Genomic DNA, 57,671 nt, shown 5'->3' with positions numbered 1-57,671 from the left:
ATGATCAATTTTATTATGAGTTTACAGTACAAGATGGAAAGGTACTAGATAAACCTGTATTTAATATTGATAGAGGTGGTTGGACACCATTTGCCGCTCCACTTTTATCAATTCTTGCTGCGTATAATGGAATTCCAGTTAATCCAAATGATTTAAATACACTTGGTCAGCAAATTGGTAAAGTTATAGATGGAAGCTGGGAACATGCAGCCCAATCAATTGCAACTGTAGTTAGTCTAAGTTTTAATGAGTAGAATTTTTCAATTTTTATTAGCAGTGTAGAGATCCGCTTTTTGTAATCAGCCTTGTTATAAGAGATTCTAAAACAGCTATTAATAAATTTTTACCACTCAATCACATTATCTTGATTTGTTTACCACCTTATTATTCATTATATGTCACAAAATAGAAGTCTTTTTTAGGACTTCTGTTTTGTTTGTATTCAATGCAATAAACAGTTGTTTTTTTGGGAGGCTATACTTCGATTTTTCAATAATCCATTTGGCTATTAGAGACAATTTATAATAACAAATTATTAAAGTCTCAAATAACTTACTCCCCCTATTGTTAATTATTTTCAAATACAAAAATTTATTATCTTAAGAATGAAAAACAATAAATATAGTAAAAAATCATCTAACAATTGTTTAAAGGTCAGGAGAGAAAAAATGAACAAAATAAAAATGAGAAATTTCTTTAAAATTAGTATCCTTACTTGTATTACACTAGCAAGTTTAAGTACACCATCTACTATTTTAGCTAATAGTCATCCAGGTTACTCCTATGAATCCAATATAGGGTATCAAAATCCATCGTGGATGGCGAAAATAGAAGATTCAACAAAAATAAGTGAAATATCTATTCCAGGGACTCACGGTACAATGGCTTTACATGGAGCAAGTTTTATTGATGAAAATTTGACAAGAAATCAAACTATGAGTTTATCCCAACAATTAAATTCCGGAATTCGATATGTAGATATGCGTGTTAAACGTGTAAAAGATTCTTTTGCAATGTATCATGGTGTTGTAAATCAAAAAGCTGTGTTTGAAGATGTATTGAAAGAGACCATTCAATTTTTAAAAGCTCATCCAACAGAAACAATATTAATGCGCTTAAAAGAAGAAACTACTCCTGAAAATGGATCTCTATCATTTGAGGAGATATTTTTAAAATACAAAAACGTTAATGCTTCATATTTTTGGGATCCTAATTCCGTACAAACTTCAGATAGAAATAATCCTACTTTAGGAGATACCCGCGGGAAAATTGTAATCTTACAAAACTTTACATCCACTCAATTGTACGGGATTGATTACGAAGGTTTGAATATACAAGATAAATTTGAAATTGGAAGCGGACCAAACGAAATATACACAAAATGGATTGCGATAAAAAACCATCTACAAAATACAAATACTAACTTTAATAATGGAAAAATTCACCTCAACCATTTTAGTGGTACGGGGGGCGCAGCCGCATTTTTAAATAATGTATATCCTTGGTTTGTTGCAAGCGGAAAAGAAGGCAGAAATACTGACAGTAGTCCTAAATTGATTCAAACGAATTCCACTAATGCGTGGAGTGATTTCCCTCGCGATAGAAACGGACAAGTATACTATGGGGGGATGAATATACTTGGGACCGAACTCTTACAACAAGGCGCAATTAAACATTCTGGTATCATCGCAGCTGATTTTCCTGGTCCAGGTTTAATTGATAGTATCATTAAATTAAATGGTATACATTCAAATGAAAAAGAAATATTAATTTCGCAAATAGCATCTGAATCTAGTCCTTTATCAGGGCAACAAAATCGATCCAGCCAAAACTTTAAAATTGATAGTTTACCTGTAGGTACAAAAGAATTAAAATGGGTTATTGAGCCTTCAGAAAAAGATTATCCTTCTACTATTTCTTTCAATGTAATGATTGATGTTTCCCTGGGAATAGATTCCACTCGTTGGAAGAATATTTCACATGAATCTAAGACTGAAGCTTACACAAATACTAAATATTATATTGCAAGTCCAATTGGTGCCACTAGCAAATTCACAGTGAAAATTTACGCTATTACAAATTAGAAAAAAAGAATCCCAATGGAATTCCATTGGGATTCTTTTTTTAATTTCATTTCGTAAACATTAGGATAGCGATTAAATTTTATCCCGCGTTAACGGGCGCCCGTAAAAGCCCGATTGGTGAGGGCTGATAATCAGTCGGGGATGAACAAAACCTCCACTGATTACAGTTTCACTTTATTAACATATCATTTAATCCATTAGATAATTATATTTGGAACAGCCCTTAATTTTTAAAGAGCAATCCAAAATTGTAAACTATCTTTTTCAGCTTATCATTTATTCAAAACTGGCTTCCAAAGCGATAAAGCAAAAATCCAATTTGAGTCGCCATTTCCTTGATGATTTTGAACCGCTTCGTACACTTTCCCCTCATGTACTACTCTATCACCTTTAGTATATGCTTTTCTTGCATCCCATTTTTCATATGCGGAATTCTCTGACTTTGTTGTTACATTCAAAACATCACTTCTACTAGATTCATTTCCAGCTAAATCAACCGCCGTCACTACATAATTATACGATGTATTAGCCTTCAAATCTTTATCCATAAAGGATGTATTAGCCGCTGTTCCAATTTTATTCATAACCCCAGCGCTTTCTCTATATACAATATAATGGTCAACACCTACATTATCTTCTGACGGACTCCACATTAAATCAACAGTTGTCGATGTTGTACCCATACTATGTAATCCTTTTGGTTGAGTTGGAGCCTCTATATCGGGGATTGTATGTGTTGTCTTAACCTTCAGTTTTTCACTTTCTTTTGATATGTTTCCAGCAGAGTCTAATGCCTTTATTGTATAAGTATATTCCGTATCTGCTTTTAATTTTTTATCAATAAAAGTTGTACCTGGTACCGTATCAATTACTTCTCCATTACGTAACACTTGATATTCTTTTACACCTATATTATCAGTGGAAGCCTTCCATGTTATTTCAACACTATTGGCAGAAACTTTAGAGGCATTTAATTCAGTTGGTTGACTTGGAGCTACTGTATCAGGAGTTTCATTATTTACTAAATTTACATCAACTACATTATAAAAAGCATTTGACGTATCTGCTACATCCCATACAGCTAAAATAACATGATAACCATTACGATCAGTTGGTACATTAATTGTATGTGTTAAATTATTTGATGCAGCCGAACCGTCATGTTTCACAGTTCCGATTGGTTCTAATTCAGCACGTGTTAATGGTTTGTTAGGATCCCATCCCTTTTTTGTAATGTAATAATGCCATTTACTTGTAGAATGTGCTGCTGTATATTTCCATGTAAATGTATTTACTCCACCTTTAATTGTGTTTTTGAACCAACGATTTGATGTTTGTTGGTCAAGAATACCTCCAAACAACCCTCCTGCCGAAGCGATTTTCCCATCAATCGGTCCACTATCTGGAAATCCTTTAGGTGCTTCTAGACTTTGAGGTTCGTACATTACATTTCCACAATTTAAATTTAATACCCCATAATTCTGACTACATAAAGCAGCACGACTACTCGGCTTTTCAACAAACCCATGTGCATACGCACTTTGAGGAGCCATTGTGATTGCCGTCATGCCTGCAGCCAAAACACAAGCACCAATCCCCTTTTTACTTGTTCTTAATCTTTCCAATTTAGATGTTAATTTCAATTTCATTTTTGTCCCCCCAATATATTGCTTTCGCTAATATAATAGCAATATAAGGATAAACGAACAAATCATCAATTAATATATTAATATCTCTCATAAATTGGTGCATTTATTATTATTTTTAATCTCCTATAAAAATAAAGTAAATACAATTACGCAATTTTGTAACATTATGTATTAAAAGAAGAATAAAAACTCCGTTTAATTTCACAAAAAATTCAAATATTAAAACAAAAAAATTCCTCATATAGGAAAAATAAATTTTTTATATTACAAAAAGCAAAAAAGTCTGGAAGAAACCGATTATATCCGTTTCTTCCAGACTTTTTTGCTTTTATACCACTCACAAATCCTTTAACCTTAAACATATACACTTGAGGTTAAAACACATATAATACCCCTACTAATTCAAACTAACGCTTAATTACTCATAAAATAGCTTAAGGTATCTAGCTTAACTGTATTTTCTTTATTAATAGCTATTTTCTATCCTGTATTTCCTTACTTTAAACAAATTATCAAGAGATTGTTAACGTTTAAGAAAAGAGAAAAGATTTAAAATCCCATTTTTAATTATCACATTTTAACAATTTATTATGTTATTTTTAGCTAATAAGGCACAGAAACAAAGGATGAACTTCAGTGTGCTTGAGAACGATTTTAGGGTGAAACGTTTAAAGGGTATTTTAGTACTGAGTTTTTATTAAATGTTCCTGTACCTAATATTTAAATTAACGTATGTCAAAATATTTTACAATACGAGTATTAAACGTTACATATTTTTATATAAAATGATACATTTCATCAACACACCTCTTCTGATCTTTATGATAAATATAGAAAATTCAGCTCTTTAGGATTTAATTTTAGAATTCTCATAAAAGTATATAATAGATTAGACACATAATTGTCACAAATTAATAGTTTATCTACTTTATGATTACCTATGAAAACTTTATTACCACTTCAATATTTACTGCTAAACTAAAGCACTCTATACCTACAATTTCTTAAAACCCTTTTAAATAATCTTTCAAAAGAGTCGATAGTTTTATATTTTTTATTTTTTTATTGTACATTTGTACATTTGATGTTAGGATTATGCCTATTAAAATTGAATCCTAACGATTCTTCTTTATAATCTCCATGTTTTAATTGTTAAATAAAAATATAGATTCTGATATATATTTAAAATCAGAACGAAAATGTCGTTATTTTACAATGATGTCGTGGAATACCTTTAGAATGGAAAGATATATGCAACAACGTGTTAAGGGGTTACAGGGGGAACAAAAATGAGAGACTTTTTTGATGATAAGTATAAAAATATTGAATTGAAAAGGAGGTTAATAAATTTAATAAGTGAAATTAGCGAATTCAAAGGAAAATTAGCTGCTTATCAGGAACAAAACAAGGACATATTTAATAGCTTAGAAAAAACTATACCACTACATTACATAAAAAATTTCACAACTATTTACGAGGATATAAAAGTTCCTAATAAAAGATTAAAAGAACTTATTTTAGATGATATCGTACCTCAAAATATTTCGGAAGATGCTATTTTTTGCTATTATCAAACACTTTCTTTTGTACATAAAAACTCCTGTACTTTATTAATCAATCCAGCAACTATACAGGAATTACATTTTCAACTAATACATTACATTACCTCTGACAGTGCCAAATGGCGTGAAAAACCTTTTATTATTCCAGGAATTCCAGAACATGGAATGCACTTGAATAGTTACCGCATTCTTCCACATGAACTTATTCCACAGTTTATGGAGCAATTATGTGATCAATACAACTCATTAAATACTAGTAAGGGGCTTCATTCACTTTTATTAATAGCTCGTTTTATATTAAATTTTTATTGCATAGTCCCTTTCAATCAAGGTAATAACAGGTTGGCATTTATGTTAATGCAATTGCTGTTAATTAAGAGTGGACATACATTTGTAAAATATGTATGTTTGGATAAATATATTAAGAAACATGAATCTGATTATTACAATTCGATTTATAAATCTTCGGTGAATTGGTACTGCGAGGAACATAATAATAGCTTTTGGTTAAAAACGTTTTTAACCATTATATTAGAGGCTTACAAAGATCTTCATAACACAGTTCTAGATTCTATATGTAAACATACTAAAGTTGAGAGAATTCAGGATTTTATACTTAAACAAAAACAACCCTTTACTAAAGAAAGTATTCGTAACACTTATCCAGACATTGCAGAGAGTACAATCAGTAAGGCTTTAAATTCCTTGCAACTGTTTGGCCATATTAAGCTAGTTACAAAAGGAAGAAATGCAAAGTGGATTAAAATTTGACCATACTTTCAAGACACCTGAGGTTCAAAAATTCAATAATAACTTTATCATTGAATTTCATTTTAATTTTAAGCTATTATTACTTTTTTAGTTATTTCTAATTCCAACAAAACAGTTTATAGGAAAAGGTCCGCTTCCCTCCGCCTTTTCCTATAATAAAATTAAATATAAACATAGAATAATTGTCGAAAAAAGTCGCATTTTAATATTTTTTCTTTATTTTCTGGTTGTAAACGTTTCACTTTCATGTTACCATCTTAATCAAACAATAGATGGTAACATGAAAGTATTTCTTTCCCTTAGAAACATATAAACGTACGGTAATATCAAGAAAATAAGGCCAAAGAAATATTTGATACCTACCAAAATAATTAATAGGAATTTTGTCGCGCTATTTTTTTCTGATAATTAAGAAAATGCATTTTGTCCCTAAACAAAATTTGTTAGTGCGCAAAATTCAAATACACTAGAACACCCAAATAAATGAAAAATGAATTCTTCCTACAAAATTTAGCTGATTAACATAAAGACATCTAAATTACTACCTTTATCGCCATCTATTGTTGACAACATATTTACCAACTAAAAAAGAACCTATCAAGGGTTCTTTTTATTATAATCATTCAAATTTCAATTCTATCTTAATACTTAAATTTCCACACAAATTACATCTGCTTTTTGCTCTCAATTATTGAATTAATAATATAGCACATCAAATTTATTAATTCTTATCTCCAATTAGTTTAAATTAGTGAATAAAATTCAATCATATAAAAATAATAAATACAACTAATCGTTATATATTAAAGAGGTGTCAATTTTGTCCTTAAATGAAGAGACCTTAGAAACTAAGACAGATAAAACCATTGAAAAGATTCAAACAAGTAACTTAAAACAACTTAAAAATACACTAGATAATATCTTTGATATTAGTGCAGATTTAATTGAACATCCTTTGCAATTAAAAACAAACACGAATATTTTACTATATTATTTTGAAGGCCTTACAGATGGTGTTGCATTAAAAACCAATGTTGTTACACCATTATTACAAGAAGTAAATGAAGACAGTCAAATATTTAATTCTAATATTATTGCTACTCATACCAAAATAGTATATACATGGAATGAAATTAAAGAAGGGTTACTTGAGGGGCAATGTGTACTGTTTATGGAGGGAGAAAAGCGGTCACTTCTAATAAACACAAAAGGCTGGGCAGAAAGGGCGATTCAAGAGCCAATTTCAGAAGTTACTATTAAAGGATCCCATGATGGATTTATTGAAAATGCCACAAAAAATATAGGTCTTATTCGTCGATATATTCCTTCTACAGAGTTAAAAATCAAAAAGCTGACGATTGGAGAACGAGCCACTTCTATAGTCTATTTAATTTACTTAGGTGATGTAGCAAACGCAGATGTAGTCCAAGAAATAGAAACTAGAATCTGTAAAATCAAAACAGATGCGGTATTAAGTATTGGAGAGCTATCTAATTATACAAAAGATCAAAATTGGACTCCTTTTCCACAGGCTTATTTAAGCGAACGCCCAGACGCCATTTCAAATCATATACTTGATGGGAAAGTAGCAGTGTTAATGGATAGATCACCTGGTGCAATGGTTGTTCCTATGAATTTGATTGGATTTTTTCAAACCCCAGATGACTATAATATTCATTGGCTCATCGCATCATTTTTTCGCTTATTACGATTTGCAGGATTTATTATAGCTATTTTTTTACCCGCATTTTATATTGCTATAGTCTCTTTTCACTTTGAAATTATTCCTATAGACTTATACACTTCTATTGCAACATCAAGAGTCAAAGTCCCTTTCTCCCCCTTATTGGAAGCTTTTATAATGGAAATTACACTAGAAATGCTACGTGAAGCTGGCATTCGCTTACCACAACCAATTGGACAAACTATTGGAATCGTTGGAGGGATTGTAATTGGACAGGCGGCTGTTCAAGCTGGTCTTGTTAGTAACGTTATGGTTATTATCGTATCTATTACAGCCATTGCTTCATTTATTGTTTCTAATTATGATTTATCAAGTTCTATACGCCTTATCCGTTTTCCAATGATGTTATTGGCTTACTTTTATGGGATTGTAGGTATTGTTAGTGGATTAATGCTTTTATTTGCTCATTTTGTTTCACTAACTTCCTATGGTTCACCATATGGAATGCCAATCGCACCATTTCGTCTCCAAGAGTTAAAAGATTCTTTTGTAAGATTTCCTATTTCGATGATTACCACCCGCTCGAGTACAGGACAGCCGAAACAAAGAAAGAAAAAAGAAGGTGGTTAACATGGGAAATCTTAAGTTCCAAAAAGTAACTTTATTCGAATTTATTATTTTCATTCATTCGCTTCAACTTGCATCTGGTATGTTAATTATGCCAAGCCCCCTTGCTACTAATGCTGGCACAGATGGCTGGATTTCGATCATTCTCGGATGGATAGTTACTTCTATAATCGGGGTATTTATTATATTAATGTTACAAAAAAATCCTAACAAAAATTTCTCACAAATCTTAAAAACATACTTTGGTAAATGGATAGGGACAATTCTTTTTCTTGCATATGCCTTTTATCTATTTTTTGCTGGATTTAATACTTTATTAAAGGCAACCGATATTGTAAAAGTGTGGATATTCCCTTCCACTCCTGCTTATCAAATCACCATATTATTACTATTACCTTTTATTATTTTAACCCTGAGTGGGTTAAGGGCTCTTACTAGTTATTCTATGCTTGTTTTCTTCTTCACTACTTGGATGCCACTATTTCTTCTTTTTTCACTAAAGACTAACTACAATCCTTTACACCTACTACCTATATTTAAAGAAGGATTATACCCTATTGTAAAGGCAACAAAAGAAACCATTACTCCTTATGCTGGCCTAGAAATTGCATATTATATATATCCATTCTTACAAAAAAAGCAAAAAGCCATAAAAGGACTACTAATAGCGAATACTGGAACCATGTTTTTCTATCTATATGTTACTATTCTTTCTTATATATACTTTAGTCCAGAGGGGATAAAAGACGTAATCTGGCCAGTATTTCATCTGTTAAAAGGGGTTCGTTTTTCTTTCATGGAACGATTAGAAATTATATATATCGCTTACTATTTAATTGTATTTTCCACTACGATATATCCGTATTTATTTTTCAGTTTTGAATCTGTAGCCATTTCACTTCAAAAAAACGCCCGCAATTGGGCGCTGCTTGCTTTTATGTTATTTATAGTTGGCCTATTTATTTTCCTAAATCCCGATGTGGATCAATATTTGTTTATATATTCTCTTATGGATATCTTAAATGTCGTTTTCTTTATTCTATTACCAATCTTATTTTTCGCTTACAGTATTCTTTTTACTTGGATTACTAGGAGGAAACAACTTTGATTCGAAAATGGATATGGATTGTAATTTGTTGTGTATATATAATTGGTTGTAGTCAGAGAATTCCTCTTGAGAAGGTTTCATTAATCCTGTTAATTGGCTTGGATAGAACCCCTAATGGAGACATAAAAGTTGGAACAAGCATACCACTCTTTCATCATAAACAGCAAAAAAGTACTATAGAACATTGGACACAAGCATCAACTGTATATACTGGATTCAGTAAGATAGATACGAAGTTAACGGGCTTTATGACAGCTTCCAAAGCTGAAATCATTTTAATTGGAAAAAAATTAGCGCAAGAAGCAAATTGGTTGCAGGAGCTTGATTCTTCTTACCGTGACCCTTACGCTACCATTAATGCTAAAGTAGTACTTGTAGATGGACCTGCAGAACAAATTTTTACAATTCATAAGCCTAGTAAACCATCACTTTCATCTTATATAAATGGTGTAATCGAATCGTCAATTCAAAATAACCAATCCGTCTCTTCTACAATTCAACAATTAATGAGAGAACAAAATGAAGAAGGAATGACGCAAACTGTTCCAATTATCAAAAAAACAAAGAATGAAATCGATACAGTAGGAATTGCATTTTTAAATCGAAAAGGGAAATATTTAACTCATATCCCTAAAAAAGATGTTAAATTTTTCAATCTTATAAATAAGCAAAAAAGTAGCGGGCGAATGATACTACACCTTGCGCTTCCTCCTAAAAAGTCCAACAAAAAAACAAACACTTCCATATTCGTACAGAACGCGACAAGGAAGGTAGTTGTTAATTTTCAAAACGGAAAGTTTGTATTTAATCTCGATATTTACGCTAATGTAGCTTTAATAGAAAAAACCAATCCGAATTCAATTAAAGGGCACTATGATAATAAAAAAAATATAAATAATTTAAAAAATGCTATTCAAAAAGAAATTAATAATAATTTACAAAATATGTTACATGAAATACAACAGAATAAAATTGATCCAATCGGATTATCCCAATATGCTAGAGCATTTCAATATAAAGAGTGGAAAAAAGTAAAAGGAAATTGGTTGCAAGCGTTAGCAGAGGCTAAAATAAATGTAAAGACACACGTCAAAATAAAAGATACTGGAACCATTAGAAATTAGACTAGTCTATTCTTCTGCTTAAAATTATTTCTAAGTGGAATTTTCCATCTTCTATAATTATTATGTAAAAGATAATAACTCAAAGAAAAATCTACTGGTTAAATGCTAACCAATAGATTTTTCTTTTTTATCTAAGGATTCTTTTAAAGGCACAACAATTTTACTGTAGTAATCAAGAACTGGTTTCTAATTTAAGTTACTGGAGAGTATAATCCCTACCAGCTTTCATCCCAATAGCAACTCAATGATATAACATTAAAGATATAACCCCTTAACTTAGGGATTTTGACTTTTCAAATTTATACCAATGTCTTAGCTCTATGTACTTTGATATATATGTCCACATCAATATGTTATTGCATCATATACTGAATAGATAATTTAAATTACTTTTAAAAAGGATGATGAGGATGAACCTAGATGATATACAAAAATCCTATGGCGTAATTGTAAGTTTAGGAGGCTTGTGTCAAGTCACTAACCAAATCAAAAGGCACCATTTAAGAACATTTTCTGGACCTTTAGATTGGTTTTATTATCCATCACTTTCAGATGTAAACAGATTACTTCAAAATCGATTTGAAAAATTTATGAAGTTGGAAAATATGGTCATAGAAGGTTCAGAAAGTTACGGTCTTATTGAATCAGAATTTGATAATCAAACTAAATGGGCAGAACGAATTACCTATTGTATAAAGGACACTTATTATAATTGTTTTTCAATGCATGACTTTCCTATTGACTCAGAAAAGGATTGGAAATCAACCTATCCTTCTTTTAAAGCTAAATTAGACACTAGAATTAATCGATTCCTTGAAAAAATAAATAGTAGTGAATCAATTTTATTCATTAGGATTTGGGGAAATCGAGATGAAGCGGTTGAATTAAAAAACGTATTATCCGAAATTACAAATAAAGATTTTAATATTCTTATTGTCAATTTTAAGGAGGATATATCTAATATCGTTGAACAAAATTGGGGAATATCGAGGGTTTGTTCAATTGAACTCCCACGTTATCAGGATAGATGGGAAGGTGATGATTCCGATTGGAATTATATTTTAAATAAAATAACATTAACTTAATACTTTTCTTCTTACTTTTAACATGATTTTTCCAGTAAATTAAAATAGGTGTAGAGAAATAAAATTCCCATCTAATTGATACACACTTAATTAATAAACCGTTCATATAATAACTCATAAGTCCTTCTTTATTGAATAAATGGTTCTTTACAAAATTGATTCCATCACTAGAGCACCTTTATACGGTGCTCTTTTTTAAATTTGTAAAATCTACAATGTAATATTTGTTCACTCTTCCTTTAAATAGTTAATTTCCTTCTTAGATTTTTCATTATAAGCTTCTTTAATTCCCTTGATTCCCCTCCCCTTCTTTTATCTTACAAACAAGTAATTTCTTTCATTAGTATTAAATAAAATAAAGCATTGATTTTAGAATAACCTAATTTACATAAGATTGAGAATAAACTACAGTGCGTATTCTTCACGTTTAATCAGCATTTGAATTATAAATCTAACATATATTTTTTAGTTGATTGTCATTATGGTACAACCGTGTATACATTTATCAAACAAACTACATAGTTTAAATTAGTAAAATATATAGAGAGGAAGGAAAGAAATTTATGAAAGTCATAATTTTGTGTGGCGGAAAAGGGCTTCGGATGCAAGGAATTTTAGAGGACATTCCCAAACCATTAGTTCGAGTTCAAGGAAAGCCTCTCCTCTTGCATATAATGAATTGGTATAGAAAATATGGACATTCTGATTTCATTTTGCCCCTAGGATATAAAGGTGAGAAAATTAAAGAATATTTTATGGACTTTAGCTGGAAAGAGAATGACTTTAGTTTGAATTTTAAAACCAATCAATATACGCTACTTCAGGAATTAGAAAATTGGAATATACACTTTATAAATACAGGAATTGATACAATGACCGGGGCAAGGCTAAAAAAACTTGAACCCTTTGTACAGGATGAAACCTTTTTATTAACTTATGGCGATGGATTAGCAAATATAGATATTGATCAACTAATAGCATTCCATAAAGAAAAAGGAAAAATTGCTACATTAACTGGAATTAAAAAAAATAGTCAATATGGCCTATTGACGGTCGAAAATGGAATTGCTATTGATTTTAAAGAAAAACCATTACTTGATGAAGTAATTAATGGCGGTTTTTTTGTATTTAACAAAGAAATATTCGATTATTTAGGTGATAGTGATGATTGTGTTCTAGAAGAAGATCCTCTTCGCAATTTAATAAAAGACAATGAGCTCGCAGTCTATGAACACAATGACTTTTGGGCTAGTGTCGATACACCTAAAGATTTAAAAACTGTAGATGAAAGTTGGAATCCTAATAAATTTTAGTGGAGAGGACTGAATAAACATTGAACTCTAATGATAAAAAAATAAGTTTACCTCGATTGTATATCCCCTCTAATGAGAAAATAGTTAACCCGCTTTCAACAGGAATTAAAGCTTCAAATCTCTCCAAAAAAAATACTCAAAAAAGAATGAATCCCCAATTCTATAATCAACAACATGATCTAAATAATCATTTCTGTGTCATTGTAGGTAATGAATATGTCTTGAAAATCATTGCTTTACAGCAATCATTAATGCAGTACTCAGAAAAATTCACATTGTGGATTTGTTGTATAGACCCTTTTGCATATTCACTATTAAAAGAAATGAATTTAATTAATGTAAACCTTTTACAAGTTGAAGAATTAGAAGATAGTGAACTAAAAGCAATTAAAAGAAAAAGAAAAGTAAATGAATATTGTTGGACTTTAAAATCTGTCTTGATAGAATATTTATTGGTCAATTATGATTTACCATCTATTCTATATTGTGATGGTGATTTATGCTTTTTCTCTGATCCTAATATTATTTTTGAGGAATGGGGTGAATACTCTATTTTCCTTACCCCCCAAAGAGATCGTGATTGGGTAGAAAAAATGTATGGAAAATATCAGGCTGGGCTAATTGGATTTAAGAATGATCTCTATGGACTAAAAAGTGTAAGATGGTGGAAAAATAAATGTCTAGATTGGTGCAGTGCCGAGGCTGAGGAGGGGAAATTTGGAGACCAAAAGTATTTAGATTATATCCCTATATATTTTCCAAAAGTAAAAATTTCAAATAACTTAGGTATAAATGCTGCGCCTTGGAACTGTATATATAATAACGATTATAAAATTGACAAGACTAAAAACGATGTATTTATTGAAAACGACAAACTAGTTGTTTACCATTTTGCATGTATTACTATCTTTAATGAAAATGATTTTGATCTTTGGTCTTTAGGAGCAATTTCAATACCCAATAATATATTAAACCATATTTACACTCCGTATTTAGAGAGAATTCAATTTGTTTTAAATCAATTAAAAAATAAATTCAATAAAGATACTAAACAATTTTTAAGTAAAAAAGATATAAATAAAGCTCAAACCTTATATAAAGATTCACAATTAAGAAGAAAAATGAATCAATCCAATCATTTTATGAACTTTTCCATGATTATAAGTAAAGAACGATTAATTCAAGGATTGACCTCTTATTATTCCTTAGAAAATTTCAACGCTAAATTTACTGTATGGATTTGTTGTATGGATGATTTAACTTATCAAATATTAGAGACATTAAAATTAAAGCACGCCATACTAATTCCAGTAAAAGATATTGAAAATCATGAACTCCTCAGTATAAAAAATGATAGAAGTTTACAAGAATATTGTTGGACATTAAAAGCGCCCCTATGTCTACATGTCCTTAGTCTTTATCCGGAAGTTGATCACATTATATATTGTGATGCTGATATGTATTTCTTTACAGCACCTAATATCATTCTTGATGAATGGTGGAAATACTCTGTATTCCTTTGCCCTCAAAGAAGCTCTACTGAAATTGAAAACATACACGGTATATATCAAGCTGGTTTAGTAGGCTTCAAAAACGATCAAAATAGCAAAGAAATTTTAACATGGTGGAAAGATAAATGCCTAGAATATTGCAATAATCATTATGATGTTGAAATGAATAGATGGGGTGACCAAAAATATTTAAATCACATTCCTAACATCTTTTCTAATATAAAAATCATGACTCATAAAGGTATTGATGCAGCACCTTGGAATGTCATTTTAAATAGCAGTTCTATATCAAAAACAGATAAAAAAGTTTTTATTGATCAAGATGAATTAATAGCTTTTCATTTTGGAAGTATGCAAATTATTAATCCAAATGAGTTCGATTTATGGAAACAAGAAACTTTAGAATTACCTCCAGAAGTTTTAGATTATATATACATTCCTTATATTGAACAATTGAACAAGACATGTCATACCCTTCATAATACTTTTCAAAAATCCCCCTCCTCTTTATTTGCTGACCAAATTGATACAACGACAATAAAAAATTATTTTAAATACTCCTCCCCTCATTACAATTAAGACTGATACTCTCCTTATTTAAAAATAAATCTTAATAAAGGATAGATTTTCACTATGATTACTTCATTTAAAAATAAAACTTTCCTTATTACTGGTGGATACGGTTTTATTGGTTCTCACTTGGCACGAAGACTTTTAAATTTACAAGCACGAATTGTTCTTTTCATAAGAACACCATCAAATTTTTGGAGACTAAAGGATATTATAAAAAATATTGAAACCTATGAAATAGATATACGAGATAGAAAACAAGTACAGGATGCAATAAAGAAAGTTAATCCGGATTATATCTTTCACCTGGCAGCCTATGGTGTAAATTCTGCCCATACAGATTACATGCATGCTATAGAAACAAATATTATAGGGACATGTAACATTATTCAAGCAGCAAAATTGGTGAATTGTAAAAAAATTATCAATTTTGGGAGTAGTTCTGAATACGGTAACAAAATGGAACCTATTCATGAAAATATGTTACTAACTCCTGTGGATATCTACGGAAGTACCAAAGCTGCTGCTACTATACTCGCCCATCAAATTGCTAGCGAAAACAGCATTAATCTTATAACATTAAGACCTTTTGGCATATTCGGAGAAAGCGAGGAGCCACATAAAATTTTTAGCTATATAATCTTGCAAGTATTACAAAACAAAGATGTAAATTTAACTTTCTGTAATCAATTAAGAGATTATTGTTATATAGAAAATATAATAGATGCCTGTATCCTAGCAGTAGAGAATACTACTGTACAAAATGAAATCTTTAATATTGGGAGTGGCACTATTTACCCCTTGAAACATTATGTAGAATTATTATTCAAACATTTGAAAACCAATTCCAGACCAAATTACGGTGCAATTCCATCTAGAACGAATGAAAGATGGGTTCCTGAAGCAGATGTGCAAAAAATAAAAAACTCTCTTTCCTGGGAACCTAGAATTAATATTGAAGAAGGAATTATAAAAACTGTTAATTGGTATAAAAATAATAAACATTTATACCTAATCCCCTAAAAATAGGGTACTAAAGGAGGTGGACTAATTGTTAAATCAAAACTTTAATAATGCTTTTTACGGAAAGACAATTTTAATTACTGGACATACTGGTTTTAAAGGTTCTTGGTTATCCCTATGGTTGAATGAATTAGGTGCTACTGTAATCGGATATTCATTGGATCCTAAAAATAAAAATGATAACTTTAACATTACTAACCTTCAAAACAATATAATTGATATTCGTGGAGACATTAGGGATTTTAATAAATTAAATAAGGTTTTTACAGATTATAAACCTGAAATTGTATTCCATTTAGCTGCCCAACCTCTAGTTAAGTATTCATATGAATATCCTAGAGAAACATACGAGGTAAACGTTGTAGGAACTATGAATGTACTAGAGGCAATTCGATTACATGAATCAGCTAAAATAGGAATTATGGTGACAAGTGACAAGTGCTATGAAAATAAAGAATGGCCTTGGGGTTATCGTGAAATTGATCCTATGGGTGGCCATGACATATATAGCTCAAGCAAAGGATGCTGCGAACTTTTAATTTCTTCCTATCGAAATTCTTACTTTTCAGAAGAAAACTTTTCTCACCACAAGAAAATAATTGCAAGCGTTCGAGCTGGTAATGTAATTGGTGGTGGTGATTGGTCAATAGATAGAATTATTCCTGATTGTATACGAGCATTAGAATCAAACAAAAAGATTATTATTAGAAACCCTACTGCTATTAGACCCTGGCAACATGTACTAGAACCCTTAAGCGGGTATTTACTCCTTACAGAAAAAATTATAAATAATGGTATCCTTTATTCAGGAGCATGGAACTTCGGGCCATCCTTAAGCAATATTGTTCCAGTAGAAAAATTAGTGACAAGTTTACTAGATATTTGGGGCTGTGGGGATTGGACTGCAGAAAATATAGGCACAATAAATTTTCATGAAGCAAATTTACTAAATCTTGACATTAGCAAAGCAAAATTCAATCTTGATTGGCAACCAAAATGGTCCCTACAACAGACTTTAGAAAATACAATAGAATGGTATAAACATTATAATTCTTACACCAGTTCTGAGATGATAAATCTATGTATTAGCCAAATCAAACAATATTGCATGCTTTGAACTACTCCCACTTACTCATACTTGCTGTGAGTTCCTTATGGAGGGAGTCTTCTTGGTTAAAATAATAAAAGACACATTAATTTTATAGTCTAAATTATAAACCTACTATACCTAAAATGATGTGATTGTCCATTAACAAAGATTTTATTTCTTCGATTATTTCAAATCAACTATTGACATTATACTGAAGAATAAAGGAATCACATATTTTTCTAGTGATTCCCTTGTTATGAGAAAATAGTGTCTTGCTTTAACGACAATACAGTATATGCGATTATTAATTTATTTGTTCTAGTTATGAAAAAATCTATTCCTGTCAAAAGAGCTTTCTTCAAAGAAAAACTTCCTATTTTCTTCTACTTACCCTACCCGAAAAGTAACTAAGTTGAAAATTCCAATAATTATATCTACTATTATAGAATTATACTGAGCTTTAACAATTTTATAATTATCCCCTTCTTGTAGCTATTCCACTAAAGTTCATGCTTATGATTCTCTTATTTATTATCACCAATGTCGATGAATTCATGCATTGCTTATTCTATACACAAATTGCTTTTTGAATTATCTTTTCAGAATAAGTAAAGAAGGCTTTCTCTTTTATGCACTTCTCCCCTACCAGTCTTTAATTTTCCTTTAATCAACATTTAGAACAAATCTTCAAATATAATAGTACATCTTCTATAAAACAAAACCATAAGTAAGATAATTTCACTATTACAAATAATGAGATAGTCTGTTTCACCTTTTTACATTATCCAAAAAAGAACTTGTAGAAATTCTTACAAGTTCTTCTTTTGTTTTCTTTATTCTTTTCTTATTTACATACGCAAGATTTATACATTTGGTGGTGATACATACTATATGTATCCGATAAAATAATTTAAAAATTAATACGTAATTGATCCGTTTTAAGAAAAGAAAATTTCATAAATCTTCAATCACAGTTTCTAAGTTCACCTGATAGAACGTATAAAGACTCATATTATCTTTTGATAATTTTCGGATGTTTTATTATGAGTATATTCGACATAAATTGATTATTTTTTCTGAATTTTCTTGAAAAATATTGTGATATCACTCCATTTTTTCTTCTATTTTGTTATGATGTTTATAATTAAATTGGATTAGGATTTTTTTAGAAAATGGGGGCGTATATTATGAGTGTTTCAGTAAAGGGAAATGAGCAATTAACCTCTCTATTGAACGACTGGTATCGAGCAATGCTATCTCAACAAGTTATAAAAGCTACTAATCTAAAAAAGAAAATTGATGAAAAAATTAATAAGTTAAGCATTGAACCGGATCAAGAACATCAGGATCAAAATTTGTTACTATACTATTCACTACTCGAATTTCGTTACAAGGTCTTAGCAGATAGCCTTGGTATTCAACAAAATAGTTTTGATACTATTAGCGATTATGATATGCCTACAGATCAATTTCTACGATTCTATTATCACTTTTTCAAATCCATTCATTCCACTTTTATATCAAATTATACTGAGGCAGAAGAACATTATAAACTAGCAGAAAAAATATTGGTAGCTATACCAGATGAAATTGAACATGCTGAATTTTACTATAGAATTGCTACTTTCTATCACCATACCTATAACAATCTCGCTTCTATCGAATACGCAAATAAATCGAGAGCAATCTTTTCAAAGTATGAAGGTTATGAAGTAAAAACAGCCTTTTGTAATAGTTTGCTAGGTGGTTGCTGCATCTATTTAAAACAGTACGAACAAGCAGAAGAATATCTACATTGTGCAATTGATTTACTACAAAAAAATAGGGAAGAAGATTCCTTGTTATATGTAAAAAATACTATGGGGTGGCTGTATTCTGATCAAAGTATGTCTACTTTAGCTATTCGTCACCTTTCAGAAGTAACAGAGAAAATCCCTACACACTTCAAGGCCATCTTCCTACAAGCTAAGGAACATTATAAATTAGGAGAACAATCAACGGCCAGCCAACTCATTGATAAGGGATTACAGATTTGCAGAAAAATTCATAACGAAGAATACACACACCACTTCTCTATTTTAAAAAGATTAAACGAAAATATTCCATTGGAAGAATTAGAAAAAATCATTCAAGAAGGAATCTTATACTTTAAGGAAGAAGAATTATGGGAATATGTTGTCGAATACGCTGAATTATTTGCCACAAAATGTAGACAATTAGAGAACCACCAAAAAGTAAGTGACTATTTCCATATTTGTTATCAAGCAAGACAAAAATCAATTGCAAAAGGAGTGTTAAAATAATGAAAAAAATTAGCTTATTATTATCAGGCATTGCTTTTATTGGGGTATTAACGGTGGGAATTTTTCAGTTTTCTAAAACAGATCAGCTTGCTACTCATGGGCATTATCCTGCTCCTTCATATAGTGTTGGCGATTATGGTGGTGCACCACCACAAATTTAATGTAAATGTATTTAAAAACCCTCCAAATGGAGGGTTTTTTAAATGGGTTTTCTGCCTGTTCAATACGCGCATAGAGAGTATATATTATACTTATTTACTATGCATTTCCACTCTGTAACAAGATTCTAGCATTCTCTCCTAGAATCTCAACTTAAATCTTAAATCCACCAATTAACTCTTGAAGTTCTTCTGCCATCTGTGCTAATTGTATTGCTGAAGAATTTATCTCTTCCATAGAAGCATGTTGTTCCTCAGATGAACCAGCAATCGTTTGCATACTTGAAGAATTCTCTTTTACAGCCATAGCTATTTGATCAATCGATGTATCGACTTTCATTGCATCAGTAGTCATTGTATTAGATAGTTCCACCATACCATGCACTTTTGACACAATATCATTTGCAGATTTTGAAATCTCATAAAAACTTTGCTTTGTATCGTTCGCAACTTTAATTCCCGACTGTACCTCTACTCCCACTTCATTCATAGCTTTTACAGTCTCATGTACGTCTGCTTGTATTTCCTTAATTAAGCTTCCAATTTCCATCGAAGATTCGGATGATTGCTCTGCTAGCTTCCTAACTTCATCCGCAACAATTGCAAACCCTCGACCCTGTTCTCCTGCTCTAGCTGCTTCAATTGCTGCATTCAATGCTAATAAATTTGTTTGTTCCGCAATATTTTGAATCGCTTCTAATATACTTCCAATTTGTTGCGATTTCTTATCTAATAATTTTATTACATTATCGGATTGAGAAACAGAGTGATGGATAGACTGCATTTGTGCTACAGTTTGTTCTACTAATTGTTCACCTTCATTGGCTTTTTGTTTTGTGTATATGGATGAAGCCGATACTTCAGATGCATTCTCAGCTACATATTGAATATTTCGTGTTACCTCACCAATTAATTCAGCTCCAGACTCAACTTCATTATTTTGAACTTCTGCACTGTTCGAGATTTCTTCCATCTCTTTTGTAATTTGTTCTGTCGCAACACTTGCTTGCTCTACACTAGCAGTTAGTTCCTCAGAAGACGCAGCTACATGTCCTGCAGATGTGTTAATTTGAGAAATAATATTACGTAACGACTCTGCCATTGTATTGAAACTACCACCTAATTGACCAAGTTCATCCTTTGAACGAATATCTATTTTCTCGGTTAAATCTCCTTGACTAATTCTTTGAGCTGAAATGACTAATTGTCTTAGTGGAGTAATTATAGATCTGAGTATGAATAGAATTACAATTCCACCTAACAATAATGAAGCCCCTATTATAGTGAACGTTTTATAAAAAATAGGATTAGTAGCTTCTTCAATTTCTTTCGTAGGCATTACGCCAGCTATTTTCCAACCTGTTTTTTTATTTGTCTTAAAGCTTATGTTTCGATCTTCGCCATTGAGGCTATAAGTAATTACTCCATCTTCTGTCTTGTACAATTCATCCGCTAAAGTTTTCTCTAATTTCTCTCCAGGCTTTAGTGATGGATGAACAACTATAGTTTTATCTTGACTAACTATAGATACAAATCCTTGCTTTCCAATTTTTATCATTTTGGATGTTTTTACGATATCTGTAATATTCAAATCTACGCCAATGACACCACTTTTATCTGCATTTTGCTTTGCAATTGCAATTACCATATTTCCTGTAGACTTTGATTTATAGGGAGATGAAACAATAATCTCTCCATTTGCTTTTACTGCATCCTTATACCAACTACTTTCTAACGGATTAAACCCTTCTGGTATTTTGCCAACAGGTGCATGAATAAATTGATTGTTACTGGATGCCGTATAAATCGTTTCTATCTCTGGATGTAACTGTATATATTGATCAAATTTACTCTGTACATTTTGCGATTGTTCAGGATTATAATCCCCTTGTGTGAGTACCTTTGCAAAATGAGTGACATCTGTATGCTTATTTTCTAATTCATCATCAACAATCTTGTCTAAAATACTTATATTATCTTTTGCTGATTGTAGAATTGTTTCATTAAGATCTGTTTTTGCTTTATTATAAGATGATACTCCTACGATAAGGCTTGGTATAATTAATATTGCTATAAATGCCATAGACAACTTCGTTTTAAGCTTTATTTGTCCCAATCTTTCTTTTATATTAAACACTAGATACTTCTCCTTTTCATTTTTACTACTTATATAGTTCATTTAAATGTTATCCTATATTTTCCCATATTCATTTATGGTACCATTCGAAATGAAATCACAATTACATCCTATCATCCGTACTTTACCATTTAGCGATTTAAATTTCACAGGCAGAGTTTTATCTGTCCTCCTTTCGAATATGTTTTTTTCTAGATTCAGCAATTATTAGACTACGAATTATTCCAAATAAATTGGATACAACATATACTTCATTTTAAAAATAATTATTGGATTTGTTTGGATAAAAATCTAGTTTAGCGCTAATCCAATCAGATGAAATCCTTACCATAATAAATTAACTAAAACATAAATTCTAAATAGCTGAATAAAATAAATTAGAGAATTACATTGTAACACGTATATACAAGTTTGTAATATTAAAATTTAAAACTTTACTATATTTCATATGCAATATTACATGTGAAAAGCCCTATTTTTTTTGTTATACTATGCATGTGGATTTTTCATTCAAAAATCTACCCAAACGCATATTTATGTATATGCCACCCTAATTGATGAAAGTGAGAAGAATGTTTATCATTTTTCTCACTTTTTTATATTTTAACTGTTTGGTTGTACAAAAATCTTTAGACATTTTATATTTAAATCTTAATAATCTACACCTGTGAATAGTATTATAAAAATAAACTTACAAAGAGAATTAAACTTCTAAATTTAATCTTTGGAGTCATTTATGTTCTAAAAAACAATCCCACATCTTTATCAACTCATTTTAGAATATTCAAACAATAATTTTATATACATTACCTGCATAAATTATTCTTTTTCTTTTATATAAGACTTACTTTTTTACTTCTGATAAATTATTAAACATTGGATTATTATACACGTCCCCAAAAACATGAGGTATTTTGTAGAATTTTGTCTATCAATATGTATGTACACCCTTTTGTAGTGGATATAGACTGTGAGGTGTAAGGAGATACCTTACAAAATAATAAAAAGGAGATTATAGAATGAGTAGATTAACAAAATTCTCAAAGTTAGTATTTGCAACTTTAATCGCGGGAAGTAGTTTAAGCACAATTGTTTCGTCACACAGTGTACAAGCTGACACCTTAGATCCTAATTACCAAGACACTGTAAAATTTATATCACCTTCTAGTGCTAGGCCAACATTGGAACAAAAAAACACTATTGTTCCAGATGCAAAAGTTGTTAAAAACCATTATGTAAAGTACTCTAAAGCACATTTCCAAACTAAAGAAAGTATACCAAAAGAGATTTATTATTCTTCAGAAGGCTTTAAGGGCTATATACAGGCAAGTACCGTTTGGGATATGGGAGATCATTTCGCAACACTATATTCCGGAACCGTTATTCGATGTTAGACTTTTAATCCATTCTCTCCTAATGCTTAAAATGATCACTAGCTCACTGCCAATACTGTAATATCTATTGTTCAAAAAATAAACCACAAAATCCTTCGATTTCATGGTTTATCAAATATAAAGATAATGCTAAACGAATACTCTAACATTACCTTCCCCAAAGTTAATTATAGAGTATTTTCAAAAAAAAGACACTCTTGTAGTGTCTTTTTTTTATTATTTAAAAAATTACACCTACTAACATCTTATTGTTGAGACTATTCATTTATTTCAATATGATACTTTTTCATCTCGTATATGCAATAGACAATGATAGCTAAACTCCAACTGACACCATAATAATCATGTGTGTAGAAGTCATATCCCGCCTTAATACCTTTCTCTATTACAACAAATGTAAATCCTAAAGCCACCCACCTGTTAATTTTCATCTTAATAAACGTTAAAGAGATAATTATTAAAAATAAAATATTTGTAAGATGATTTATCATTAGCTCATATTTTTGAATGTATACTGCCATCATACAAGCAACGATATTAGTCGCAATGCCAAAGGCAATCATCGCCCCCCAAACCCTGTCCGAAAGTCCCATTCCTGAGTCAGTCCCTTCCTAAACAAAAATCCTTTTATTTAATTCGTTCCTTCACCCTATTCAAGGTATGCTAAATTATCCTTGTCTGATGAATATCTATTTATCTTTTCATATAGAGCAAACAAAATCTTTACTCATAATTTTTTCTTTATTAGGAAAACTATGTATAAGCCGTTTGAACTAGCGGCTTCACTCTTCTGGTAATGGGGTAGCAATTTATTGAATTGACTAACTCATTCAACCCACTAGCACCGGCAGGCAACAAAATAGTTGTCTGCCATTTTCATGTATACTTTTTCTAACTTTATTACAAACCAAGTGTGTGTTGTACTAATTTCAAAAAGGACAGAATGTCATTTTTGAAATTGTAAAAAATAAGGTCCTGTCTACTTTTGGTATAGGACTTTTTCTTTTCACATATACTATTTTTGAACCTGTTTACCAATACGTGTCCTATTGGTATCTTGAATTCCTCCTAAAAAGGGCTGCAGATACGAATGCATGCCCTTTTATTTACATTGCTACTCTATATTCGATAAAATAATTAAAAACTCAAATATAATATTACATATTTTTCTATTTAGAATTCTATTAAGATTTACTTCATAGTCGAATTATGGTTTCGTGTATAATTCAGCAATATGTAAACTGTTTACCTAAAGAAAAGGCACCCAAAAGTGCCTTTTCTTCTTTTAATCTAAAAAACATTTTGCCTTTTCAGTAAGATCCAATTATCCCTCTAATCTAAACCTCATATTTAATCACGGTACTCAAGAGTTTCCATCTATTTCAATATGCCTTATAGTTTAATTTCAAATCAAATTTCCAGCAATATATTTGCTTTCTTACAGATTTCTGTCTTTTTCTTAATTCTGTCAAAATCCTCATGTAGCTATACAAAGAATATATGCTATTATGATTTTGAGAAACTATGCGTTCCCTTAACCCTGTATTTGACCCTGTATTCATTACAGGGTCTTTGTTTATTTTATTTACTTTTAGTTAATACACACCCAATTTCAGTTAAAATTGTTTAAATGTTAATTAATTTTTAAAATAATATATCTATAAGCTCTTTTAGTAAATAAAATATTAGACATATATAACCAACTTGTGGCCATTATTAGTTTTCTAAATATGCACTTCATTAACACTATACAAATAGTGCTAACTATATTAATTGAATATTAGTAATAGTAAGTATAAACATTATCAATTTACTATATATTACATTTATGTAAAAATAGATGTATGTTAAGCTTATTCAAAATCTTTCCCCTAATAAAGATTTGAAGTAGCATTTCATGATTCTCCTTACTGTTAATATGCCTTGAAAAAGAACCCTATAGGGTTCTTTTTCTTTTCATTATAACCTCAGTAAGTGCTTATTTAACATGCAAAAAGAACCGCTAATTATTTGCAGCCCTTTTACACGTTAATATACACTTGTATTACATACTTAACAATTTATTGTATTAGGTATTTATACAAACTAAACATGCTATTATCATTTAGATATATAACACTTCAAAGTTTAGAAGTATACAATAACAAATCTTTCCCAGCTTCCAGCTACATAACTAGTAGCTGTTAATTCTCTACCACCATTTGCTGATATATATCTACCATTACTTAGTGCTTGTAATACATATATCCTATTGTCTCCACCATTATATAAGATAAACTTTTCCCATACACCAATTGATGTACGATCTGCTACTACTCTACCATTTGGCTCAAACGAAACATACTTCCCATTACTTTTAGCTTTTAAAGCGTACGTATATAATTCCCCAGTCGAAATTAATTCAAATTTCTCCCATTCATTAACTGCATTACGATTTGCTATTATATTTCCCGAAGGCTCAGCCGAAACATATTGTAAATTTGCTGCCTGTATAGCAACTGTCCAACTTCCATTAAATAAATTCACGCCTTTTAGTGAACCTGCTTTTGATAGATTGGCTGCCGATACATCATTCGATGGTGTAATCATCACTATCATTAAAACCATCGACAACACCATTAAAACTAACCTTTTTGAGATTGTATTACCACTTGCACGTGTTATGAACCTTTTCATTCCCATTCCTCCCTTAATATACATAGAACTCATATATATCATACCAAATATGTAAAATTTTGTAACACTTGAGAGGATTTATCAACAAATACCTTACTATTCTGTTTCTTTTTTCTCAAATCTATAGCAATTAAACATGTATCAATTCTCAAGCACATTTTTTAAATTATTTTCCCCCTGATAAAAAAACGTAGAAATTTTTGGAAATGAAAGTATATACAAAAGAGAGAGTATTTTCATTTCACCTTTCTTTAAATAAAAGCCAAATAGCCGTTCATAATGAACGACTATTTGCATCCAACTAATACTTAGAATGTTTTTCATGTTAATCTATTTTGTTTAATCCCGTTGAAGTAACTTGATAGGTTCTTTTTTTGCCCATATATTCTTGTTTATTATTCTCAAGATTAATAAGTGTAGCGCGTGTTTTTTCCTTTACTGCTTCCCCTTCTATATGGGTAAACTCAATGTAATCTCCCACTTTTACGGGCACGGTTTGGCTTTCAGCAGTTTGTTGTCTATTCCCTACTATTTCCTTATTGTACACAACACCACCATTTGAATTCTTTACTGTAATACTTGCATACGTATTATTAAAGTAAGAATGTGGTACGCCTGCTTCTAAATTCACCTGCATTTTCTCTGTTGTCCTATTATAATCTACTTTTGCGATTTCTCTATCACTGTATCCTTTTAAAGACCACCCAAAATGATTTCCATCTAAAACCGTTGTTTCTGGCATTTTTTCTACTTTCTTCAAGCCTTCTTTTGTAACTTCGTACATGCCTTTTTTTCCAAAACTTTCTTGTTTACTGTTACCTACATTTATTAAAGTAGCTCTATGCACACCTTCTAGATGTGTCAGCTCAACATAATCCCCTATTTTAACTGGAACTTTTTGCGATTCAGCATTTTGTTGTTTGTTCCCATAAATATCTTTATTGTATACTACTTTTCCTGATGCATTTTGTACTTTAATACTCGCATATGTTTCATTAAAATAATGATGTGGTACGCCTGCTTTTAAATCAATTTGCATCTCTTCTGTCGACTTATTAAAATTGACTTTTGCAAACTCGAAATCACTAATTCCTTTTAGTGACCATGCAAACTGGTTTCCTTCTAAAATATTATTTTCATTAGGCATATCTGGTTTAATTGGATTAGAATCCGTACTCTTCCAAATCTCTGCTGTTAAAATTGGATATCCTAATGCAGCTACTTTTTGAATAGTATCGTTATTTGGACGTAATCCCCACTTCTCAAAGAAAGGAATCAAATTTTGTTTGGCTACTTTTGATGCTGAAATCATAAATAATTGTTTTTTATTTTCATCAGTTTGTGGAAGTTCACTTGAAGGCATGTCTCTATACAATTGATGCAATTTAGGATAGAAATCCTCTCCATATGCTAGCTGTAGTTGCCAAAGCATAACAAGCTTAACAAAAACATCACTAACTTCGTCATAATTTTTATTAGGTTGTTCTAAGTATTGAAATGCCTTAGTATAAGCACCCTCTTGTTGCAATCTAAAAGGTTGATTAGATGTAAATGCTTTTTCTACAGAAAGGCTGTATATATTATTTTGTACTTCTGTCATATTATAAAATTTCCAAGGTGATTGCTGTCTCAAATGCCCTGCCTCATGCCATGGACCCCAACCATCTTTTATAAATTTATTAATATCTAATACATATTGAATTGCATCTCCTACATATGCAGTTCGATAAGAAGTCGCATACATATAATAATCGGGAGAATGATTTTCTTCTACGTAATGAACATAATGTTTATCTACTTGTTCTTCAGATAATCCAGCTACTTTGTCTTGAATTCGAGTAGCTTCATCCATCTTTTTTAAGAGTTGTACAGGATCTGTATTAGAACCCAACAAATATTTCTTAATACGTGCAGGACTGGCCGTAATTAATACACGTTCTCCTTTTAACTCCACTGCATGTGCATTTGGATATTGGTCCAGCATGTTAATTAAATCTTGTTTCGTATGCTTTCCTAGTTCAAAGAAAGGCGTAGTCGTTCCACCTGTTGTAATTGTTGTTCGAATGGTACCACCTTGTTGTTTATTATAAAAATAAATCATCCCCCCATTTGGAGATTGGATTGTGTTTATACCTGGTTTTAATGTAAATGATTTTATCTTAGAATCTTCTCTCCAAGAAGCATCATATGAATACGTTCCAATATATACCTGAATATCTTGATTACCTTCTACATTAATCGTTATTTGTTCATTTGGTTTTGCATATAAACCAGTTGGTTCATATGGACTAAATGCCATACTTTTTCTTTCCTGTTGTTTTATTAGCTCAACATCCCCTTTTCCTGGGACTGTAAATGTTCTATTTTCTGATTTAACTGATTTTTCACTTTGCAGTGATGTCGATAAATTTTTTTGCTGCTCCTTTTGCTCCGCAAAGACATCTGATGAAGAAATCATTCCAGTCGCAAGCATAGTTACTGTAGCAGTAGCTGCAAGTATTTTTCTAGTTTTATATTTTGAATTATTCCCCATATTATCTCCTTCATTTTTCCTTAGTACTCTTAAGGATTTTTTGTTTTCTTCTTCATGTTTTTACAATCTAAACTATTCATACTATTTAAGTTGTATCTATTACTCTATATTTTTTCATAAACATCTCCTTTTCTTTATTTATTATTGTATATAAATGTTATTTGATGACACATTAAATAACAACTTTACGATAAACTCATCTATAACAGCTTATTATGTTTTGATTCTGTATTCTAAACTTCCATCCGATTGGAGAAATATATCCAATTGGAGAAATCAGTAAATAATTTTCAACATTTAAGGGTTGGAATCTCACAAAAAATTCATAAAAATTTTTCAGTTTAAAGGTCAATTCAATTGCAACTATATTTGTTTAAACTTCCACCTTTTTTGAAAAAAAGCATCTAATTCTACTTGAATTAGATGCTTACATTTAGTCCTTAGGACAAATATTCTAAACTATTTATGTGGTTGTAAATCTTTTTTTATTACTTCCCAGAGTGAATTATCTTGAGGCACCGGTTTACCCTCTTCATCCCATTTTATTTTTCCTGTTCCCAATTCATAATTCATCCCTGTCCATGTGTCTTCACGGAATGCATAGAATGATTTATGCCAACCTTTTTGGTTGAAGATAGAAATAAGATCTTGCATGTATTGGGTAGCTCCCGGAACAGTACGGTTAATTCCAAACTCCTCTGCAATAATTCGATTAGATGATACATGATTTTTCTTAGACCATTGTTGGATTGGCTTCAAAAATTTCTCTAATCCCTGCTTATTCCACATTACAGGTTTCTCTAAGTCTCCTACTTTTACTAATCCTGGATATTGATATTCTTTATTTTTCTTTTCACCTTGACTCGTTAATTCATATGGTTCATACATATGAAATGCGTAAAGCGTTTTTTTATCCTTTACTGGTTTTAAATATTTAAAAGCCCATGGAGTAGCATATAAACCTGAATCTAAAATAATTGGTGTTTCTTGGTCTACTTCACGAATGGAATTGATTACTTTTTGATACAATCTGTTTAAATCCGCTGTCGTTCCCTTCACTTTTGCATACCATTTCTCGTAATCTTCTGTCCAAAAATCATTATATCTATTATTTTTAGCTGTTTCTGGATGTGGTTCATTTATAATATTATAACCCACCACCGCAGGATAATCTTTTAATTCCAGAGCAAGGTCCTTCCAAAATTGACTTGCTTGTTCTTGATACCTCTCTTCTTCCCATATTCTGTCGTCATTCTTGTTATTATTAAATTGGCGCCATCGATCACCAGGTAAAGATAACATTGTAAGAACAACTTTCATTCCTTGTGATTGTGCGGCATCTAAATCCGCCTTTAATTTTTCTAAATCCTCCTTTACTAATCCCTGATAGTTATCTGCATTACCTATCAGAAAATCCTTTCCAGAAGTATCTGGTTTATCCTCAAATAGAAAATCTTTATCTTTTGCCCATTTATCAGGTGCTAAACGTACATATTCAATATTAGCTTCTTTTGCACTTTTATAGTTTTCAGGTAATGACGTACTATTCATGAAATTAGTACCCTTTCTTTTCGAATCCCAAAAACTAATTTTCGAATCGCCCTTGTGGTATGTATCAGCTCTTACATTCATTTCCTGTACTCCAAAACTCATCATGCCTAATAACGCAACAATTGGCAAAATTTTTTTCACAACTTTTCCTTCTTTCTCTTTATATTTAACACACATAACATACCTTTGTTTTGTTACAGGAATATGGCAAATTTCCATAAAAGCCTTTTTAGTTTATAAGATCGCAGCGTATTCATAAAAATGAATGAGATAATTAGAACATTGCTTCATTTTCAAAGAAACAAAAAAGGAATCCTTTACGGATTCCTTTTTGCAATTCACTCTTTTTCAAATGGTACATTTTGCACCTACTTTTAGTATACCTTATAATTCCCATAAAATAAATAAGATTAACTGAAATTCACTTCAAATTGTGATAGAAAACATAATTAAGAAGCGCAGATAACTAAATATTATCCCTTTTATTAAATAAAAAAGATTAAATAATTCCCCCTCCAAACTAGGACCCCTTTACACTTTTTACAAATATTGCTATAATTAGATAAACCAAAGCATTACCCCATTAACAAAGGGACTCCATAATTGGAGTCCCTTTGTTAATTAGCTATTAAAAATGATAGCATGTGATTATTGTATAATTTCTTCCTTTTTTAGATCTGCATATTCTTCTACGAAATCCCATAAACCTTGCTTTTCGAAGTAAGAAATACTTTTTTCACTTCTTCTAAGAGTTTAATTGCTTCATCTTCATTAAGAGAACGTAAAATATTGAAATGATATACATACTCTTCATTTCCTAATTCCATACAAACTGCTAATCCTTTTTCAAATTGCTTTAAGAATATACAAGCTGGCTCTAATTCTTTTTCACAAGAAGCAACTTTCACCTCATATCCCATTAACCCAAAATACAAGGAATATAGATACTTATTTTACTTTCAAAGGCTGAAACCTTGCTGCATAACTCCTGAAAATAAAGTGAAAAGAGGTTCAAATCCATATGGATAGAACCTCTTTTCACTTTATTTCATACATATACTGATTTTTCATTTATTCATTTTGTATTGTACTTAAAAAAACAATAAATTCATCATCATTTACAGGTTTACTGTAGTAATAGCCCTGAATTAGATAACATGCATTACGTTGTAACACTGTTAATTGTTCTTTCGTTTCTACCCCTTCTGCTATGACTTTCATGTTTAAAGTATGAGCAAGTGAAATAATGGTCTGTATAATTTCACCTCCATCAGTAGAAGTTCCAATCCTATTAACAAATTCTCTTGGAATTTTCAAAGTATCAATTGGATAAAGAGGTAAATACGCTAATGAAGAATAACCTGTACCAAAATCATCAATTGATAAATGTACACCAAATGATTTTAATGCTTTTAACTTTGATAAAGTTTCTTTTTCATCTACCATGGCGATTCGCTCTGTTAATTCCAAATTAATCGAATTAGCAGGTACTCCTATCTCTTCTATGGTATATATAATGGTTTGAACAAAATCTTTCTGTTCAAACTCTATAGCTGATAAATTTATCCCCATCTTTAGATTTGAAAAGCCCGCAGAATGCCATTCTTTCAGTTGTCGACACGCTTTCTGTAACGTCCACTTTCCAATTGAAATAATCTGCGCCGTTTCTTCTGCGATAGGTATAAACTCAAACGGAGAAATCAGCCCAAGTTCTGGATGTTGCCAACGTATTAAAGCCTCTGCACCAATAACCTTACCTTCCTTACTGTCAATTTGTGGTTGATACAATAAAAACAACTCATTATTTTCAATTGCATTTGGTAAATCCTGTTCTAATCGTAATCGACGGGTTACTTTTTGAGATAATGTCTCGTCATACATACAAACAGCATTGTTACCTTTTTCCTTTGCGCTATACATAGCGATATCAGCGTGTTGTAAAAGTGTAGTAGTATTTATTCCTCCAAATGGATACACTGCTATTCCTATACTAAGAGATAAGTAAAAACTATGCTGATTTACTACGAATGGTTCTTCAGTTATAAGAAATAGAGTTTTACACAAATTCAATAGCTGTTGCTCTGTTTGGTTATGGACAATGATTGCAAACTCATCACCACCTATTCTTGCTAGAGGAATTGTCGGTGAAAGACATGTCCTAAAACGTTTGGCAACTTCTTTTAAAACCCTGTCACCAATGGAATGGCCCAGTGTATCATTAATAGTCTTAAAGCGGTTTAAATCAATATACAGGAGCCCAAATTTATCCTGTGTTTTTTGCACACGCTTAATGGATCTATCTAATTCTTGTTGGAAGAATATACGATTTCCAATCTCCGTCACCGTATCATGGAATGCAAGGTAGTTTATCTCATCCTGTTGTTGTTTCATCCTCGTTATGTCTTTTACCATTACATAACTCCCAAAAGTTTGACCTTCTATCATAATAGGAACTATAGTGACATACCAAAACAGCATGTCCTTCTCATTGTTATTTTTCACACGCAACTGTAGTGAAGATGAACTACATCGTCTCCCTTTCTTTATAGCCGCTTCCAATTCAGATTTATCTTCATCTAAAAAAATAGAGAAGCACTCTTTCCCTATTAATACAGCACTGTCTTTTCCTAATAACATACTTCCAGCCTGGTTTATATTTAATACGATACCAGTTGAATCAATCGTTAAAATAGGATCCGGATGATACTCATATAATGACTTAAATCTTTCTTGATTTTTTACCAAATCATTAGATTTGTTTATTAAATCCCTTGTTCTTTGAGATACTGTTTGTTCTAATTGATTATTAAACACTTTTAATGTTTCAGTTAAATCTTTGTTTTGCATTCGTACGATTGTATGACGAATCAGTACAAATACAAAAGCAATACAATTTCCCGTAATCAATGTAGCTGAAGACGTTTGCTCTTTCAAAGTAAAGCCAATTAAGACTGCAACTGCAAGATAAGGGAATATGCCAAGAAGTTTCTCTCCAAATGTCGGATTAATAATAAAATAATTTCTTTTAGAAGAAGCATCCTTTGGAATTGTAGCAGCAATAGCAATAAATAATAGGAAAACTCTATACAAACACCTTAAAAATATAACTGAACGCTCTGACAAATCACCTTGTAAGTAAAAATACAAATAGTCCGTAATAGCTAATCCAGTTAATACTAGGATAAAAATATACAATTTGCTTTTTGCATTGAAAATAGCAGGTCGAAAGATTAGTGTAACTCCAAGTAATAGAAGTAATAAATCTATAATCGGAAAAATAAATGAGAGAAAAACATCTCCAATTGATAAGAATAAGATATTTGCAGAAGGTTTATTAAATAAATACCACTCTAATGTAAAAATAGCAGTAACAACAATGCATAAATCACAAAGCAAATATGCTTTCTCCCATTTATTACATTCCATCATGATTTTATAAAAGAACGCAAAGAGAAAGAAGAATAAGAAAAGCAACAAAAATACATCAGAGATATTAAAATTTTTTATTGGTAATTCTACATTAAGTACTTGAAAAGCAGATATAAAATTCCCTATCAAGAAACAACCTATCGCAATAATAATGCACACCCAGAATACTCCTAACTTAATTTTTCTGGATAATATAGAATACAGTAGTGAGATAAATACAGTAGTTTCAACAACTAAAGATGATAGTCGGATATTAAAATCTGATACGAAATAAAGACTTGGAAAAACAAATATAAATATAAAGCAAAAGCTTATATAAGCTATTAAAGCCAATATCAATACATAAAATTGCACATATGCATGTTTACGCAATGGACTCACCTTCTTGAGTTTTTTCTATACTTTTATTAAAAAAATGTCTTGATAGTGGCACAACTCCTACTAAATTTAAATGTGTGTTACCTATTATCCATATTATGACCTTTTTAAAAGATTTCTTTCTACATACAACAGTCTTGCTAACTTTTTGTAGATGTTTACAATTATCAATACTGAGGATTCCAAAAAGGATACGCTGAAAAATGTAGTTTTTTAAGTATTTGCGCATCGTAAATTTGGCGGGTACAACTTATCTACCCTTTAAATATGAGATAGAATCTAATCCTCTATTGGATTATAGTTAGTTGCTACCTGTCACACTTAAAAAGGAATGAAAATATACTATCATTAACATAGCAATTCGAATTAGTTTACGGAACATACTGTAACTATTATAGTTACAACAAAGGTTGATGTCAATTTCATATCCTCCCTTTTTAACGGACAAAAGACATGACCTATTGAACAAAAATTTGATGTTTATAAAAAGAGAGGTAAAATTTTATCTCCTTACTCAAAGAATTATAAATGATCTAGGATTAGATGAAATTGAAGCTAATATTGCATCTCCCTAAAAAGAATGTTACTCTAAAAATAGAATTATGAAAGGAATGATGGATGAATAATGATTAACTAATTTATATTTTAAGTTGAATTTTATAACTTCAAACTACAAAATATAGGGTTAGTCTATCCATTTTTAAAATTCAGTTCATACTTTATTTGTCATGATTCAAATGATTAATAAGTACTTATTAAGTATAGACGAAAGACTAATCCTTCCGATTACAAATTGGGGGATTTTTTTATTCCCGTTTAGCTTAGTTGAAACTTACTAATTGTTAAATGTACTTCACAAATAAAGGAGCGAGAAAAATGAGTACTTCAGACACTATTGTTACACATGTAATGCTCTATATAAGTCGTTAATATCCATCAAACTTATATAGAGGAATTAAAAAATGGATGGATGTTCCGACTTTATATGAAACGTTTCGATATATAAAGGAGGAATTATTATGTCAATGATAAAGGTCCAAGACTTAACTTTTTCATACCCAGGTAGCTTTGATAATATTTTTGAAAGTGTAAACTTCCAAATAGATACGGATTGGAAGCTAGGATTTATTGGTAGAAACGGACGAGGTAAAACGACATTCTTTAATTTATTGTTAGGGAATTATGAGTATAGCGGGAAAATCCTTGCTTCGGTAGAATTCAATTACTTCCCCTACTCTGTTTCAGATAGGAACAAATTCACTCATGAAATCCTTGAAGAAATTTGTCCCCAAGCCGCAGATTGGGAATTTCTACGTGAGATATCCTATTTAAATGTTGATGCTGAGGTCATGTACAGACCATTTAAAACATTATCAAATGGGGAACAAACAAAGGTGTTGCTTGCTGCACTGTTTTTAAATGCGGGTCAATTCCTATTAATTGATGAACCAACAAATCACTTAGATACAGATGCACGAAAGATAGTCTCTAATTATCTAAGGAAGAAAAAAGGATTTATTTTAATTTCACATGACAGAATCTTTTTAGATGGGTGCGTTGACCATATCCTATCTATTAATAGAGCAAATATTGAAATTCAAAGTGGTAACTATTCTTCTTGGAAGTTAAATTTTGATAGACAGCAAGAGCACGAGAAGGCTACAAATGAGCGTCTACAAAAAGACATAGGGAGATTAAAACAGTCTTCCAAACGATCAGCAAGTTGGTCTCATGACGTGGAAGCTTCAAAAAATGGAACGAGGAATTCAGGCTCTAAGTTGGATAAGGGGTTTGTAGGACATAAAGCAGCCAAGATGATGAAAAGAGCAAAAAACCTTGAATCAAGGCAACAAAAAGCTATTGAGGAAAAGTCAAAATTACTAAAAAATGTGGAAAAAACTGAGTCATTAAAATTGGAACAATTGCAATTTAAATCAAATGAATTGGTTACTTTGATTGACGTGTCCGTTAAGTACAATGACCAAATTGTGAATGAGCCGATTAGCTTCATAGTTGAACAAGGTGACCGAATTGTACTTGATGGAACGAATGGGAGCGGAAAAAGTAGTATCCTAAAACTAATTCTAGGACATCCGATACAGCATACAGGCTTAGTTACTTTAGGTACAGGACTCATCATTTCCTATGTCCAACAAGATACTTCTCATTTGAAGGGGTCGCTATCAGACTTCATTGAAGAGCACAAGATTGATGAAACCTTATTTAAATCCATCCTAAGTAAGATGGACTTTGATCGAATTCAATTCGAGAAAGATATATCTCATTATTCTGGTGGACAAAAGAAAAAACTGCTTATCGCTAAAAGTTTATGTGAAAAAGCCCATATATATATATGGGACGAACCACTAAATTTTATAGATATCTATTCCCGTATGCAGATTGAAGAACTTATTCAACAATTTAATCCCACAATGGTTATTGTTGAGCATGATAAAGCATTTCAACAAACAGTTGCAACAAAAACTATATCTATGTAGCTCAAAACGAATACTTGAAAATATAATCATTAACTTGAGTCCTTGAACTATAAAAACCTTAATGACGTGTTGAAAAAAGCCTAATTTCTCTACAATACATTGAGAAATTAGGCTTTAAATAGTAATAATAGAATTCATAAATACTGAATAATTTACACGTTAGGTTTATCTGTTAATGCAGTAACAATCCTGTCCACTAAGTCTTCTGGCATCCATTCATGATTTGTATCGTTCGTTTCATTTGGCCCTAAAGAATCAATAAACTTTTTAAACTTTGGAAATAAAACAATAGAAGTGATCCAATGTATCGTATGATTTATGGAGAAGAAATGAAAAACTCCTTGCTTTTCACCCTCCTGTAATATTTCTTTTAACTGTTCAAAATTACCTATGAAATACGGTTTAATCTTTTCTAATCGTGCACTTTCCTTAATAATCTCCTCATATGCCAATGATCCAATTTCAGGGTTCTCTTTTATATGTTTAGTAAAAACCGTTAAATATTCTCTAAGGGCATCGATAGGTTTAAATTGATTCTTCTCAAGAAAATTGGGTAGCTCATTAGCAAGACCATATTTCTTAAACACCTCATAATATAGGTTTTCTTTCCCATTAAAATAGTAAGAGGCCATAGCAACATTCACTTTCGCTTCTTTTGCGATTTCTTGTATGCTCGTACCTTCGTAGCCACGCTCTCCAAATTTTTTCTTAGCAGCCTTTAAGATATTTTCCATCGTCTGCTCTCGAGATTTCCCCATTTCACACACCTCAAATAGTATATATTTCACTTCAAAAACCCAATAAGGACTTTGAATAGAGTATCTTTTTAATGAAATTTAATTATATATTTAAAGTGGTAACTTAACAACCGATGAAGTTCTGATTACTTTAAACAATATCCCCTTGCGTAGCATCAATAGTTTTCAAATACTTTACGCTCTTTTCTAATTGAGTAAAAGAATAGACAAAAAACATCTAATTTTATCTTAATTTCGTGTGCGAATAAAAACATAATAAGGACCAAAGTTTATCCATTTTATAGATAAACTTTGGTCCTTTCGTTACATTATACAGATTTAAAATAAAATGAAACTTTAATCAGCCCTCACCAATCAGGCTTTTAGGTGCAGCAGGGCCCCCACCTAACTTCTTTGCTTCCGCTGAATTTTGAGGTGAGGGGTCTTACTGCCCACAAATAGCGGGATAAACTAGTATACTCGTAGCTTGATGAGAGAATTATCCATCAATCGTCCATCATTTTCTGACTAGATCTGTTTAATCTCGATATAAGGTCCTTTAATGTTTAATTTGTTAATATCATTAGATATATTGCCTACAGTTGATTTTTCATTAAAAGTATAGACCTTTTCACCATTTACAAAGATACCCCAATTCTTATCTTCATAACTGATACCATAACCAGCATTGCTAGACGTAGCTTTGAGTTGATTTCCATTCATTGAAAGAGATAACTTCCCTTTTCCTTTGTTAAGTTTATCATTCACGCTGTTGATACTATTCATTTGTTCTTCAAGGAATTTTTGGTTATCAAGAGTAACTTGATGGTTTTTCCAGTCTAATTTATAGTGGTTCGTAAAGAATTCATTATATGTATCTTTATTATTTGTTCCCCACCATTTTGAACTTACCCACTCAATATTGTACTGATCTGAAATTCTACGATTTGTTATTTTTAAATCTGATGTAGTTTCTGTTTTATCAGCAGTAATAACCGCTACTACGTTTGGAGAAAAACCATATCCTGTTAAAGCTGGTACTGTATCTTTTGAAACAAAATTATTCGTCCCTTCATTATAACTACGTGATTTCATAAATAGTTGATTACCATAGAAAGTATTGAATGAATCACGATTATAAATTCCCCACTCTGGGAAATTAAATGATTGGAATCCTACTTTCCAATTTAATTTCTTATCTGTGTGAGTCTCTAATACCGTTTTATAATCTACTTGATCATAAGATACACTTTCTTTCCAAGCAAAGCTACCTGTGATACTTGCATCGGCATTTGGCCCTTTATCATTTACTCCTACTTTAACACTTCCACCAAGTGTATACCCTACCTCAGAAGTGACCTTTGCTGAAGTCATTGTATTAACTGGGGCAGCTTTATGGAACTGAGCACTATCACCACTTGTTATTTCTGCTTCAGTATGATAAGCTGATGGCCATTTTAAGCCTGCGTTATAGTATCCACTATTAACTGTATATTTAGCATCAATATTACTACCATCAGTGGTCACAATTGCAATCTTTTTATCTGCGTAAGGATCCTCAATAAAAGAAACCTTTATCGAATTTTTGATATTCTGCTTCATGTCATAAGTAGTTTTAAAACTATTATAGACCTTCCCACCATTTTGAAGATTTTCTACAGTTCCTTTAGAATCTGCAAATGCAGATGTTGCTTGTAAACTAAATGATCCAGACATAATAACGGACGCTACCGCAACACATTTAGCTATTTCTTTTGCTTTTTTCATACAGACAGCCACTCCTTCTTAAACATTTAAAAGATATAAATATATTATTTCTAGTTCGCAAAAATAGAGATAGATTCATAGCCATACAATATAGAAATTCATTAACTTTTATGACACTAACTAAAAACACATGTTTCACTAATCTTCCTCTCACTATTATTGATAACTATTATCAATAATATTAAAACATAAAATAAAAACTTAAACAATAATTTTAAATACAAATTTAAAATTATTGTTTAAAAAAATACAAAAAAATTATAGAATTCTTCATTTCGAGAATTACTATATTTTCAATTACTTATTACAGCCTATATTCAGATACATTATTTCCTTTCCATTCATAATAATCTAAAATTCCTTCATAAATGGCTTCTGCTGCAATTTGTCTGCCATCTTCCGTAGATAATTTACTGTAATCAATACCATTATCTATAAACGCCAGTTCCGTCAACACAGCTGGCATGTCATTTTCCCTTATTACATGAAGGTCTCCATGTTTAACTCCTCTGTCTCGTGTTTGAAGTGCCTCTACTAAACGTGTTTGAATTTTTTCTGCTAAAACACGACTTTCTTCCACATGAGGATTTGTTTTTTCGGATTTAGAAGATTTATAGTAATATGTTTCTGTCCCTTTTGCATTACCATTAAAAGCATTTGCATGTACGCTTATAAAGATATCACCCTGATTTTTCTTAGCAAATTTAACACGTTCCTGTAAAGAACTTTTTTGATCATGCCCCGGTCTATTATCAGATTGACGAGTTAATAAAACTGTAAATGGTGTATGCTTTTCAAGTAATTGTTGTAGACGTAAAGAAGTGTCTAGTACAATCTTACTTTCAGGTAATCCCTTTGTGGATTTCCCAGGATCTTCGCCACCATGTCCAGGATCAATAATGATTGTTTTGCTTTCTAATGGGTTTTGGGGACGATGTTGCATCATATCTGTTTTTGCAGTAAGTTGAGCAGCTTCAGCACGTGTTATAAATCTATTTGGTTGCCAACCGTTCTCAGTACCATTGGAAATTTTCAAACCGATTAAAATATTGGCATATTTTTCTCCCCAATGCCCTTTTAAATCTTCAAATTTAACCTGCTCATTATGATTTGCTGCGCTTTGTAGTTTATATGCATTTACTAGCATCGTAGCCATAGCAGCACGAGTTACTTTTCCGGATGGATTGAAGATTCCATTTCCCTCACCTTTAACAATACCAGCTTTTTCAGCAGCAGCAATATACGGAGTAGCCCAGTGGTTTTGTGAATCTGTAAATGATGGTTTTGCATTAGAGTCAATTTGTATACCTAAAACTTTTGTCATAATTTTTGTAGCCGAAGCTCTGTCTAATGAGTCATTTGAACCGAACGTTCCGTCTGGATAGCCATTCAATACCTGTTTATCAACTAAATAATTAACGGATTTGTCCGCCCATGCAGGAACATCTGGGAACTTATGAGTATTTGCAAATGTATTAGATGAGTAGGTTAATAGACTTCCAGCAAGAATTCCTGTAGCAATTAATTTGTATTTCAAAATGTAACACCTCTATCAAATTATTACAATTTGGTAAATATATCATTTATAATTAATCTTTAAATAATACGACCTTGAATAAAGAATAGATTAAGTTGTTTATATTAATATATATCAGATAATAAATTTAAAATCGAATTATTGCTCCAAAAATAATCCTCGGACATACACTTATAGATAAAGATTATTAAATATACTCACCAACATTGTGTAACTAGTATAGTTACTTATACATACGAGTGTCAATTAAAATAACCTTACAATTTTGTAAGATAATCACCTTAATAGTAAATCAAGTAATTATTAAATAATATAAATAGTTACTAGATATAATAAAATAACACTCTTAAATTTTGAACAAAAACTAATTGTTTTGATAGGAAAATAACTTATAACACCCACATTGTTAACAATGCTTTTGAATCCTACTTTACTCTATAATTCTCTGTTATATCCCAACGTGAATGCTCCTATAATATAGTCAATTGCTGCAATGAATATATTCCCTCAAAAAACATCTCCAGAAGCCATCGAAAGTAGCCTTTATTAATACACCTACACAATCCATCTTTTCACTCCCCTAAGACATCCTCAAATTTTACAAGGAATGAAAAAAGAAGAGGGATACCTTCCCTCTTCACTAAAAAAATTAAAAAACACCTTAATTTATATCCCCTGCCTTTTACAATCTCACGTCTATTGATAGCCCGTTTAATTCTTCAATTCTATTTTCATAGATTCATGTATTCTTCTAAAGTCTGCTTTTGTTCATATATATTTTCAGCAATATCTCCTACATAGCGAATATGCCAAGGTTCATATGCATAACCTGTAATACTTTCCTTCCCCTTAGGATAACGAATGATAAACCCTGCACGATGCGCGTTTTCTTTCAGCCATTTTCCTTCCTTCGTATTAGCAAAAGATAGCTCTAATTCATTGTTCGCACTTTTAGAAGAAACATCCATTGTTAACCCTGTTTGATGTTCGCTATGTCCTGGTTTTGCCGAGAAGCGATCCGTATGCTCTTGTCCTTTTCTTTTCACATTGTTCGCATACAGTCGTTGTTGATAGTCATAGGAACGAAATCCCGAAACAGCATTTAACTGAATCCCCTCCTGCTTTGCTAAATCAAATAACTTTTCCAGTGCTTCTGCCGCCTCTTTACGGAGGTGGCTCTTTTCTACCGTTCCACTAAATGAGAATGGTACATTTGGTACAACTAAATCCTCTGGTTTATAGTCTTCGGGTAATCCATATTCCTTATTAACTACAGCCTGTATACTAGCAAAAGAACTTTCATTGTATTTTGATTGCCCTTTTCCTCTACTATCTTTCTCTTTATTTATGGAGTTTTCACGAGATTCATAGTTCGTCTTATCTGGTTCTTTACCAATAGATTGATTGGTGTAAATTATAAAAATACCTAACATCATAATTACACAACTGAAAATCCCTACTAATTTAAGTCTCATTATTCATTTCCTTCCTGCAACTCTTACTGTTTCTCGTTCATAATATCTCAACCATATCAAATTCATATTAATTTGAAGTGAACTTTTGTTCTTAACATATTTCTTAATAGAAAGACTGTATATCCTTCTATTTGTTTGACATCATTAAGATGCTCACAAATATAAATAAATTCTATGGCTACATATAGATAAAAAATCTAAAAATTTATATAACGAGATTAGAAGTGTAGCATATTATTGTTGAAGGGTCTTGGTATAATGCTAGGCATTAATGTAAAAAAAACAAATGAAGAGTTAATTATTTCATGGCAATTGGCGGAGATTACAATTCCATTACGTGATGTGATTGAGGTTACCGAAGATGCTACCTATGCTGGTGTTGAAGACGTAGATGTAATACGTATTGGAGCAGCTTATGGGACAACAGACCGTATTTTAATTAAAACAGTAAAACAAAATTATATATTATTTACTACAAATAAAGTTGCTATTTTAAATGCCATTCAGACTTAAATATAGGAGTTTTCTTGGCTAAAATGATAAAAATAAGCACATCTTGTTATAAAAACAGATGTGCTTATTTTTAATTTCTATGCATTTTTACGTTTTAAGAAAATCACTCCACCAACAATTAACAGTAATGCTCCTGCAGCCATAGAGATCCAACTTGTAAGATTAGTACCTGTTTGTGGTAACCATCCAATTTTAGATTGGATTTCTTTCTTAGGTTGTGGTTGTTCTTTTACTTGCTCGTTAGGTTGCTCTGGTGTTGGAGTATTTTCATCCGAATTCGGCTGTTCTGGTTTAGGTTGTTCCGGCTTTACCTCTTTAAATTTCACTGTTTGTCCCTTATCTTCAATTTCAGCGTGAATAGCTATTAATATATTATCTTGATACAGTTCTTCAAATACTACTACTTCTTTACCTTGTAATGCAGAAGCATTACATGTGAAATCTAGTATGATAGAACCATTCTTCTCTTTAGCAGTAAACTTAGATTCTACTGTTACCTCTTTACCATCAACTAATAATGGCTTGTTTGTTGCTTTATCCATTAGTTTACCTTTTACAACGTACTCTTTACCCACGATTAAGTCTTTGTATTCCACTTTATCTTGGATTGTTACAGATTTAGAAGCGTCTAACTCTTTAGAACCATCAGCTTTATTTGTAGCTGTCGTTTTAATAGAAGGTTCTACAAACCGAACTGTTTGACCTACATCATTAATGTCAGCATGAGTTGCAATTACTTGACCTTCATGTAATAAGTCTTCAAACACGACTACTTCTCTTCCTTGCTGTTCAGCACCAACAAAAGTAAAGTCTAATGTTACAAAACCGTTCTTTTCTTTTGCAGTAAACTTCGTTTCAGCTGTTACTTCTTTTCCATCAATTAATAATGGTTTGTTAATAGCTTTGTTCATAAGTTTACCTTTTACAGTGTACTCTTTACCTACAACTAAGTTAGTATACTCCACTTTGTCTTGAATAGTGATAGAATCCTTTGAATGAATCTCTTTTCCACCATCAGCTTTGTTTGTAGCTGTCGTTTTTACTGATGGCTTAACGAACTTAACTGTTTGACCTTTATCATTGATATCAGCATGTGTCGTAACAACTTTTCCGTCTTTCAGTAACTCTTCGAATACTACTACTTCTTTTTCTTCTAAACCAGTTGCATCAAAAGTAAAATCTAGTGTAATAAAACCATTTGCTTCTGTTGGTGTAAACTTCGTTTCAGCAGTTACTTCTTTACCATTTACAACTAATGGTTTATTAGTCTCTTTATTCATTAATTTACCTTTTACAGTGTACTCTTTACCTACTTGTAGATCTTTGTATTCCACTTTATCTTGGATTGTTACAGACTTAGACGTGTGCATTTCTTTTGTACCATCTGTTTTATCAGTAGCTGTTGTTTTTATTGAAGGAATCTTTTCATCTTTGACAATGTGTTTAATGATTTGACCATTCTCTTTAATTTCAAAAGAGAACGTTTCTTCATTTAATACATAACCTTTTGGTGCAACAGTTTCTTTATATGTGTATTTTCCAAATGGTAACTTTTCAAATTTAGCGATTCCTTTATCGTCTGTTTTTCCTTTTACTACTTCTTTTCCTGCTTCGTTATAAATCGTAAATTCTGCATTTGGAAGCTTGTTATTTCCATCAGCTACATCTACCTTTGTAATTTCTAGATCACCTTTGATAAGATGATTAACTGCCAATAACTCAATAATCTTTCCATGTTCCTTTATTTCGAACATAATTGGTTCTTTAACAAGAACATAACCATTTGGAGAAGCCTTTTCTACAAATGAATATTTACCATACGCTAAATCTTTGACGTTAATCTCACCATTTTTATCTGTTTTATATTCACCAATTACTTTTCCACTTGCATCTTTTAGCTCGAATTCTGCACCTTCTAATTTTTTACTAACATCTTCATTATCCACTTTAAGTAATTTTACACTACCTTTTACTTCTGTATTTTCCACTGTAAAAGTAAGTGTTTTATTGTGCTCTTTAATTTCAAAAGGATACTTTGTTTTATTTCCAATATATCCATTAGGTGTTTGTGTCTCTAAGAAATAATATTTACCATACGTAAGACCTTCAACGTTTGCAATTCCATTTTCTTTTGTTACTACTTTTTTCACTTCTTTACCATCTTCAGTGAAGACTGTGAATTCAACATTTGGTAAAACCTTTCCTGAATCACTAAGCTTTTTAATTTCGATGTTACCTTTTACTTTGTTATTTACTATTTGGACAGCTCCTGTTTCTCCTGTCTTAACTTCAATAGTTTGTGGTTTATCATCTGAAACATAGCCTGTTGGTGCTTTAATTTCTTTTAATGTGTAAGTACCAATTGGTAAGTTGTTTAATTCTGCTATACCATCAGCACCAGTCGTGATTTTTCCAACTGATTCATTATTTGCATTAAAGACCTCAAATACTGCATCAGCTAAAACTTCTCCATTTTCTCCAACCTTTTTAATTTTTAAAGAACCAGCTGCTTCCCAATTTACTGCAAGATCACTACTAAGCTTTTCTTCATTTCTTTCTAATAGTACTGTAGCATTCTGAACAGTATCCGTACCACGGTAAGCAATTGCTTGAACTTTTGTTAAGTTTGCAGCAACACTTAGATTAAATTCACCTGTTTTAGTATTTTTAGGAATTTGGATACGGAATTTCTCTCCAACTGAAAGTTGATCTTTCACTTCACCATTTTCACTAACAATTTTTACTCCATTAGGTGCATTTTTTGCTACTACTTTATAAGAACCACCCTTAGCATTTGTTTGTACTGAATATAGATTTGTTTCGAAGAATTCACCCTTTAATTCTGCTTTTTGCTTTTCAGCAGGAATCACATTCATAAAAACATCTTGAGTCTCCTCACTATTATTAGCATTACTAATAATAGCCTTAGCTGCTTTTTCAACATTTTTATTCTCATGTTTTAATTCATTTACATCAAGTTGACCTAATGCATTCCAAACTGCAAGCTGAGTTGCGTAGTGTGCCTCATTCTGATTAGCTACTCCCAACTGCTGAACACTTTTTTGCGGGAAACCGTTTAATAGGACCCTATATACTACATTATCTGTTTTCCCCATTTCAGGAAGATCTTCACCATTTGGTGATTTTAGTCCAAGAGTTAAGCAATAAGCAATTTGACCACTTGAATTTTTAATCATTTCAGTTCGAATGTGCTTTCCTAAACTATTACTATAACTCCAGTTCATTGAATATTTCTCGTGCGTCATAACCTCTGCACTAGCCCTAGGTAAAAATACATTAAGGAATAATGCCAGTACTGATAATAATGTAAAAACTCTTATAATGACTCTCTTACCCAATTTTGTAACCTCCCTAGAATAAATTAATCCGAGTATATATCGCAATATCTAAAACATTCACGATCGACCCGATTATCATTATAAAACAATAAATTACAAATATTAAATAATTTTAATGAAATAGTCAAAAAATTTACACATTTTATTATTTATCAAGTTTTTTTAACGAATTTACTATATACAAATTCTAAAACACGCCTACAATTTAAAAGACAAATATGTATGTTAAATATATAAATAGCAATTCCTTTGCTCCAGTTATTAATCTTCTATTAACCTTCCCCTTATTAAAAATAGCCTTTTCATTTTCTTGTTAATCCGAGTAATTTATACACCTCTTTTAATCTATTAATTCTCTATTACGCTCCTTCATTGAGATATAAGGGTGACTCTTCATTCAAAGAATAAAGTAAAACTTTATTCAGCCCGATCCCCATCTAACTTCTCTGCTTTGAGCCTTACTGCCCACAAATAGCAGGATACATTATGCAACATTGCATTTGATAATCATTTTTAATGTAACTATAATGATTACAGTATTGCTATTAGTCCAATATTCTACATGGAGGTTTTATTATGTTTAAAAAAATTATTGTATCTTCTATGGCGCTTACTATGTTCGGTGGAGCTGCAACTATGCTAGAGGCACCTACTGCTCAAGCAGCTTCTTATAACTCAACATCATCCTCTTACTTTGATGTCACTCCTGAAGAGGCCGTGGCTTTCTATCAATCTCAAGACTATAAAAAATTAAAAGTATTTTTGGATGACTTTGAAGCTAGAAACCCTTATGCCCCAGGTGGAGGCTACGCTCAAGGTAGTGTACGTATGCAAAAATTCAACGATGCTCTTAGAGATGCCAAATTAACAAATGTCTACCAAGAATTTATTAGAATCTCTTACTACAATCATTATCCAGAACCAAAATAATCACAACGGATAAAGTGAAACTTTAATCAGTGGGGGTTTTGTTCATCCCCCACTGATTATTAGTTGAACCAATCGGGCGTTTACTGGCAGCCCGACCCCCACCTAACTTCTTTGCTTCCGCTGAATTTTGAGGTGGGAGTCTTACTGCCAGTTAATGCGGGATTAAATGTTTATTATTTCTATAACTTAGCCTAATTTTAAATGTATAACCTAAAAATAATTACTAAAAACCACTCATATAAGAGTGGTTTTTCTATTTCCCCATATAATTTAGCTGAATGTTACATCATCTTTATTTTAATATCTTTTATAGTAGACATTCTCTCGTTGACACAAACTAGTAGATTAGCAATGAAAATATCAAAATATATTTATAGGTGGTTGGAAGTAATTGTTTTCTGTTTAATAGCAAAAAAGAGCACCCTCTCACAATTAGATAAGGTGCTCGTTTTCATTTTTATCGGTAATTCTCAATTCAATTTAGCTTCTTTCCAATAAGTAAAGATTAAATTAACTTAAAAACAAAGCGTTTTAAATTTAATTCATAGATCTTACTGAAACTTGGAATTGCCCCTTAGAACCATCATCATTTGAAACGTAAATTTTATATGTTCCATTCGGTAATGGAGATAAAGCATTCCGTACATTTGTAACATTAATTTGTTGTTCTCCAGGTTTTATATAACCACCAACAATTAGCTCTGTATTTGGACCTTTTACACTATATCCCATTGTATTTTGACCATTATTTTTCATAGAGAAGCTTAAGTCAGTACTCCCATCATATACGAAAGAAGTTTCAGCCTCGCCACTATAATCCATTGTTTGGGTTAATAATAAGTCTGCAGAAACATGTTCAACTACATGAATTGGATCATTCGTTTTGTGTACTTCTTCAGCATAAGTATTATTCCCTAACACACCAAGTGTTAATGCTGAAACTACTCCACAACTAAGCACTAGTTTATTTAACTTCATTTTAAGTTCCCCCTTGATGTTTGTATTCTATTACCATCATACATCCTTTTCCAAGTGCGTTTTTATGTAATAATTCATATCTATAAAACTATATATCTTAACTTTTTGTATTAACAGTTATTGAGAACCCTACATAGATAAAGCTACAATATTACGCTTCATAAAAAACATGTAAATTTTAAAGTCTTTTTCTAACAAAGTTTTATACGAGTAAGTACCAAAATACTCACATAAATAGCATTTCTATTTCAGATAAAATGTACTAATAAAATTTTTCTAAAATTTCACTTTGTAATTTGATATATTCCATGTTAATATAACGGAGGCTACAAAACAGAAGTCACCACGCATATCATTTTCACAGAATATTCATACTTAAAAAACATTATTTTATCAGTAACTAAATCCCGATTTTACCCATACAAAAGTTAGTTGATAATTTCATATGTACATAAATTTAAATAGATTTTTTCTATTTTCCTTATCAATTTTAATACGAGTAATATAACAGCATGTTTTTCAAGTACCCTTCCTTTTTTAGATAAAAAGTCTACTAATACTAAACATCTATGTCCAACTCATACATAATTCTACTTACAAACTATCGGAGATGCAAAACTATGGGAATTTCTACTCTTTTATTAAATACCTTTATTATAATAATTTGTATCCTTAGCTATCACGTATTTTGGCTAGAGTTTAAAGAAAAAACAACATGTAATAATATGTTATTTTCTATCCTTTCCTCCATTGCTATTATTTTTTGTATGACTTTTCCTTTTCATTTACATGTGGGATTTATTTATGATTTACGTTTTATTCCTATTATATTAGTTTTTCTATATGGAAATACAAAAAACATTATTTTTATAGGAATTTTATATCTTTCTTATCGGTTTTACTTAGGCGGAAATGGCGTTCTTCCATCATTTATTATCTTCACTATTATTTTTGGTATAACAATGCTCTTTCGTTACCTATTACCTATGTATATTAAAGAAAAAAAAGTATTATTAAGCTTACTCCTTATTTTAGTATGTACAACTTCACTTTCTATTTGCGGTATTGTAACTCAAATAAATACAGGAGGGAAAATAGACTCTACTCTCATAGAATTTTTATTAAATTATATAGTCATTAATATTTTCACAGTATTATTATCAGTTTATTTAATAGAGGGAATGATTGAGAAATATAAAATGGAAGAAAAACTGCAACGGGCTGAAAAATTTTATATAGCTAGCGAACTAGCGGCGTCAATTGCACACGAAATCCACAATCCACTAACCACGGTACATGGATTCACTCAATTATTAAATGAAAAACATGCCTCTAAGCTATCTCAGGATCAATACTTAGAAATCATGTTAATTGAAATGCAGCAAATACAATCTACTATTAATAACTATTTATCTTTAACCAAACCACAGAACACCCTAAAAGAGAAAATAGATATTAATCACATTTTAAATCAGGTGAAAGATACTATTTCACCACTCGCTCTATCATACAAAGTTGAAATCAAACAAAATAGTACAGATTCCTTTTATATAAATGGGGACCCCGAAAAATTCAAACTCTGTCTAAACAACATCATCCAAAACGGAATTGAGGCTATGAAAAATGGTGGATTATTACAAATAAATATACAAAAAGTAAAAGGAAATATCATAATTGATATTATTGATTCAGGAATTGGGATGTCATCTCAACAAATAAAACGAATTGCTTTGCCATTCTATTCAACAACAGAAAAAGGAACTGGGCTTGGTACTATGATTGCTTATAGTATTATTAGAGAATTAAACGGAGATATAGAGATAGAGAGTGAATTAGGTAAAGGGACACGCTTTTCTATTAGTATCCCTTGCCAATGTGATAAAAATTTTCTGTTTAGTTAATTATATAAATGAATTTTAAGAATCCCGCTAGCTAGCTTACTTATTAATTATCTTAAATTTATAAAATAATAAGGGTCAGAGCTTATCTATTGTTACAGATACACTCTGATCCTTTAGTTTAATTACAGTAAACGCACTTAATATTTATAACTTTTCTTACATCTGGATGAAATAATAGTTTATCTCTTTTACTAATTAGATTTGTTTAATGTAAATATAGCATCTCTCGACACTTAATTTGTTATTATCGTTAGGGACATTTCCTACAGTTGTTTTTTCATTAAAGTACAGACCTTGTGCCGTTCATTAAAAAAGACAACTCCCCTTTTACTACTTTACTTCCACCGTATAATTCCCTGTTCCACCACCATACTGATACACATGTAAATAATACTTCCCTGGATACGTGTAGTAACTACCTACTAGTTTATTCCCTTGTTGCTGAGCATACGTAACATAATTATTTAAATCTGCTTCAGAATAAAGTACCCAGTTCATTCCGATATTATTTTCATTCGTTACGTTAATTTGAAGATTTTTAGCAGTCTCCACATTAATTTCAAAGAAATCACTTGTATCTCCATTTCCTAAACTAGCACGTAAAACTTGATTTAACTGCAGTTTGTTTGCTGTTTGGAATGAGTTATTCGGTTCTTTTTCTAAACTGTTATCTTCTTTCTTTTGAACAGTTACAGTCGCTGTAGCAGTATTAGTTGCTCCTTTATCGTCTGTTACTGTTAATTTCGCTGTATACGCTCCTTCTTTTGTATATACGTGAGTTGGATTTTGCTCATTACTTACAGTACCGTCTCCAAACTCCCATTTATATGAAGTAATTTTCCCGTCTTCATCTTTTGATGCGTCGCTTTTAAATGAAATTGCTTCATTCACATTTCCACTATACGGACCGTTTATAACCGCAACTGGCGCTTTATTCTCTGCACCTTCTTCTGTATTAATACCGTGGAACACAACATCATATTCAAATTGTCCTGATGCATTCACGCGATAATTTACGAAGTATGCTGTTACCGTTTTATAGCCTGTCCATTCTTTTGCGCTTAAACGTTTTAACGTATCATTAACGTTTCGTGTAATTATTTTCCAATCTTCATATTCTCCTTTTGCTGCAGTTCCTGTATATGTTCCTTGTAGTGTGAATGTATTAAAGAACTTTGATTTATTTTTCTTCACTGATACATTTTTCAATTTTGCTTCCGCCGTTATTTCTGCCGCAATATCTGAAACTGGTTTCGGTGCATGATTTGCTAAATAATCGTCTGATACTAATGGTACGTTATATTTCTCACGATTATCAAATAGCATTTGCATATAATCTTGATATTCTTTATTTAAATTCGCATCTTTACTTAATGTAGAGCGATATGCATCATATGCTGTTACATCATTTTTCCTAATAAGATCATGTATTTTATCAAACATATCATATCTCTTATTGTACATATACGATTGTAAAGCAAAGGAATAATTATAGAAATCCCATGTTCCATACTTTGCATTTAACGTTCGCTCTGCCGTATAACGCTCTGCTGGGTTTGAAGATAATCCTCCTATAATACTCTTTCTCGGTACAACATTATCCGTTCTCGTTGCCCCTGCAAAAAATTCAGCATTCCCTTCTTCAAACCAAGATAATCTTTCATTTTCATATATTTTCCCTTGACCCCATAACCCTGGTACTTCATATCTACCTTGTAAATAATGCGTGAACTCGTGTCGGAATAATTCTTCTAAACTATAAATACTTTCTTCTGGCGTACGCTCATAAGTAAAGAACGTACCTGTTCCTTCTATATAAAGACCACCGTTATTCGTTTCATATCCGTACAATTGACGATTAAACTGATATTCTGCTGGGCTATTATAAATAACCATCGTTAATACATCATCAGGATTTCCTTTTTCTAAAGGTTGATCACTTTCAACCGTACGATGGAATTGTGCCTTCACTTCTTTTGCCGCCCAATATAAACGTTTTACTTTTTCTTCTGTCACTTTATCTCCAGCTTTTAAAACAATTGCCCCATCATCAAACATATACGTTTTTGGCAAATATTTTTTCTTTCCATCTTCTCTTATTTGATCTAAATTCACCACTTTACCATTTGCATCTTTTCCGCCATAATTCGTCGCGATTTGCTCAGCAGCTACGAAATATTGCTCCCCTAAATACGGATAAATTTTCATCGCATCTGTTACAACTTGTAATCCTTTCGTTCCTGTACTATGGAACGAACCGAGCCTACCTGTATAATAAATGCCATTATTAATAAGCCAACCGTTTTTTGCGGTAATCGTTCCCATTAATGCAAAACGACTTAGTTCATTAATATAACTATCTATTTTCTGATACCATACTGTATCTTTCGGTGCTTTCCTCGTATCGTACAAATACGATTGAATGTCGTAATCAACACCTTGCATAATATCGTAAATAGCATTTCCAGCTGAAAGATTATCTACTAATGTAGAGAAATTATCATTATATTGTTTAAAAATCTTTGCAGCCGATGTTATCGTTTCCACATCACTCGAAGCGTTTCCTATTAACTTTCCGTATGATGATACCACTCTATTTTGCTCTAATGTACCCAGCTTGAAATTTGAATTGTTAGCTATCGCTTTTAATGCAGGTAAGCATTTATCATGATAACTCCGTTCATTTAATTTACTAAGTTCCGAATTATAAAATCCTAAATAAAATCCTGAACGTAATACCTCTACTAATGTCTCAATCCCTTTTGAATCATCCTTCGTATAGGCTTGTCCTTGCTGCTTCAATTTATCAATAATCGCCTGCATTCTACTATCATTTTGATAGAATGCTAGACTGTCTGTATTAAACTGAAATAGCCCCGTAATTTGCTCCCAATCAATGGTTATAAGTAAATCTACTAACTGCTGATTGCTTAATTGATTTAATTCAGCAATTGTATAAGTTTTCGCTACAGCTAATTGCTTACTTTCCTTTTTTACCTCAGGCGGTCTTTGTGATAAATCAGCAAATTGTATCCTTTGCTCAAAAGACTTGCTTTCGAGCAATTTCGATGAATGAGCTAATTCTTGTACTGGTAGTTGTACACCGACTGGCTCCATTTTGAGTACATTTCGATAAGAAACTTGCTCTCCCTTAGTATCTTCTGCCAAACTTACCCCTTGAAAACTCCCTAACATTAAACTAGCAAAACTTACCCCTACTAACATTTTTTTTGAATAGCCTTTCATACTCTCCCCTACCTTACATTTTTAGTGTCCCGCTCCATTATTTTACTATTTTTACTTTTTGTCCTGTATTGAGAAAAAATAAGGGAACGTTCACATATGTATCCTTGCTGCGCAAAATTAGCACTTGACTTTATGTGCGTTTTATATCAAAAAAGATAGATAATAGCAAAATTCCTGCTACATCTATCCTCGTTTTCAACACTATGATTTTAACTTTATAAACGTAACTTCCGGTAATGTTTGCATATACTGAATAAACTCATTCTTTTCTTCTGACGATATATTTTTCAGTTGCATCCCTACCTTATAAACAGTTTCTGTACCTTGCTGTGAAGCCTCCACCTCATATGAAACTATTGGAATGCCTTTCACTTGTAGCGTTTCTACTATTTGTTGTACCGCTTCATGTTTATTTATACACATTTGCACCGTTATATTTTGTGGAAATAAAAATTGCACCTTAAAAATACGACTCACAATTTCTAAACCAATTAAAACGAGAATCGTCGCTCCAATCCCTACTACATACATTCCCGCTCCAATTGCTAATCCTATGCCGGCAGTAGCCCATAAACCAGCCGCGGTCGTTAATCCTTTCACCGCCTGCTTTTGAATAATAATTGTGCCTGCACCTAAAAAACCAACTCCACTAACGACTTGTGCTGCAATCCGACTTGGGTCTAGAGACGTATGCTCTTCATACACAATATCTGAAAAGGCATATTTCGAAACAACCATTATTAACGCACTTCCTACCGCTACGAGGAAATGAGTCTTTAATCCAGCTTCTTTCGATCGAATTTCTCTTTCAATACCAATCATTGCTCCTAACAAGCCAGCAACACCGATTCGTATAATAAAATCAAAATCTACACTCACGGGCACTTCCCCCTTTCATTCATTATAGATAGATAAAACAAAAATTATCACAAACATCCATTTATCAACATGAAGGAATACCACTAAAATACACTTAATACTCCGACCATTTTATGTTAATATTTAAAATATTAACATAAAATAAATAACTTCTAATTTTAAATCTTCACTAATTTTCTAAAAAATCAAAGGTGAATTACATGAAATTAGGTTGAGAAACTTAAGAAAACGCTTTCATTTTGTGTCATAATTTTTTTATAAATACTACATAAACAAAGGAGCTTACTAACAATGAACGTCTCGTTACTTACACCTACTACTGATTTACAAGAAGAATACTTAGATTTCTATAACGAATGGAAAGATAGCGGTGAAACAATGATCCCGTGGGTTATCTCAAAAAATCCTGCTAACTTCCCAGCTATGGTTCAAGAACTTCTCGATGCGCATAACGGAATAAATATCCCTGAAACTTGGGTACCAGATTCTACATATTGGCTCGTTACAAATAATAATAGAATTGTCGGAGCTGTTAATATACGTCATAGTTTAACTGAACATCTATTTAACGCTGGCGGTCATATCGGTTATGGCATTCGCCCTTCTGAAAGAAGAAAAGGTTATGCTACGAAATTACTAGCATTATCATTAGAAAAAACGAAGGAATTAGACATCACGAAAGTACTTGTCGTTTGCGACGCAGTGAATACCGCTTCTGAAAAAACGATTTTACATAACGGCGGGCTTCGTGATGATGATTTCACTGAGGAAGATGGGAATGTAGTAAGAAGATATTGGATTGAGCTATGAATGATCACAAATAAGCGAGAAAGTGATTATACACTTTCTCGCTTATTTTACACTGCTTCTATTTCAAACTGCACTGTAATACCACTTGGATCTACTACCGTAAACCCATTTGTAGTTTCATTTATTTCATGTTGTTTTTCTATTAATCTTTCTTTCACTGCATCTAACGCTTCTTTATGCGGTAGTACAATTGTATATACCTTTAGTCCAGTTGCATGTACTGGTGGGTGTGGATTATTTACTCCGTTCCACGTATTTGCACCGATATGGTGATGATATCCTCCTGCAGAAATGAATAAGCAGTCATCTTCACGTTGTTGCACTTCAAACCCTACTGTCTCTACATAAAACTCGTGTGATTTTTCTACATCAGCTATTCGTAAATGTACGTGCCCAACGACAGTATTAGCAGGTAATCCATCAGCCTCATAATCAACGAGTGTTGCCAGCTCTTTTAAATCTAGTGGCGTACTTCCTCCTGGTCCTTCTCCCCATTGATCACGCGGACGGTCTGCATAAATTTCAATACCATTCCCCTCTAGATCTTGCAAATAAAACGCTTCGCTATATGTATGATCACTTGCACTGTTAAACCTTGAGATTGGTAAAATTTCATTTGAATATGTATAACGCCCTTCTTGCTCAGCTGGGCTGTCAATTACATTCTTATTACGAAGAACCCCAAATAGCGCAGAAGCAAAAGCTTCACGAGTCGGAACTAAAAAGGCTACATGATATATACCAGTCGTACGCGGTTCTTGCAGTACCCCGTCCTCTATCTTTTCAAGAACAAGTAATGTATTCTTACTACCTTTTCCTGCTAAATATGCTTTATTCCCCTCTTGCTTAATTACCTCTAATCCTACAACATTCTCATAAAAAGCAATTTGACGCTCTAAATCTTTCACTTTAAATTCAACATGACCAATACGTGTTTTCGGATGAATTCGTACCATGAATAACTTCATCTCCTTATCCCTATATTTTACCATTACATATAACCGTTACTATGAAGGATACAACTAAAATCATCCTATGTAAATAAGAAAAGTCAGAATTTACATGCATTTTTATTTTCATAATAAAAAAAGCCTCCTTTTCTAACTTTCAGAAAAGGGGGCTTTTTAACGCTTATCTCATTTTATGTACTTCAGCAACTAGCTTTCCACCCTGAATGCCCATATAAAGCTTCACAGGTGCATCATTCGTATTTTCAAATACTAAATCTAAATATGGATATGCAATTGTAGCATCTCTTCCTTGAGGAACATAACCTACCGTTTTAGAATGTGTAGTTCTCTCCACCATTTTCAGGCCAGCTTGATCTGCTGCATTGTATAAAGTTGAAGATGTTTGGCAAACACCACCACCGTATCCATCTACTAATTTACCATCAACTATTTCTTTCCCTAATTGATATCCTTTGTCTGGTGTTGTATCACCGATTAATGAATTAAAAGAGAAACGGTCTCCTTTTGCTAACACAACTCCATTTATACTCGCTGCTGACAAACGAATATTCTCAATACGGCCACCTGTTGAACCGCCTAAGTTCGTTTCATATCTACCAATTACCGTACCATTTCCTTGCGCATCACTTAATGTTGCGACTGGTTTTTTCTCCACGATCGGCAACTGATACGTAGCATCCCACATACCCACATTTAACAATTTATCTACTAATTCTTTTTCCATTAATTCATAAGAAGGTTTTCCTTCTTGCCAACTTCCATCAGGTGCTATACGTGAAGGAACCATTTTTTTGTCGACGCTTTTTCCAACCTCACCAACAACCTTTGTTACAGACTTTTTAAATTTCGCTTCATCTTCAAAATAGCCTAAACCAGATAAATCTAATTTTTTCACTTCAGTACCAGTTCGACCATCAACTAAACTAATAGTATCCTGCACTTCTGCTTTAGCCTCTACAGTGTGCCCACCAATATCACTTACCAATGCAACATCACTTACTTTTGTACCACAGCCACTCACTACAGCTACACATAACACCCCAACTAATATACCCTTTACTTTACGGAACAATATACTCTCTCCCTTTCCCCAACATCACTATTATGTATTTATTTCATTTTTATGTATGTTTTGTTACAATCATTTTACAATATGTTTATAAAATGTTACAAGTTATTTTTCACTCTATATAAATTACTCTTTTCTTTTACAAATGTCTATACATATTTACATAAAAGTTTGAGTTTGATAGAATTGTAACTTTTATGTAAACTCTCCCTTTTATCCAGTATATACCATTAAGCAAAAGAAATACAAATCAAAAACCCTCAAGCTATTTTTTATAAAGAAAAATCCCTCAACATAAATAGGTATTTGCCGTGCCACCGCTCCGCTTTTGCACATACATTATGGTGAATTCAACCTATTTTAAAGAAATGGAGGATGTTATTATGTATCCCTACAATCCATATGATCCATATAATCAATATGCGTACCAACAACCACAGTATGACTTACAAGCACAATACCAATCTTATATAGATCACGCAGAGCAAACGAATCCATATGACCAAAATAGACAATTCCAACTTCCAATCTCTTTTCCTGGCACTGGAAATCGTCAATTAGAAAGACGCGTAAATGAGCTTGAACAAAGAGTACGTCAACTAGAAAATACAGTTGAGCGCCATACACGTAGACTAAACCGCTTAAACCAACGTTTACGCACAGTAGAAAACAGACTAAACATTCCATTCGCAGCATTAGAAGACGGATTTTAATCGAGAAAATAAAGTGAAACTTTAATCAACCTTCACCAATCGGGCTTTTACGGGCAGCCCGCCCGGCAAATAGCGGGATAAAAATTATATAAAGGAAGGGGCTCCCCCTTCCTTATATAAATTGACGAAAGTTTTTTCCATCTCTATACTGATAAGAGTTAATGAAATGAAACAAGGTGATAAATATGGATTTTGAAATAAATTATCTTTCCTTTTATGTTGTACAAGTAGAAGGAAAAGGTGAAGCAGTTGATAAACGCTACAAACATTTTCAAACTTTAGACGCTGAAGAATATGAAGATAGCTCCTTAAAAGAATTTTTGAATGGTGAGTTATTAAAAATATCGAAGCGAAAAGTAGAACGTCATGCAAAAACAGAACAAGCCCCAACAAAAATTGGTCGCTTTATTGTAGAGGAAGGGCACGAACTTGATTCAAACCCTCATTACAACCTTTTTAATCGTATTCGCTTTGCAGAAACAAAGGAAAACTTTAAAGATATGAGCGAACCTCTCGTTTATACATATC

Annotated in this window: 39 protein-coding genes (2 of these 39 running past the window's edge); 21 read left to right on the top strand and 18 right to left on the bottom strand. The window is 31.7% G+C overall.

What is annotated here, in order from left to right:
* Positions 1 to 254 carry the end of a hypothetical protein gene (locus tag ACLBXA_RS17125; RefSeq protein WP_000782791.1) on the top strand. It extends 316 nt beyond the left edge of the window, so only the last 254 of its 570 coding nucleotides appear in the window; the start codon falls outside the window, past its left edge; it ends in the stop codon at positions 252 to 254.
* A 414-nt stretch (positions 255 to 668) separates the two neighbouring features.
* Positions 669 to 2,084: a phosphatidylinositol-specific phospholipase C gene (locus tag ACLBXA_RS17120; RefSeq protein ID WP_001033595.1), complete on the top strand. Its 1,416-nt coding sequence runs from the start codon at positions 669 to 671 to the stop codon at positions 2,082 to 2,084.
* A 272-nt stretch (positions 2,085 to 2,356) separates the two neighbouring features.
* Here ACLBXA_RS17120 and ACLBXA_RS17115 read toward each other — a convergent pair whose 3' ends face one another.
* The gene (locus ACLBXA_RS17115) at positions 2,357 to 3,733 is read right to left on the bottom strand and encodes a lytic polysaccharide monooxygenase (protein ID WP_000769023.1); all 1,377 of its coding nucleotides are present in this window, start codon (positions 3,731 to 3,733) and stop codon (positions 2,357 to 2,359) included.
* A 1,289-nt stretch (positions 3,734 to 5,022) separates the two neighbouring features.
* On the opposite strand from ACLBXA_RS17115, the gene ACLBXA_RS17110 reads away from it, so the two are divergent.
* From ACLBXA_RS17110 to ACLBXA_RS17060, 11 genes are all read left to right on the top strand, one after another.
* Positions 5,023 to 6,066, top strand: coding sequence for a Fic family protein (locus ACLBXA_RS17110; RefSeq protein ID WP_001204206.1), 1,044 nt, complete (start codon positions 5,023 to 5,025; stop codon positions 6,064 to 6,066).
* A gap of 820 nt (positions 6,067 to 6,886) precedes the next feature.
* The gene (locus ACLBXA_RS17105) at positions 6,887 to 8,380 is read left to right on the top strand and encodes a spore germination protein (RefSeq protein ID WP_000055704.1); all 1,494 of its coding nucleotides are present in this window, start codon (positions 6,887 to 6,889) and stop codon (positions 8,378 to 8,380) included.
* Between the two features lies 1 nt (position 8,381).
* Complete coding sequence (locus tag ACLBXA_RS17100) at positions 8,382 to 9,485, top strand: GerAB/ArcD/ProY family transporter (RefSeq protein WP_000527367.1); 1,104 nt, start codon at positions 8,382 to 8,384, stop codon at positions 9,483 to 9,485.
* Positions 9,482 to 10,609, top strand: coding sequence for a Ger(x)C family spore germination protein (locus ACLBXA_RS17095; protein WP_447617336.1), 1,128 nt, complete (start codon positions 9,482 to 9,484; stop codon positions 10,607 to 10,609). The genes ACLBXA_RS17100 and ACLBXA_RS17095 overlap by 4 nt, the downstream gene beginning before the upstream one ends.
* Before the next feature lie 410 nt (positions 10,610 to 11,019).
* Positions 11,020 to 11,694 carry a papain-like cysteine peptidase gene (locus tag ACLBXA_RS17090; RefSeq protein ID WP_001046794.1) on the top strand — a complete coding sequence of 225 codons (675 nt, stop codon included), beginning with the start codon at positions 11,020 to 11,022 and terminating at the stop codon, positions 11,692 to 11,694.
* A gap of 563 nt (positions 11,695 to 12,257) precedes the next feature.
* Positions 12,258 to 13,007 carry a sugar phosphate nucleotidyltransferase gene (locus ACLBXA_RS17085; protein ID WP_000864426.1) on the top strand — a complete coding sequence of 250 codons (750 nt, stop codon included), beginning with the start codon at positions 12,258 to 12,260 and terminating at the stop codon, positions 13,005 to 13,007.
* Positions 13,008 to 13,027: 20 nt separating this feature from the next.
* Positions 13,028 to 15,097 (top strand): hypothetical protein, encoded by a 2,070-nt coding sequence (locus ACLBXA_RS17080; RefSeq protein WP_001087536.1) that lies wholly within the window; start codon positions 13,028 to 13,030, stop codon positions 15,095 to 15,097.
* A 54-nt stretch (positions 15,098 to 15,151) separates the two neighbouring features.
* Positions 15,152 to 16,111: an NAD-dependent epimerase/dehydratase family protein gene (locus ACLBXA_RS17075; protein WP_000633065.1), complete on the top strand. Its 960-nt coding sequence runs from the start codon at positions 15,152 to 15,154 to the stop codon at positions 16,109 to 16,111.
* A 28-nt stretch (positions 16,112 to 16,139) separates the two neighbouring features.
* Positions 16,140 to 17,228, top strand: a complete 1,089-nt coding sequence (gene rfbG, locus ACLBXA_RS17070; protein ID WP_447617335.1) for a CDP-glucose 4,6-dehydratase — start codon at positions 16,140 to 16,142, stop codon at positions 17,226 to 17,228.
* Between the two features lie 1,160 nt (positions 17,229 to 18,388).
* Positions 18,389 to 19,504 carry a response regulator aspartate phosphatase gene (locus ACLBXA_RS17065; RefSeq protein ID WP_447617334.1) on the top strand — a complete coding sequence of 372 codons (1,116 nt, stop codon included), beginning with the start codon at positions 18,389 to 18,391 and terminating at the stop codon, positions 19,502 to 19,504.
* Positions 19,504 to 19,665 carry a hypothetical protein gene (locus ACLBXA_RS17060; RefSeq protein ID WP_000724107.1) on the top strand — a complete coding sequence of 54 codons (162 nt, stop codon included), beginning with the start codon at positions 19,504 to 19,506 and terminating at the stop codon, positions 19,663 to 19,665. The genes ACLBXA_RS17065 and ACLBXA_RS17060 overlap by 1 nt, the downstream gene beginning before the upstream one ends.
* 151 nt (positions 19,666 to 19,816) lie before the next feature.
* On the opposite strand, the gene ACLBXA_RS17055 is transcribed toward ACLBXA_RS17060, so the two are convergent.
* Positions 19,817 to 21,799 (bottom strand): methyl-accepting chemotaxis protein, encoded by a 1,983-nt coding sequence (locus ACLBXA_RS17055; RefSeq protein ID WP_000481863.1) that lies wholly within the window; start codon positions 21,797 to 21,799, stop codon positions 19,817 to 19,819.
* 1,019 nt (positions 21,800 to 22,818) lie between these two features.
* Here ACLBXA_RS17055 and ACLBXA_RS17050 point away from each other — a divergent pair.
* Positions 22,819 to 23,193 (top strand): hypothetical protein, encoded by a 375-nt coding sequence (locus ACLBXA_RS17050; RefSeq protein ID WP_000088964.1) that lies wholly within the window; start codon positions 22,819 to 22,821, stop codon positions 23,191 to 23,193.
* A 257-nt stretch (positions 23,194 to 23,450) separates the two neighbouring features.
* On the opposite strand, the gene ACLBXA_RS17045 is transcribed toward ACLBXA_RS17050, so the two are convergent.
* From ACLBXA_RS17045 to ACLBXA_RS17020, 6 genes are all read right to left on the bottom strand, one after another.
* Positions 23,451 to 23,786 carry a hypothetical protein gene (locus tag ACLBXA_RS17045; protein WP_000524430.1) on the bottom strand — a complete coding sequence of 112 codons (336 nt, stop codon included), beginning with the start codon at positions 23,784 to 23,786 and terminating at the stop codon, positions 23,451 to 23,453.
* 1,534 nt (positions 23,787 to 25,320) lie between these two features.
* The gene (locus ACLBXA_RS17040) at positions 25,321 to 25,869 is read right to left on the bottom strand and encodes a fascin domain-containing protein (protein ID WP_447617333.1); all 549 of its coding nucleotides are present in this window, start codon (positions 25,867 to 25,869) and stop codon (positions 25,321 to 25,323) included.
* Between the two features lie 325 nt (positions 25,870 to 26,194).
* Positions 26,195 to 28,402, bottom strand: a complete 2,208-nt coding sequence (locus ACLBXA_RS17035; RefSeq protein WP_016077401.1) for a M60 family metallopeptidase — start codon at positions 28,400 to 28,402, stop codon at positions 26,195 to 26,197.
* A 459-nt stretch (positions 28,403 to 28,861) separates the two neighbouring features.
* Complete coding sequence (locus ACLBXA_RS17030; protein ID WP_025989072.1) at positions 28,862 to 30,130, bottom strand: glycoside hydrolase family 5 protein; 1,269 nt, start codon at positions 30,128 to 30,130, stop codon at positions 28,862 to 28,864.
* Between the two features lie 512 nt (positions 30,131 to 30,642).
* The gene (locus ACLBXA_RS17025) at positions 30,643 to 30,873 is read right to left on the bottom strand and encodes a hypothetical protein (protein WP_002162674.1); all 231 of its coding nucleotides are present in this window, start codon (positions 30,871 to 30,873) and stop codon (positions 30,643 to 30,645) included.
* A 151-nt stretch (positions 30,874 to 31,024) separates the two neighbouring features.
* Positions 31,025 to 33,754: a sensor domain-containing protein gene (locus ACLBXA_RS17020; RefSeq protein WP_002162673.1), complete on the bottom strand. Its 2,730-nt coding sequence runs from the start codon at positions 33,752 to 33,754 to the stop codon at positions 31,025 to 31,027.
* Between the two features lie 1,025 nt (positions 33,755 to 34,779).
* Here ACLBXA_RS17020 and ACLBXA_RS17015 point away from each other — a divergent pair.
* Entirely contained in the window at positions 34,780 to 36,258 is a 1,479-nt protein-coding gene (locus tag ACLBXA_RS17015) for an Lsa family ABC-F type ribosomal protection protein (protein WP_447617331.1), read from the top strand.
* A gap of 152 nt (positions 36,259 to 36,410) precedes the next feature.
* Here ACLBXA_RS17015 and hlyIIR read toward each other — a convergent pair whose 3' ends face one another.
* From hlyIIR to ACLBXA_RS16995, 4 genes are all read right to left on the bottom strand, one after another.
* Complete coding sequence (hlyIIR, locus tag ACLBXA_RS17010; RefSeq protein WP_000520485.1) at positions 36,411 to 37,016, bottom strand: hemolysin II regulator HlyIIR; 606 nt, start codon at positions 37,014 to 37,016, stop codon at positions 36,411 to 36,413.
* Between the two features lie 507 nt (positions 37,017 to 37,523).
* Complete coding sequence (hlyII, locus tag ACLBXA_RS17005) at positions 37,524 to 38,762, bottom strand: hemolysin II HlyII (protein WP_000709372.1); 1,239 nt, start codon at positions 38,760 to 38,762, stop codon at positions 37,524 to 37,526.
* A gap of 304 nt (positions 38,763 to 39,066) precedes the next feature.
* A complete protein-coding gene (locus ACLBXA_RS17000) occupies positions 39,067 to 40,299 on the bottom strand; it encodes an N-acetylmuramoyl-L-alanine amidase (protein ID WP_000875666.1) in 1,233 nt (410 codons plus the stop codon).
* Between the two features lie 731 nt (positions 40,300 to 41,030).
* Positions 41,031 to 41,774, bottom strand: a complete 744-nt coding sequence (locus ACLBXA_RS16995) for a M15 family metallopeptidase (RefSeq protein ID WP_001237444.1) — start codon at positions 41,772 to 41,774, stop codon at positions 41,031 to 41,033.
* A 258-nt stretch (positions 41,775 to 42,032) separates the two neighbouring features.
* On the opposite strand from ACLBXA_RS16995, the gene ACLBXA_RS16990 reads away from it, so the two are divergent.
* Positions 42,033 to 42,287, top strand: a complete 255-nt coding sequence (locus ACLBXA_RS16990) for a SunI/YnzG family protein (protein ID WP_000900690.1) — start codon at positions 42,033 to 42,035, stop codon at positions 42,285 to 42,287.
* A 77-nt stretch (positions 42,288 to 42,364) separates the two neighbouring features.
* Here ACLBXA_RS16990 and ACLBXA_RS16985 read toward each other — a convergent pair whose 3' ends face one another.
* On the bottom strand, positions 42,365 to 45,646 hold the full coding sequence (locus ACLBXA_RS16985) for a VaFE repeat-containing surface-anchored protein (RefSeq protein WP_000520177.1): 3,282 nt from the start codon (positions 45,644 to 45,646) through the stop codon (positions 42,365 to 42,367).
* A gap of 576 nt (positions 45,647 to 46,222) precedes the next feature.
* Here ACLBXA_RS16985 and ACLBXA_RS16980 point away from each other — a divergent pair.
* A complete protein-coding gene (locus ACLBXA_RS16980) occupies positions 46,223 to 46,576 on the top strand; it encodes a hypothetical protein (RefSeq protein ID WP_000473481.1) in 354 nt (117 codons plus the stop codon).
* A 537-nt stretch (positions 46,577 to 47,113) separates the two neighbouring features.
* Here ACLBXA_RS16980 and ACLBXA_RS16975 read toward each other — a convergent pair.
* A complete protein-coding gene (locus ACLBXA_RS16975) occupies positions 47,114 to 47,554 on the bottom strand; it encodes a hypothetical protein (RefSeq protein WP_000773517.1) in 441 nt (146 codons plus the stop codon).
* Between the two features lie 620 nt (positions 47,555 to 48,174).
* On the opposite strand from ACLBXA_RS16975, the gene ACLBXA_RS16970 reads away from it, so the two are divergent.
* Complete coding sequence (locus tag ACLBXA_RS16970) at positions 48,175 to 49,455, top strand: sensor histidine kinase (protein WP_000513024.1); 1,281 nt, start codon at positions 48,175 to 48,177, stop codon at positions 49,453 to 49,455.
* A 330-nt stretch (positions 49,456 to 49,785) separates the two neighbouring features.
* Here the strand turns inward: ACLBXA_RS16970 and colA are convergent, their stop codons facing one another.
* Both colA and ACLBXA_RS16960 read right to left on the bottom strand, forming a co-directional pair.
* Complete coding sequence (gene colA, locus ACLBXA_RS16965; RefSeq protein WP_447617330.1) at positions 49,786 to 52,701, bottom strand: collagenase ColA; 2,916 nt, start codon at positions 52,699 to 52,701, stop codon at positions 49,786 to 49,788.
* Positions 52,702 to 52,902: 201 nt separating this feature from the next.
* Complete coding sequence (locus ACLBXA_RS16960) at positions 52,903 to 53,580, bottom strand: MgtC/SapB family protein (RefSeq protein ID WP_000109726.1); 678 nt, start codon at positions 53,578 to 53,580, stop codon at positions 52,903 to 52,905.
* A gap of 291 nt (positions 53,581 to 53,871) precedes the next feature.
* Between ACLBXA_RS16960 and ACLBXA_RS16955 the strand changes: the two genes are divergently transcribed.
* Positions 53,872 to 54,390, top strand: a complete 519-nt coding sequence (locus ACLBXA_RS16955) for a GNAT family N-acetyltransferase (protein ID WP_001103122.1) — start codon at positions 53,872 to 53,874, stop codon at positions 54,388 to 54,390.
* A gap of 47 nt (positions 54,391 to 54,437) precedes the next feature.
* Here the strand turns inward: ACLBXA_RS16955 and ACLBXA_RS16950 are convergent, their stop codons facing one another.
* Both ACLBXA_RS16950 and ACLBXA_RS16945 read right to left on the bottom strand, forming a co-directional pair.
* Complete coding sequence (locus ACLBXA_RS16950; protein ID WP_447617329.1) at positions 54,438 to 55,346, bottom strand: VOC family protein; 909 nt, start codon at positions 55,344 to 55,346, stop codon at positions 54,438 to 54,440.
* 175 nt (positions 55,347 to 55,521) lie between these two features.
* Entirely contained in the window at positions 55,522 to 56,433 is a 912-nt protein-coding gene (locus ACLBXA_RS16945; protein ID WP_000488994.1) for a VanW family protein, read from the bottom strand.
* Positions 56,434 to 56,813: 380 nt separating this feature from the next.
* Between ACLBXA_RS16945 and ACLBXA_RS16940 the strand changes: the two genes are divergently transcribed.
* Both ACLBXA_RS16940 and ACLBXA_RS16935 read left to right on the top strand, forming a co-directional pair.
* Positions 56,814 to 57,143, top strand: a complete 330-nt coding sequence (locus ACLBXA_RS16940; protein ID WP_000283708.1) for a hypothetical protein — start codon at positions 56,814 to 56,816, stop codon at positions 57,141 to 57,143.
* Between the two features lie 185 nt (positions 57,144 to 57,328).
* Positions 57,329 to 57,671: the start of a DUF3900 domain-containing protein gene (locus ACLBXA_RS16935; protein ID WP_000345047.1), read on the top strand. 749 nt of this gene lie beyond the right edge of the window; only the first 343 of its 1,092 coding nucleotides appear in the window; its start codon is at positions 57,329 to 57,331; its stop codon lies beyond the right edge, outside the window.

This window comes from Bacillus sp. D48C (genome assembly GCF_053345735.1).
Note: the sequence above shows the minus strand (reverse complement) of the source record. Positions and strands in the feature narration are given on the sequence as shown.

Excerpts from the sequence above, each read along its gene's own strand:
- ACLBXA_RS17120 (WP_001033595.1), top strand. The coding sequence starts at position 669 with ATGAACAAAATAAAAATGAGAAATTTCTTTAAAATTAGTATCCTTACT.
- ACLBXA_RS17115 (WP_000769023.1), bottom strand. The coding sequence starts at position 3,733 with ATGAAATTGAAATTAACATCTAAATTGGAAAGATTAAGAACAAGTAAA.
- ACLBXA_RS17110 (WP_001204206.1), top strand. The coding sequence starts at position 5,023 with ATGAGAGACTTTTTTGATGATAAGTATAAAAATATTGAATTGAAAAGG.
- ACLBXA_RS17100 (WP_000527367.1), top strand. The coding sequence starts at position 8,382 with ATGGGAAATCTTAAGTTCCAAAAAGTAACTTTATTCGAATTTATTATT.
- ACLBXA_RS17090 (WP_001046794.1), top strand. The coding sequence starts at position 11,020 with ATGAACCTAGATGATATACAAAAATCCTATGGCGTAATTGTAAGTTTA.
- ACLBXA_RS17085 (WP_000864426.1), top strand. The coding sequence starts at position 12,258 with ATGAAAGTCATAATTTTGTGTGGCGGAAAAGGGCTTCGGATGCAAGGA.
- ACLBXA_RS17075 (WP_000633065.1), top strand. The coding sequence starts at position 15,152 with ATGATTACTTCATTTAAAAATAAAACTTTCCTTATTACTGGTGGATAC.
- ACLBXA_RS17065 (WP_447617334.1), top strand. The coding sequence starts at position 18,389 with ATGAGTGTTTCAGTAAAGGGAAATGAGCAATTAACCTCTCTATTGAAC.
- ACLBXA_RS17060 (WP_000724107.1), top strand. The coding sequence starts at position 19,504 with ATGAAAAAAATTAGCTTATTATTATCAGGCATTGCTTTTATTGGGGTA.
- ACLBXA_RS17050 (WP_000088964.1), top strand. The coding sequence starts at position 22,819 with ATGAGTAGATTAACAAAATTCTCAAAGTTAGTATTTGCAACTTTAATC.
- ACLBXA_RS17045 (WP_000524430.1), bottom strand. The coding sequence starts at position 23,786 with ATGGGACTTTCGGACAGGGTTTGGGGGGCGATGATTGCCTTTGGCATT.
- ACLBXA_RS17040 (WP_447617333.1), bottom strand. The coding sequence starts at position 25,869 with ATGAAAAGGTTCATAACACGTGCAAGTGGTAATACAATCTCAAAAAGG.
- ACLBXA_RS17035 (WP_016077401.1), bottom strand. The coding sequence starts at position 28,402 with ATGGGGAATAATTCAAAATATAAAACTAGAAAAATACTTGCAGCTACT.
- ACLBXA_RS17030 (WP_025989072.1), bottom strand. The coding sequence starts at position 30,130 with ATGTGTGTTAAATATAAAGAGAAAGAAGGAAAAGTTGTGAAAAAAATT.
- ACLBXA_RS17025 (WP_002162674.1), bottom strand. The coding sequence starts at position 30,873 with ATGGGATATGAGGTGAAAGTTGCTTCTTGTGAAAAAGAATTAGAGCCA.
- ACLBXA_RS17015 (WP_447617331.1), top strand. The coding sequence starts at position 34,780 with ATGTCAATGATAAAGGTCCAAGACTTAACTTTTTCATACCCAGGTAGC.
- hlyIIR (WP_000520485.1), bottom strand. The coding sequence starts at position 37,016 with ATGGGGAAATCTCGAGAGCAGACGATGGAAAATATCTTAAAGGCTGCT.
- hlyII (WP_000709372.1), bottom strand. The coding sequence starts at position 38,762 with ATGAAAAAAGCAAAAGAAATAGCTAAATGTGTTGCGGTAGCGTCCGTT.
- ACLBXA_RS16995 (WP_001237444.1), bottom strand. The coding sequence starts at position 41,774 with ATGAGACTTAAATTAGTAGGGATTTTCAGTTGTGTAATTATGATGTTA.
- ACLBXA_RS16990 (WP_000900690.1), top strand. The coding sequence starts at position 42,033 with ATGCTAGGCATTAATGTAAAAAAAACAAATGAAGAGTTAATTATTTCA.
- ACLBXA_RS16980 (WP_000473481.1), top strand. The coding sequence starts at position 46,223 with ATGTTTAAAAAAATTATTGTATCTTCTATGGCGCTTACTATGTTCGGT.
- ACLBXA_RS16975 (WP_000773517.1), bottom strand. The coding sequence starts at position 47,554 with ATGAAGTTAAATAAACTAGTGCTTAGTTGTGGAGTAGTTTCAGCATTA.
- ACLBXA_RS16970 (WP_000513024.1), top strand. The coding sequence starts at position 48,175 with ATGGGAATTTCTACTCTTTTATTAAATACCTTTATTATAATAATTTGT.
- colA (WP_447617330.1), bottom strand. The coding sequence starts at position 52,701 with ATGAAAGGCTATTCAAAAAAAATGTTAGTAGGGGTAAGTTTTGCTAGT.
- ACLBXA_RS16955 (WP_001103122.1), top strand. The coding sequence starts at position 53,872 with ATGAACGTCTCGTTACTTACACCTACTACTGATTTACAAGAAGAATAC.
- ACLBXA_RS16950 (WP_447617329.1), bottom strand. The coding sequence starts at position 55,346 with ATGGTACGAATTCATCCGAAAACACGTATTGGTCATGTTGAATTTAAA.
- ACLBXA_RS16940 (WP_000283708.1), top strand. The coding sequence starts at position 56,814 with ATGTATCCCTACAATCCATATGATCCATATAATCAATATGCGTACCAA.